General features: G+C 63.3%; 51 protein-coding genes (2 of these 51 cut by a window edge). 16 read left to right on the top strand and 35 right to left on the bottom strand.

Going from position 1 to position 57,671, the window contains the following annotated elements; all coding sequences use genetic code 11:
- The 5 genes from G3572_RS16170 to G3572_RS16150 all read left to right on the top strand — a co-directional run.
- Positions 1 to 1,395, top strand: part of the annotated coding region (locus G3572_RS16170; RefSeq protein WP_164613767.1) for a glycosyltransferase (this coding region is incomplete at its 5' end). The annotated region extends 439 nt beyond the left edge of the window; 1,395 of its 1,834 annotated nt are in view.
- 22 nt (positions 1,396 to 1,417) lie between these two features.
- Positions 1,418 to 2,365, top strand: a complete 948-nt coding sequence (locus G3572_RS16165) for a WcbI family polysaccharide biosynthesis putative acetyltransferase (RefSeq protein ID WP_164613765.1) — start codon at positions 1,418 to 1,420, stop codon at positions 2,363 to 2,365.
- Positions 2,365 to 3,351, top strand: a complete 987-nt coding sequence (locus G3572_RS16160) for a hypothetical protein (RefSeq protein WP_164613763.1) — start codon at positions 2,365 to 2,367, stop codon at positions 3,349 to 3,351. The genes G3572_RS16165 and G3572_RS16160 overlap by 1 nt, the downstream gene beginning before the upstream one ends.
- A gap of 57 nt (positions 3,352 to 3,408) precedes the next feature.
- On the top strand, positions 3,409 to 4,458 hold the full coding sequence (locus G3572_RS16155; protein WP_164613761.1) for a polysaccharide pyruvyl transferase family protein: 1,050 nt from the start codon (positions 3,409 to 3,411) through the stop codon (positions 4,456 to 4,458).
- 28 nt (positions 4,459 to 4,486) lie between these two features.
- Positions 4,487 to 5,110, top strand: coding sequence for a hypothetical protein (locus tag G3572_RS16150; RefSeq protein WP_205518752.1), 624 nt, complete (start codon positions 4,487 to 4,489; stop codon positions 5,108 to 5,110).
- Between the two features lie 11 nt (positions 5,111 to 5,121).
- On the opposite strand, the gene G3572_RS16145 is transcribed toward G3572_RS16150, so the two are convergent.
- Both G3572_RS16145 and G3572_RS16140 read right to left on the bottom strand, forming a co-directional pair.
- A complete protein-coding gene (locus G3572_RS16145; protein ID WP_164613759.1) occupies positions 5,122 to 5,796 on the bottom strand; it encodes an ABC transporter ATP-binding protein in 675 nt (224 codons plus the stop codon).
- Positions 5,797 to 5,802: 6 nt separating this feature from the next.
- On the bottom strand, positions 5,803 to 6,996 hold the full coding sequence (locus G3572_RS16140) for a KpsE/RkpR family capsule polysaccharide export protein (protein ID WP_354004054.1): 1,194 nt from the start codon (positions 6,994 to 6,996) through the stop codon (positions 5,803 to 5,805).
- 72 nt (positions 6,997 to 7,068) lie between these two features.
- Between G3572_RS16140 and G3572_RS16135 the strand changes: the two genes are divergently transcribed.
- The 7 genes from G3572_RS16135 to G3572_RS16105 all read left to right on the top strand — a co-directional run bounded on the left by G3572_RS16135 (position 7,069) and on the right by G3572_RS16105 (position 16,460).
- Positions 7,069 to 7,890, top strand: coding sequence for an ABC transporter permease (locus tag G3572_RS16135; RefSeq protein WP_164613757.1), 822 nt, complete (start codon positions 7,069 to 7,071; stop codon positions 7,888 to 7,890).
- 109 nt (positions 7,891 to 7,999) lie between these two features.
- Positions 8,000 to 9,145 carry a DUF2793 domain-containing protein gene (locus tag G3572_RS16130; RefSeq protein WP_164613755.1) on the top strand — a complete coding sequence of 382 codons (1,146 nt, stop codon included), beginning with the start codon at positions 8,000 to 8,002 and terminating at the stop codon, positions 9,143 to 9,145.
- Between the two features lie 9 nt (positions 9,146 to 9,154).
- Complete coding sequence (locus tag G3572_RS16125) at positions 9,155 to 9,514, top strand: hypothetical protein (RefSeq protein WP_164613753.1); 360 nt, start codon at positions 9,155 to 9,157, stop codon at positions 9,512 to 9,514.
- Entirely contained in the window at positions 9,501 to 9,752 is a 252-nt protein-coding gene (locus tag G3572_RS16120; protein WP_164613751.1) for a hypothetical protein, read from the top strand. Before G3572_RS16125 ends, G3572_RS16120 begins: the two co-directional genes overlap by 14 nt.
- Before the next feature lie 129 nt (positions 9,753 to 9,881).
- Positions 9,882 to 12,836 carry a glycosyltransferase gene (locus G3572_RS16115; RefSeq protein ID WP_164613749.1) on the top strand — a complete coding sequence of 985 codons (2,955 nt, stop codon included), beginning with the start codon at positions 9,882 to 9,884 and terminating at the stop codon, positions 12,834 to 12,836.
- The gene (locus G3572_RS16110) at positions 12,829 to 13,860 is read left to right on the top strand and encodes a hypothetical protein (RefSeq protein ID WP_164613747.1); all 1,032 of its coding nucleotides are present in this window, start codon (positions 12,829 to 12,831) and stop codon (positions 13,858 to 13,860) included. Before G3572_RS16115 ends, G3572_RS16110 begins: the two co-directional genes overlap by 8 nt.
- A gap of 119 nt (positions 13,861 to 13,979) precedes the next feature.
- Positions 13,980 to 16,460 carry a coiled-coil domain-containing protein gene (locus tag G3572_RS16105; protein WP_205518751.1) on the top strand — a complete coding sequence of 827 codons (2,481 nt, stop codon included), beginning with the start codon at positions 13,980 to 13,982 and terminating at the stop codon, positions 16,458 to 16,460.
- Positions 16,461 to 16,505: 45 nt separating this feature from the next.
- On the opposite strand, the gene G3572_RS16100 is transcribed toward G3572_RS16105, so the two are convergent.
- The 12 genes from G3572_RS16100 to G3572_RS16045 all read right to left on the bottom strand — a co-directional run bounded on the left by G3572_RS16100 (position 16,506) and on the right by G3572_RS16045 (position 25,762).
- Positions 16,506 to 17,126 carry a hypothetical protein gene (locus tag G3572_RS16100; RefSeq protein ID WP_164613743.1) on the bottom strand — a complete coding sequence of 207 codons (621 nt, stop codon included), beginning with the start codon at positions 17,124 to 17,126 and terminating at the stop codon, positions 16,506 to 16,508.
- A gap of 203 nt (positions 17,127 to 17,329) precedes the next feature.
- Positions 17,330 to 17,707: a hypothetical protein gene (locus tag G3572_RS16095; RefSeq protein ID WP_164613741.1), complete on the bottom strand. Its 378-nt coding sequence runs from the start codon at positions 17,705 to 17,707 to the stop codon at positions 17,330 to 17,332.
- On the bottom strand, positions 17,700 to 18,353 hold the full coding sequence (locus G3572_RS16090) for a hypothetical protein (protein ID WP_164613739.1): 654 nt from the start codon (positions 18,351 to 18,353) through the stop codon (positions 17,700 to 17,702). The genes G3572_RS16095 and G3572_RS16090 overlap by 8 nt, the downstream gene beginning before the upstream one ends.
- A complete protein-coding gene (locus G3572_RS16085) occupies positions 18,350 to 18,859 on the bottom strand; it encodes a hypothetical protein (RefSeq protein ID WP_164613737.1) in 510 nt (169 codons plus the stop codon). Before G3572_RS16085 ends, G3572_RS16090 begins: the two co-directional genes overlap by 4 nt.
- A 155-nt stretch (positions 18,860 to 19,014) precedes the next feature.
- Positions 19,015 to 19,287 carry a terminase gpP N-terminus-related DNA-binding protein gene (locus G3572_RS16080; RefSeq protein ID WP_240335583.1) on the bottom strand — a complete coding sequence of 91 codons (273 nt, stop codon included), beginning with the start codon at positions 19,285 to 19,287 and terminating at the stop codon, positions 19,015 to 19,017.
- A gap of 350 nt (positions 19,288 to 19,637) precedes the next feature.
- A complete protein-coding gene (locus G3572_RS16075; protein ID WP_164613733.1) occupies positions 19,638 to 20,603 on the bottom strand; it encodes a phage protease in 966 nt (321 codons plus the stop codon).
- A 9-nt stretch (positions 20,604 to 20,612) separates the two neighbouring features.
- Positions 20,613 to 21,503, bottom strand: coding sequence for a Mu-like prophage major head subunit gpT family protein (locus tag G3572_RS16070; RefSeq protein WP_164613732.1), 891 nt, complete (start codon positions 21,501 to 21,503; stop codon positions 20,613 to 20,615).
- Positions 21,504 to 21,952: 449 nt separating this feature from the next.
- Positions 21,953 to 22,375, bottom strand: a complete 423-nt coding sequence (locus G3572_RS16065) for a regulatory protein GemA (protein WP_240335582.1) — start codon at positions 22,373 to 22,375, stop codon at positions 21,953 to 21,955.
- Positions 22,375 to 22,755 (bottom strand): hypothetical protein, encoded by a 381-nt coding sequence (locus G3572_RS16060; RefSeq protein ID WP_164613730.1) that lies wholly within the window; start codon positions 22,753 to 22,755, stop codon positions 22,375 to 22,377. Before G3572_RS16060 ends, G3572_RS16065 begins: the two co-directional genes overlap by 1 nt.
- Positions 22,755 to 23,102 carry a hypothetical protein gene (locus tag G3572_RS16055; RefSeq protein ID WP_164613728.1) on the bottom strand — a complete coding sequence of 116 codons (348 nt, stop codon included), beginning with the start codon at positions 23,100 to 23,102 and terminating at the stop codon, positions 22,755 to 22,757. The genes G3572_RS16060 and G3572_RS16055 overlap by 1 nt, the downstream gene beginning before the upstream one ends.
- Positions 23,102 to 23,884 (bottom strand): AAA family ATPase, encoded by a 783-nt coding sequence (locus G3572_RS16050; RefSeq protein ID WP_164613726.1) that lies wholly within the window; start codon positions 23,882 to 23,884, stop codon positions 23,102 to 23,104. The genes G3572_RS16055 and G3572_RS16050 overlap by 1 nt, the downstream gene beginning before the upstream one ends.
- A gap of 36 nt (positions 23,885 to 23,920) precedes the next feature.
- The gene (locus G3572_RS16045) at positions 23,921 to 25,762 is read right to left on the bottom strand and encodes a transposase (protein WP_164613723.1); all 1,842 of its coding nucleotides are present in this window, start codon (positions 25,760 to 25,762) and stop codon (positions 23,921 to 23,923) included.
- Positions 25,763 to 26,172: 410 nt separating this feature from the next.
- Between G3572_RS16045 and G3572_RS16040 the strand changes: the two genes are divergently transcribed.
- Positions 26,173 to 26,637, top strand: coding sequence for a helix-turn-helix domain-containing protein (locus G3572_RS16040; RefSeq protein WP_164613721.1), 465 nt, complete (start codon positions 26,173 to 26,175; stop codon positions 26,635 to 26,637).
- A gap of 705 nt (positions 26,638 to 27,342) precedes the next feature.
- Positions 27,343 to 31,137, top strand: a complete 3,795-nt coding sequence (locus tag G3572_RS16035) for a S8 family serine peptidase (protein WP_164613719.1) — start codon at positions 27,343 to 27,345, stop codon at positions 31,135 to 31,137.
- Positions 31,138 to 31,328: 191 nt separating this feature from the next.
- Here the strand turns inward: G3572_RS16035 and G3572_RS16030 are convergent, their stop codons facing one another.
- The 9 genes from G3572_RS16030 to glpD form a co-directional block, all read right to left on the bottom strand.
- Positions 31,329 to 32,456: an iron-containing alcohol dehydrogenase gene (locus G3572_RS16030; RefSeq protein WP_164613717.1), complete on the bottom strand. Its 1,128-nt coding sequence runs from the start codon at positions 32,454 to 32,456 to the stop codon at positions 31,329 to 31,331.
- Positions 32,453 to 33,937, bottom strand: a complete 1,485-nt coding sequence (gene glpK / locus G3572_RS16025; protein ID WP_164613715.1) for a glycerol kinase GlpK — start codon at positions 33,935 to 33,937, stop codon at positions 32,453 to 32,455. The genes G3572_RS16030 and glpK overlap by 4 nt, the downstream gene beginning before the upstream one ends.
- 146 nt (positions 33,938 to 34,083) lie before the next feature.
- The gene (locus tag G3572_RS16020; protein ID WP_164613713.1) at positions 34,084 to 35,805 is read right to left on the bottom strand and encodes an ABC transporter substrate-binding protein; all 1,722 of its coding nucleotides are present in this window, start codon (positions 35,803 to 35,805) and stop codon (positions 34,084 to 34,086) included.
- Between the two features lie 82 nt (positions 35,806 to 35,887).
- The gene (locus tag G3572_RS16015; protein WP_240335581.1) at positions 35,888 to 36,313 is read right to left on the bottom strand and encodes a DUF2160 domain-containing protein; all 426 of its coding nucleotides are present in this window, start codon (positions 36,311 to 36,313) and stop codon (positions 35,888 to 35,890) included.
- Positions 36,313 to 37,116, bottom strand: a complete 804-nt coding sequence (locus tag G3572_RS16010) for a carbohydrate ABC transporter permease (RefSeq protein WP_164613810.1) — start codon at positions 37,114 to 37,116, stop codon at positions 36,313 to 36,315. Before G3572_RS16010 ends, G3572_RS16015 begins: the two co-directional genes overlap by 1 nt.
- Complete coding sequence (locus G3572_RS16005) at positions 37,116 to 37,988, bottom strand: carbohydrate ABC transporter permease (RefSeq protein ID WP_164613711.1); 873 nt, start codon at positions 37,986 to 37,988, stop codon at positions 37,116 to 37,118. Before G3572_RS16005 ends, G3572_RS16010 begins: the two co-directional genes overlap by 1 nt.
- The gene (locus G3572_RS16000; RefSeq protein WP_164613709.1) at positions 37,988 to 39,064 is read right to left on the bottom strand and encodes an ABC transporter ATP-binding protein; all 1,077 of its coding nucleotides are present in this window, start codon (positions 39,062 to 39,064) and stop codon (positions 37,988 to 37,990) included. Before G3572_RS16000 ends, G3572_RS16005 begins: the two co-directional genes overlap by 1 nt.
- A 1-nt stretch (position 39,065) precedes the next feature.
- Complete coding sequence (locus G3572_RS15995; RefSeq protein WP_164613707.1) at positions 39,066 to 40,166, bottom strand: ABC transporter ATP-binding protein; 1,101 nt, start codon at positions 40,164 to 40,166, stop codon at positions 39,066 to 39,068.
- Between the two features lie 10 nt (positions 40,167 to 40,176).
- Positions 40,177 to 41,739 (bottom strand): glycerol-3-phosphate dehydrogenase, encoded by a 1,563-nt coding sequence (gene glpD, locus G3572_RS15990; protein WP_164613808.1) that lies wholly within the window; start codon positions 41,737 to 41,739, stop codon positions 40,177 to 40,179.
- A 277-nt stretch (positions 41,740 to 42,016) separates the two neighbouring features.
- Here glpD and G3572_RS15985 point away from each other — a divergent pair, with 277 nt between their 5' ends.
- Positions 42,017 to 42,778, top strand: coding sequence for a DeoR/GlpR family DNA-binding transcription regulator (locus G3572_RS15985; protein WP_164613705.1), 762 nt, complete (start codon positions 42,017 to 42,019; stop codon positions 42,776 to 42,778).
- Positions 42,779 to 42,833: 55 nt separating this feature from the next.
- Here the strand turns inward: G3572_RS15985 and G3572_RS15980 are convergent, their stop codons facing one another.
- Both G3572_RS15980 and G3572_RS15975 read right to left on the bottom strand, forming a co-directional pair.
- Entirely contained in the window at positions 42,834 to 45,215 is a 2,382-nt protein-coding gene (locus G3572_RS15980) for a YbcC family protein (protein ID WP_164613703.1), read from the bottom strand.
- A 15-nt stretch (positions 45,216 to 45,230) separates the two neighbouring features.
- The gene (locus G3572_RS15975; protein ID WP_164613701.1) at positions 45,231 to 46,775 is read right to left on the bottom strand and encodes a proton-conducting transporter transmembrane domain-containing protein; all 1,545 of its coding nucleotides are present in this window, start codon (positions 46,773 to 46,775) and stop codon (positions 45,231 to 45,233) included.
- A 100-nt stretch (positions 46,776 to 46,875) separates the two neighbouring features.
- Here G3572_RS15975 and G3572_RS15970 point away from each other — a divergent pair, with 100 nt between their 5' ends.
- Complete coding sequence (locus tag G3572_RS15970) at positions 46,876 to 47,748, top strand: LysR family transcriptional regulator (protein ID WP_164613699.1); 873 nt, start codon at positions 46,876 to 46,878, stop codon at positions 47,746 to 47,748.
- On the opposite strand, the gene G3572_RS15965 is transcribed toward G3572_RS15970, so the two are convergent.
- The 10 genes from G3572_RS15965 to G3572_RS15920 form a co-directional block, all read right to left on the bottom strand.
- The gene (locus G3572_RS15965) at positions 47,745 to 48,824 is read right to left on the bottom strand and encodes an endonuclease/exonuclease/phosphatase family protein (protein WP_164613697.1); all 1,080 of its coding nucleotides are present in this window, start codon (positions 48,822 to 48,824) and stop codon (positions 47,745 to 47,747) included. The genes G3572_RS15970 and G3572_RS15965 overlap by 4 nt on opposite strands.
- Positions 48,824 to 49,540, bottom strand: coding sequence for a molecular chaperone DjiA (locus tag G3572_RS15960; protein WP_164613695.1), 717 nt, complete (start codon positions 49,538 to 49,540; stop codon positions 48,824 to 48,826). Before G3572_RS15960 ends, G3572_RS15965 begins: the two co-directional genes overlap by 1 nt.
- A 31-nt stretch (positions 49,541 to 49,571) precedes the next feature.
- On the bottom strand, positions 49,572 to 50,057 hold the full coding sequence (locus G3572_RS15955; RefSeq protein WP_164613692.1) for a GNAT family N-acetyltransferase: 486 nt from the start codon (positions 50,055 to 50,057) through the stop codon (positions 49,572 to 49,574).
- Positions 50,054 to 50,659 (bottom strand): VOC family protein, encoded by a 606-nt coding sequence (locus tag G3572_RS15950; protein WP_164613806.1) that lies wholly within the window; start codon positions 50,657 to 50,659, stop codon positions 50,054 to 50,056. Before G3572_RS15950 ends, G3572_RS15955 begins: the two co-directional genes overlap by 4 nt.
- Positions 50,646 to 52,217 carry a Ppx/GppA family phosphatase gene (locus G3572_RS15945; protein ID WP_164613690.1) on the bottom strand — a complete coding sequence of 524 codons (1,572 nt, stop codon included), beginning with the start codon at positions 52,215 to 52,217 and terminating at the stop codon, positions 50,646 to 50,648. Before G3572_RS15945 ends, G3572_RS15950 begins: the two co-directional genes overlap by 14 nt.
- A 120-nt stretch (positions 52,218 to 52,337) precedes the next feature.
- A complete protein-coding gene (locus G3572_RS15940; RefSeq protein ID WP_164613688.1) occupies positions 52,338 to 54,512 on the bottom strand; it encodes an RNA degradosome polyphosphate kinase in 2,175 nt (724 codons plus the stop codon).
- A gap of 46 nt (positions 54,513 to 54,558) precedes the next feature.
- Complete coding sequence (locus G3572_RS15935; protein WP_164613686.1) at positions 54,559 to 55,236, bottom strand: P-loop NTPase family protein; 678 nt, start codon at positions 55,234 to 55,236, stop codon at positions 54,559 to 54,561.
- Positions 55,233 to 56,318 carry an AI-2E family transporter gene (locus G3572_RS15930; RefSeq protein ID WP_164613684.1) on the bottom strand — a complete coding sequence of 362 codons (1,086 nt, stop codon included), beginning with the start codon at positions 56,316 to 56,318 and terminating at the stop codon, positions 55,233 to 55,235. Before G3572_RS15930 ends, G3572_RS15935 begins: the two co-directional genes overlap by 4 nt.
- 334 nt (positions 56,319 to 56,652) lie before the next feature.
- Complete coding sequence (locus G3572_RS15925; RefSeq protein ID WP_164613683.1) at positions 56,653 to 57,066, bottom strand: c-type cytochrome; 414 nt, start codon at positions 57,064 to 57,066, stop codon at positions 56,653 to 56,655.
- Positions 57,067 to 57,123: 57 nt separating this feature from the next.
- Positions 57,124 to 57,671, bottom strand: partial view of an ABC transporter ATP-binding protein gene (locus G3572_RS15920; protein ID WP_164613681.1) — the 3' portion only. Its footprint extends 130 nt past the window's final position; only the last 548 of its 678 coding nucleotides appear in the window; its start codon lies beyond the right edge, outside the window; its stop codon occupies positions 57,124 to 57,126.

Genomic DNA, 57,671 nt, shown 5'->3' with positions numbered 1-57,671 from the left:
ATCACCTCGATCGCGCATCACTTCCGCATGTTCCGCCGCCAGACATGGGAGCGCACGACCCGGTTCCGCGAGGATATCGTGAACGGCGTCGACTATGACATTTTCCTGAAGATGTCGGAACTTGGCGAGTTTCGCCATGTCGAGGAAAAGCTCTACCAGCGGCGCTGGCATGGCGAGAACACCAGCCATGTGAACGAGCATCACCAGACCACCAATACCCACCGCGTCCAGCGCGAGGCGCTTGCCCGACAGGGGCTGTCAAGGTTCTGGGACGTGCATGTCCCCGATCCGCAAAAACCGCGCAACGTGACCTATCAACTGCGCCCCGATACGCGCATGGTGGTGTTCTGGCCCGACTATTCCCGATCAAACCCGTACCAGAAGCTGCTCTATGGCAAGCTGCGCCAAAGTGCCGAAGTTGTGGCAGGCGATATCAGCGCCGCCCTTCGCGTGCTCGAGACCCAGGCCGCGCCGCCCGAGGCTGTGACCTTCCATCTGCATTGGCTCAACTTCCTGTTCAAACCGGGGGCCGACGAGCCGAGCGCGCGTGCCGCGGTAGAAGAGTTTCTGACCAAGCTGAAGAAATTCCTGCACAAGGGCGGACAGCTTGTCTGGACCATCCACAACACTGTCTCGCACGATACGCCTTTTCCCGAACTGGAGCGCGATCTGTCCCGCCAGTTGGCGGCACTGGCGCATCGGCTGCACTTCCATTCCGGCGCATCGGTGCCAGAAGTGGCGGCGACCTTTGACGTTCCGGTGGAAAAGGTGCGTGTCTCGCGTCACGGGTCCTATATCGGAGCCTATCCCGATTTCGTCGGGCGGGACGAGGCCCGCCGTGTCTTGGGGATCGGGGCGGATGAGGATGTGATATTGTTCAGTGGGCAGATCCGGCCCTACAAGGGCGTGGATGATCTGGTCACGGCCTTCCGGGCCATTCTGGCCGACCGTCCCAAGGCGCGTCTGGTGCTTGCGGGACGTCCCGATTTCGACGCCCTGGCCGGACAGGACCCTGCCATCACCGAAGCCGAACGCTCGCGCATCCTGAGCGTGGGACGATTTGTCGAGGATGGCGAGTTGCAACTGTTTTTCCGCGCGGCGGATGTGGCAGCCTATCCTTACCAGAAAATCCTGACCTCGGGCTCGATGTTGCTGGCGCTGAGTTTCGGGGTGCCGACCGTGGTGCCGAATGTCGGCATGACGCGCGATGTGCTTGACGGGCGCGATGCAGGCAGGCTCTACGATGCCGCCGGCGGCGCACCCGCGCTGGAGGCGGCCCTGCGTGAGGTTCTGGCGGCCAAGGACGAAGGCCTGCTGCCCCAGATGGCGGAAAGAGCGCGCAGGCTGGCGCAAGAAATGGACTGGCCTGATTTTGGGGCTATGGTAACGGTGTGAGCGTCGTTACGGGGAGGCTGCGATGAACACCTATTGCATTCTTGGCAACTGCCAAGCAAATGCCATCGCGTCTACCTTGCAGGTCTGCGCAGCCTTTCGCGAGCAATACGCCTTTCAAAAGATAAAGCCGATCCACCGCATCTCTGCCGAAGATCACCGGCATTTCCTGTCCGAGATTTTGCCCGCTGCCGCCCTGTTCATGTACCAGCCAATTTCCGAGAACTACAGGGGCGGCGGCTTTGGATTTGCCGAAGCGATCAAACATCTGGACAGCAAGACCAAGGTGATTTCCTACCCGTCGATCCAGTTCTATGGCTATCACGCTGCCGCCAAGACGCCCGCCGATCTGCCGATGGATATTCGCGAAAGGTGCCGCGCGGTTTTCGGGCTGGCCGGGGTGGAATTGTTTCACTACGCGCAGGTGATGATGGCCTATCTCAAGGGCATGCCGCAAGACGAGGCGCTCAATGCCTTTCATGAAGGCTTCGAGGGCGATGAAGATTTTGCTCGGCGGCGTTGTGCTGAAAGCCTCGGCCATTTGCGCAAGTCAGAAATTGCCCATGACATCGACATACGGCTGCATGATGTCATCGCAGAGGGTTTCCGGCGCGAGCAGCTTTTCTGGTCGCCTCGCCATCCGTCGGGCAAGATTCTAGGCCTGATCGCGGAACATGCGCTGGCAAAGCTGGGGATCACCCCGACGGAGGAGGAGCGGGCCCGTTTCGTGCGCCGCGATCCGCTCAAACTGCCGCAGTATCCGCTGCAAGCCTTTGTGCGCAAAGCGCTTGCGCTGGAATTCGATCCGGTGACCGACTTCCGCGCGCGTGAGGTGGTCATGACAACGCCGGAACTGATCGCCGCCTATTATTCCGTATATGATCAATTGGGTCGGGCCGCTGTCTCGGCTATGATGACCGCCCTGTTCCCCACCCTGCCCAGCTGGCGGGCCATGTCCGAAGAGATTGTCTGATGCGCGTATTCCTGCATATCGGTTCCCACAAGACCGGAACCACCGCCATTCAGGAGTTTGCTTCGGAAAATGGTGGCTGGCTCATGGGGCAGGGGCTGCTCTATCCCAGCTATGAGCTGATCGGCGGCACGCGTGAGCGTTCGCATCTTGGCATGGTCAATCGGATCACCCGCGCTGACCCGCTGCCGGAGACAGAGAGCCCTGCCCTGTTGCTTGCCAAAGCCCGCGATATGGCCGAGGCGGACGGGCTTGATATCTTGCTCAGCGCGGAGTCGCTGTTCCGGCTGGATGACACCGCTGCGAAAAAGGTGACAGATCTTCTGCTGGAGGTATTCGGCGCCGGACGCTGCACCGTGGTTTGCTCCTTGCGCGCGCGGGCGGAATTTGCGGAGTCGCTGTACCGTAACCACTACCGCGCTTTCAGCAAAGTTCCGGAGCCGTTTTCCGAATGGCTGGAGCGGAACCATAGCAATTTCCAATATGCGACGATCCTGTCCCGCTATGCCACCCCCTTGCAGGCAAAGTTTCACCTGCTGCCCTATTCCAAGGCCAGCCGCGATGGTTTCGTCGCGTCGTTCTTTCAGACACTTGGCGTGAACATCACGGAATCGGCGCAGCCGCCGCGCGAGAAGAACCCGAGCCTCGATGTGGTGGATTGCCTTGCCAAGCAGCGTATCATGAACGGCAGTTGCGATGCGCAACTCTCCAAGGCCTTCAACAACTTTGCTCTGAAGAACCGCATCTCTTCAGGGTATGGCTTTCTGGATCGCCAGCAAGAGGATGCCTTTACGCGCTTTTATGCCGAAGAAAACCAAGCTCTGGTCGCCGGAACCCCTGCCTTGCAGGCGGTGCTTGGCAGCGGTGTAGAGCCCATGCTGCTGGCCCCTATAGACGATACCTGCCATGATATGGTCGACGCGCGGATAGAAGCCTTCTGGGCCTCTCGCACGGCGCGAAAACCCAAGGCAGCGCCTGTAAAAGCCTGATCCATATCATCAAAGCGGCCAAGACCGGCCCAAACAAAGCCAAGAAGGAGAACGTCCGTGGTTGAAACATTGCGTAGGGAAACCGGCACAAAGCCTGTTGTCGGGCTGGCGGGTTTCTTTGGCTACGGCAATTACGGGGACGAACTTTTCGTAAGTGTCTACAAGGAATATCTGCAAGATCACTTCGATCTGCGGTTCATGTCGGACCAGCTGGCCAAGCCCTATTACTCCAAGCCCATCAACGAAGTGGTCGACGGCGTCGATGCCATTGTGATCGGCGGTGGCGATATCGTGCAGCCGTGGAACATGGACCCGCGCTACTTCAGCAAGGAGTTCCTGAACAAGCCGGTGTTTGTCATCGGTGTGGGGGTTCCGATCCGCTCGGGCAGCAACATGAACCCGAACCATGCCGAGAAGGACTGGATCGTCGACAAATATGCGTCGTTCTTCAACCATCCCTCGGTCAAGTTCATCCACGCACGCGACCAGCAATCTGCGACTTGGATCACCTCCAAGACCAAACCCGCCATCGGCGTCTTCGAGGCCCCTGACGTCGTCTGCGCCCTGACCCTGCCGGCAGCCACAGCCAAGCCGGACCAGCCGGTCTTGGGCATTGTCACCCGCCAGCGCCCCAATCAGGACGATGACTACACGCAACTCAACGCGCTGGCAGAGCAGCAGCGCAAGCGGGGCTGGCATATCCGGCACATCATTCTGGGAACCGGAGAGGTAGGCGTTCGTGATCTGGCCGATGCTGTCGATGTGACCGGGCCGAAAGAGTTGATCTATTCCGAGTCGCTCGACGATCTGACACGCGCCATCGGCGGCTGCACGGCCCTGGCCAGCATGAAGTTCCACGGCACGGTGGTGGCCACGATGTATGGCGTGCCCTCGACGGTGCTGATCCCGACAAACAAGAACCGCAACTTCATGAACCGCATCGGGCGGGGCGATCTTTTGTCAAAATACGATGACCCCACGCTGTGTGAGCGCTTTGAAACGCCGCCGGCACCGATTGCGCCAGAGTCCGTTGCCATGTTGCGTGACAGGGCAAAGGACGTGATGATCCGTCTGCGCGACGGGTTGCACGCCGCGATCGGCCGATGAGGCTGACGTAACCGTAAGGGACATCTTCATGACCACGACCGTCACGCATCTGACCTTTCCGCCCGAAGAGGCCGATCTGGTGCGCGAGGTGTATGCGGCGGGGCGGGTGATCCTTGAGTACGGCTCGGGCGGGTCTACCCATCTGGCGGCATCGCTGCCCGGTAAATTTGTGATGGCGGTCGAGAGTGACCGGACTTGGGCGGTCGAGTTGCAATTGCAACTTGACCGCGCCGCTCTGCCTTCGCCCGCCGTGGTCTGGCATGTCGATATCGGACCAACGGGGCGCTGGGGCCGTCCGGTGGGGGATGATGGCTGGCAGCGCTATCATCACTATCCGCTGTCGATCTGGTCAGAGCCGTTTTTTCGGCATCCCGACACGGTTCTTATCGATGGCCGCTTCCGTCCGGCCTGTTTTGTTGCGACGGCGATGCGCATCACCCGTCCGGTGACGGTTCTGTTTGACGATTATACCGATCGCCCTGCCTATCATGTGGTAGAGCGTTTCGCGGCACCGCTTCGCCGTGTCGGCCGGATGGCGATGTTCACGCTTGCGCCGGTCGAACAGGAACTGTGGATGCAGGATCTGCTGATGGAGCTTTGTACCCGTCGCAGCCTCGCCGGAGACTCGGTGGATTACAGCGCCGCCAACTGACCGCCGCGCGATCAGCCGACGCGGTCGCTGCGGCGTTGCATGTGCTCTTTGTGATGTTCGATGCCTTCCTGGACATTGTCGAAATAGGTCAGCACCCCGTTTTCAAGCGTGGCCACCGCCGTGCAGACCCGCCGGATGGACGCAAGCGAATGCGAGATGAAGATGGCCCCGCTGGTCGACATCCGGTTGGTGAAAACCGCCTCGCTTTTTTCCTGGAATGACGCATCGCCCACGGCAGTCACCTCATCGACCAGATACATGTCGAAATGGATGCCCATCGAAATGCCGAAGGCGAGCCGCGATTTCATGCCGGACGAATAAGTATGGACCGGCTGATGGAACTGTTTGCCCAGTTCAGAGAAATCGGCCACGAAATCCAGCAGTTCCTCGGTGTCGACGCCGTAGACCCGCGCGATGAAGCGCGTATTCTGTGCCCCCGTCAGGTCGCGGTGAAAGCTGCCGGAAAAGCCGACCGGCCAGGACAGCGAGCCGACCACGGTGATTTTGCCGGTGTCGGGTGCGATTGCGCCCGAGATCATGCGCAGCAAGCTGGATTTGCCCGCCCCGTTCCGCCCCAACAATCCGACCGACCGTCCTTTGGGGAACGTGACCGTGATATTGTCGGCAATGGTTCGCAAGCTGCCCCTCAGGCGAAAGCTTTTCGAGACATTCTCAAGACGGATCATCGTAGATCAGCGCCTGTCGCGAAGGCTGTAATAGATCAGCACACTGACCGCCCAGGTGCCGAACAGCACAAAGGCAGAAATCAGCAGAATGATGGCCCGCTGCGGGTAAAGCGGGGTTTCAGCCAAGGTCGGCTCGATATAGGCGGCCAGATAACGGCTTTGCCGGCGTGCTTCGGCTTGCGCGGTGTCATAGGCGGACAGAGCCGAAAGATAGGCCTTTTGCGCAAATTCCAGATCGACCTGCAGGGCCTCGAACTGACCGATCAGGTCGGCATAGGCGCGGCCGTTGTGATTGCCGCCGACGCCCAGCTTTTCGCGCTCTTCCGACATGCGCTTTTCGATCACGGCAATTTTGCGGCGGGCTTGCTCGATCCTCGGATCGCTCTCCCGCGTGGTTTCGATGAGAATGTCGAGATCGATCAGCGACGAGGCCAGTTGCGCGTTGAGCGAATTGAGCAAGCCCATCTGGCCCTGAATATCGGCAGAGGGGTCCACGATCTGGGTTTCGTTGCGGAACAGGGTCAGTGCCTGACGGGCTTCCTTGAGCCGTTCGACCGCAGTGTCCAGCTCTTCACGGGCGTAACGGGTGGTATCATCCCGCGCGACGGCGGAAAGCGTGTTGATCATCTGGGTCGAGCGCGCGAAAATCTCGGTCGAGATCGCCCGTGCATCTTCCGGATCAAAGGCGCGCGACTCGATCTCCATCAGACCGGTGCCCGGATCGTAGTAGATCCGCACCATGCGCGCCCAGTAGCGGACAAGGTCTTCGATGCTGGAGTCCCGCGACAACGAGAAAACCGGATCTGCGGCCGGCTTTCGAAACATCTCGCGCAGGTTCAGCGTTGCGTCCATCTCGCGCACGAGTTCCTGGCTCTGAATGAACTTGTAAAGCACGTCGGTGTCTGACGAACTGGCCGACGACAGGCTGGTCAGCCCGCCCAAGATCTCCATCGCCGATCCGGTTTCTTCGGTGCGCACCGTAAAGCCGACAGTCGAGGCGTATTGATCGGCCGCGAACACATACAGATAGACGGCAAGGGCGATGACAGGCAGCACAACCCAGATGCCAAGCGAAAGTATGGTCAGCCGATGGCGCCGCTGCAATCTTGCGGGCCGTGCGGCGGGTGCAACCTCGACAAGTTTTACCTTTGGCTTGGGCGGGGCCGCAGGGGCGACCGGAGTCTCTGGATCTGAAGACACTTCGACCTTAGCCTTTTTAATTCTGACCTGAAACGCTATGCTACCTTATCGGGTGAGACAGGATTGTTCCAGATGAAACAGGTTGAGGGGGATGCGTCGTATATCCCGCCCGCGCAGCGCCCCGCCAGCCTGCGCTTTCGTTTTTTCCGGTCCTTCAGCGCCCTGATCCTGCGCGAGATGACCACCAGTTACGGTCGCTCGCCCGGCGGTTACCTCTGGGCCATTCTGGAGCCTGTCGCGGGTCTGGCGCTGCTGAGCATAGTGTTTTCCTACATCGTGCGCACGCCGAGCCTTGGCAACAACTTCATGTATTTCTTTGCCGGCGGGCTGCTCCCCTTCGGGCTTTACCTGACGGTCAGCAACACCACGGCAGGGGCGGTGAGGTTTTCCAAGGCGCTGCTCGAATATCCGGCGGTCAGCTTCATCGACGCGGTGCTGGCGCGCTTTGTGCTGAATGCGATGACCTATCTTCTCATCATGTTTCTGGTGCTGACCGGCATCATCATCGGTTACAACCTGAACCCCATCCTCAATTGGCCGTCGATCTTTCTGGCCATCGCGATGGCCCTTTCGCTGGCCTTCGGGGTCGGTGTGATGAACTGTTTTCTTGTCACGAGCTATCCATTGTGGGAACGCGCATGGGCCGTGGCAAACCGCCCGCTGTTCATCATCTCGGGCATCCTGTTCATCCCCGAGAACATGACGGGGCAACTGCGTGACATCCTGATGCTTAACCCGTTGATCCATATCACAAGCGAGATGCGCAAGGGCCTGTTCAGCACTTATGATGCGGTGCACGTCAGGCCGCTTTATGTGTTCACCATCGCGCTCGTGCTTACGGTCCTGGGCCTGCTGTTCCTGCGCCGCTATCACAAGGATATCGTGCTGAAATGAGCGGTGATCTGCGACCAAGGGGTTAATGCGGCGACCGGGGGTGTGACGGCCGATTAGCAGCTTTTGCCTAAATCACGGCAGAACTGTCCCTTGGCTAAAGGAACCCGTCATGCCGGACTTCGAACGATCAGGTCGGCTGAAGCTGCCCTATATCATGCCCGCTCAGGCGCAAAAGCACATCACCCACAACGAAGCCGTGCAGATGCTGGATGCGATTGTCCAGTTGGCGGTCCAGTCCTTCGACAGCCAGTCACCGCCCTCGGCCCCGGAAAACGGGCATGTCTACGCGCTGGGCGCGGCCCCCACGGGGGTGTGGGCGCAGGCGCCGGGGCATCTGGCCTATTGGAACGCAGGCGGCTGGCTTTATCTGTTGCCGCAGGAAGGATGGCTTGCCCATGATCTCGCCACAGGGCAACTGCGACAGTACCGGGGCGGAAGCTGGCAACTGCTGCTGCAGAACCTTCAAGGTCTTGGCGTAGGCACCACCTCGGATGCGGTGAACCGATTGGCCGTGGCCTCGGCCGCAACGCTCTTCAGCCATGCCGGTGCCGGTCATCAAATGAAGGTGAACAAGGCCACTGCAAGCGACACGGCGAGCCTGTTGTTCCAGTCGGGCTGGTCGGGGCGGGCCGAAATGGGGTTGGCGGGCAACGATTCCTTTTCGATCAAGGTCAGCGCCGATGGCAACACTTTCACCACCGCGCTCAGCGTCAATCCGGCGAACGGCTTGCTTGCCGGGGCCGCCGTCACCGATACGGCCAGCGATCTGACGCCGGGAAGGCTGTTGAAGGTCGGGGCAGGGGCGGGGCAGCTTGACCCGTCCCTTTATCGGCGTGGCACAGTGCTTGGTCCGGTCAGCCAGTCGGGCGGACAACCCACCGGCGCGCTGATCGAACGGGGCAGCAATGCGAACGGCAATTACATGCGCTTTGCCGATGGCACCCAGATTTGCACCCGCCGCGTGCAGTTGACCGGCATCAGCATCAACGTCGCGATGGGAAGCCTGTTTCGTGCCACGGTGGGCAGTTTCGATTTTCCGGCGACCTTCGCAACCGTCGAGTCGGTCGGGGTCACGATGATGGCCAGCCAGAATGCCAGCATTCGTAACAATGCCAGTGTGCTGAAAACCCGCCAAGGCAGCACCTTGGGCGAGGCGGACTGGGTGGGCATTGCCCTTTGGGCCCCGTCCAGCATCACCGGAACGGCGGGCGAGCTTACCCATCTGTCCCTTAATGCCATCGGCACCTGGTTCTGAGGAAAACCCATGCAGATCACATTCACGCCTATGCGCCGCGATGATCGCCTTACACTTCACCGCGCAGGCGATGTTCTGACGCTCAATGGCGAAAGCTATGATTTCTCCCGGCTGCCCGAAGGCGCCGTGCTGCCGCGTGACGCGGTAGAGTGCGGCTGGCTGGCCTCTGATGTCACGCGCACTGACGGGCAACTATCGCTGACGCTCGTTCTGCCGCATGGGGCCGACGCCCCGCATCAGACGCTTTTTCCTCAGCCGATGAACCTGACAGCCGACGGGCCTGTCACGCTGCCTCCGCATGGTGCGGACATGCCGTTGCCCGTTGATACCCCCTCTGCCCTGCCGGAGAGCGACCATGAGCAAGATTGATTTCAGCCGCATCATCACCCGCAGCGCGCGTGAGGCCGAGGACGAGTGTCGCCGGTTGCAGGCCGAACTTGTTCAGGCCGAGGCAGACCTCGCTGCAACCGATTGGCAGGTGATCCGCGAAGCCGAGGGTGGCCCTGCGATGGACCCCGCCCTGCGCGCCGCCCGCGCCGAGGCGCGCGCAAACATCAGCCGGCTACGCGAGGCAATTCTTGCCCTGACCGCAGTCGATCCGGCCTGACGGGCTTGCGCGCGCACAGGGCGCCCCGCCGCGTGCCGCCTTGGGTTGCCCGTCTGCGCCTTGCCCTGTAGAGGTGGAAGCGGCAGGCCCTGACAGGGTCTGCCGCTTTGCCGTCAGACAGGAAGATCAATGCCTTCAGCAAGGCTGGACACGCCGCCCCACCGGATACTTGCCACCCCCCGCAATCCCTGGACCCGGCTTCTGGCGGTGTCGCACCATTTGGCACAGGGCGATCTGGCGCAGGCGCGCGACGGGCTGGACGGGCTGACCTATCATCCTGATTTGTCCTCCGAGATGCTGGACCTCTGGCGCGCGCATCTGGCCGATGCCGAGGCGCTGCGGGGCGCACCCGCCGCGATCAACCGGCCGGCAGACTATCTGGCCAACCGTCACCGGCTCTGGCACCCACCGTTCCGGATGCTGAATGTGGCGCGGCAGGTGCCAAAGCCCTATCCCTGGGCGATGGCACTGCCAGCCTATGCGGGGGCGGGCAATGATATCAGCTTTCTCGAGGAAGCTGCCACCGCGCTCGAGCCTGCCTTGTCGCGCTTTCCCTTTCGGGCCGAGGTTGTCTGGATTGCCCCCCCCGAAACAGGTGCGGCACAGCTTGCGCAAATGCTGGCCTCGCTTTGCGCACAGACGCCGCATCTTCCGGCGGGGTTGACAATTTTTGCGCCAGATATGGCGGCGGATGCCATCTCTGGCGCCGGACAGGCACCTTTTGCCATCCGCCTGCGGAAAGACGCGCCGTTTCAGCCCCCCGCGCAGGCGCATCTGGCGGATCTGGCGCAAAATGCCGATCTGGTCCTGTTCCTGTCCGGCGAGATCCGGCTCGATCCGATGGTGCTTGCCCGCATGGCACGGCTGGCGCGGGTCTCCGACCGTGTCGCGCTCCCCTTGGTGCCGCTTGGTGCCGCCCTGTCAGAGGGTGGAATGGTGACGCCCTTCACGCCCGAATTGCCACGCCAGAGCTTTGCGGGGCGCTATCCCTTCCGTGACGTGATCGGGCTGAACATCGCACTGCCCGCTCGGTTGCTGCGCGAGATGAACCAGTCTGGCCCGCTCCTCGACCCGCGCTTTGTCACGCCCGGCGTGGCGGCGCGCGAACTGGCTTACCGCATGCACGCGCGGGGCGTCTGGTTCGCGCCGGTCCGTGTGCCCGACATGGCACCCGAGGCGGCACCATCCGCCGCCGAGCAGGAGCTTTACAAGGCGCTGTGCCCGAACCACTGGGACCGCAAGCGGGATGTCTGGCACGAGGTGTCGAAGGTTTCGGTGTATATTCCGGCCTATAACGCCTCGAAATACATTGAGCGCGCGGTGGAAAGCGTTCTGGCGCAGGACGTTGCCGATCTGGAGGTCTGCATCGCCAATGACGGCTCGCGCGATGGCACGCTTGCGCTGCTGGAGCGGCTTTATGCCGGCGAGCCGCGGGTGCGCTGGCTGGACAACCCCAATGGCGGCATCGGTTTTGCCTCCAATTCGGCGATCCGCATGTCGCGCAGCCTGTATATCGGCCAGCTTGACAGCGACGATTGCCTGAAGCCGGGCGCGGTGCGGCGCCTGATGACGGTGCTGGACGAGAACCCGTCGGTGGTCTGCGCCTATGGCTCGTGCGAGCGGATCGACGCGGCGGGCAATTACACGCAAGACGAATATGCCTGGCCGGTGTTCAGCCGCGAGAAGATGATGATCACCTCGATCGCGCATCACTTCCGCATGTTCCGCCGCCAGACATGGGAGCGCACGACCCGGTTCCGCGAGGATATCGTGAACGGCGTCGACTATGACATTTTCCTGAAGATGTCGGAACTTGGCGAGTTTCGCCATGTCGAGGAAAAGCTCTACCAGCGGCGCTGGCATGGCGAGAACACCAGCCATGTGAACGAGCATCACCAGACCACCAACACCCACCGCGTCCAGCGCGAGGCGCTTGCCCGACAGGGGCTGTCAAGGTTCTGGGACGTGCATGTCCCCGATCCGCAAAAACCGCGCAACGTGACGTATCGGCGACCCGATGGCCTGCCGATGGTGGTGTTCTGGCCGGATTACTCGCGCGGAAACCCCTACCAGAAACTGCTCTACGCCAAGGCCTCTGCCAAGGCCGAGGTCGTCGCAGGCGATATCGATGCCGTCTTGCACGTCCTTCGCACCAAGGGCGCCCGTCCGCAGGATGTTGTCTTCCACCTGCATTGGCTCAACGCGCTCTTCCGCCGGATCACGACGCAAGAGGCCGCCCGGGCCGCGGCGGATACCTTTCTAGCCAAGCTTGAGCAATTGCGCCAGACAGGGGCAAGGCTGGTGTGGACGGTCCACAACACCGTGTCGCATGACACTCCCTTTGCCGCGATCGAAACCGATCTTTCGGCAAGGATCGCGGGGCTGGCAGACGTGATCCATCTGCATTGCGCCGGATCGCAGGATGAGGTGGCGGCAAGTTTTGCCCTGCCTGCCGAAAAGGTCCGCATCTCGCGGCATGGCTCTTACATCGGCGCCTATCCCGATTACGTCAGCCGCGATCAGGCACGGCAGTATCTGGGGATCGGGGCGCAGGAGGATGTGATCCTCTTCACCGGTCTGGTGCGGCCCTACAAGGGGGTCGAGGATCTGGTCAGCGCCTTCCGCTCCATTCTGGCGGACCGCCCGGGGGCGCGGCTTATCATCGCGGGGCATCCGTGGTTCGACCCGCTTGCCGCGCTGGAACCGGCGCTGACCGAGGACGAACGGTCCCGCGTTCTCACCACCGGCCGCTTTGTCAACGACTCCGAACTGCAGCTCTTCTTCCGTGCTGCGGATATCGCGGCCTATCCCTATCGGCGCATCCTCACCTCGGGCTCGCTGTTGCTGGCGCTCAGCTTCGGCGTGCCGACCGTCGTTCCACGCAGCGCCATGACGGCAGAGGTGTTGGAAGGGCAGGGCGCAGGCCACCTCTATGGTGCCGATGAAGGCAGGGAGGGACTGGAAAAGGGCATGCGTTTGTTGCTCGAAGCCAAAGATAATGGCAGGCTGGCGCAAATGGGGGCCAGTGCCCGCGTATTGGCGCAGCGCTTGGACTGGCCAGATTTCGGAGACGTCCTTGGCTAGGCAGCACCTGATCCTCAACATGGGACTGGCGCGCTGCGGCACAACGGCGACCGCCGCACTCTTCAGCGCCGTGCCCGGCATGTCGACTCCGGAAGGGATCAAGGAGCTGAAGTTCTTCATGTCCGACGCCGAACCGCAGTCCTATACCGCTCGGTTCACCGATCCGGCGGGGCCGCTGCTGTTCGAATCCTCGCCCCCCTATACGGGCGGCGGGACCGAGCGCTACGAGCAGGTGTTGACCCGCGTCATGGCGCTGCGCGATCTGGGTTTCGACGTGACGCTCGTGTTCATGGTCCGCAACCTGCTGGCGCGGGCCTTCTCGCATTACTGGCACGATATCTCGTCCCAATATGCACCCTTTGGCCGCTACTGGTCGGTGCAGACACCGACCGACCCGCGCCGCTTTCGGCACCTCTACACCAGCACATTTCTCGACGAGTTGCAGCGCCCGAAGTCGGCTGACAAATTCTTGCCCAAGGTTGCCCAGATGATCGGGACGGCCATCGCCATGTTCGGGGTTGATCGGGTGCATATCGGCCATACCAACCAGCTGGACGCCGCGTTGCAGGACCTGATGCAAAGGGCCTGCCCCGGTTTTCCCGCGCCGCTGCCACCTGCGCCGCGCCTGCGCGGATCACGGGCGCCCCTGATTGTAACCGGCAATCCGGCCACGGGCCATGTGACGGTTGCCACGCGCAAAGGGCCTATGGACGTTCCTCTTGCGGCAGACGAGGCGCTCTTGGTCCGCGACAAGGGCGTCGAGCGTCTCAGCGCCGAGCATTATGACATCCCCCGTCTCGCCGATGCTTTCTCCCGCTGGACCCGCAGCTTCGATTGCACGGAAACACCGCCGCGCGTGGCGGATTATCTCCAGCGCCAAAGCCGTGCGATGTCACGGCTGCCGGTCGAATGCTTTCTGGCGGGGCAACGCGCAAGCATCCTCAAAGACTTGACGACCCTTCCCGAGCGGCTCGAGATTGGCCTCGCCGAACCCGAACCGGACAACTTTTCAGAGGCGCTATGAAACCCAAAGCCCCGAGGGTCCGTAAAGTCCGACATGTCGAGCAAGACCTTGGCAGCCAAAACCTTTTACTAGTAAAACAAAGCGGTAAGATGAAGAAAACCCTTCAGGATAACGGTGCGATGGCCCAGGAACTTATGCAGGCAAGTCAGACGGCGCCCCATGTCGCAGGCTTTGACGTCGTCACGCCGCTATCGTCGCGCACCCTGTTCTGGCGCCCGCGCTACCTGCGCGATGGCGCAAGCCTGCATCATCTGCCCTTCCTGTTCTGGCTGGTCGACACGCTGCGCCCCAAATCCTTCGTCTCTTTGGGCGGCGGTGACGGGGTCGTGCACTTCGCACTCTGTCAGGCTGCCGAAAAACTTGATCTTGACGCCCGTGGCTACAGCTTTGGCCCTTGGGGCACCGAATCCGGTTCCGTGCCGACCGATCTGGCCCGCTACAACAGTGAAACCTATCCCGATGGATCGCGCCTGTCGCCCAGCGATCCTGCGCAGGCGGCGGGCAGTTTTCCTGCCGGAACCGTCGATCTTCTGTCGGTCCAGCTTGGTGACCATGCCGAGGCGGGCGCGGCAGAAGCAAGAGTGCGCGACTGGATCGACCGCGACTGGTCGCACCGCATGTCGGCGCGCGGTGTCATGGTGTTTCACGGGGTGAATGCGGCGCTCGAGCAGGGCGGCGATGAAGGCTTTCTGGCCCGTCTCAAGGGTCTGCACCCGACCTTCCATCTGGATACGGGGGAAGGTCTGCTGGTGGTTCTGCGCGGTGCGCAGCCCGAGGATCGTCTGGCGCGGCTGTGCAAGATGGCGATCGGCGATCCGGGCTATGCGGCGGTGTTGCATGTCTTCGGCAGACTGGGCAGCGCCGCCCATGCCGAAATGAGCGCGCGCCACGAGAACCTGCGGGCAGAAGAGTTGCAGCAGCGTCTTGAAAAGGCCGAGCAAACGCTTTCACAGAGCCGCGCCGCCGGGGAAGAAACCCGTGCCGCCCTCGCCAGACTGAACGAGGCCTATGACGAGCGCAACCGTCAGATCGCGGTGATCCAAGGCAAGATGCTCGACCTGCAAGTGAAGCAGGGCGATATGGCCGCCGCCGCCGAGGCTTTGTCGACAGAGCTTGCGGAGTCAAAGGCCAATCTTGCTGCGGCGGCCGCACGTGAGGCCGAGCTTGCTGTTCTCGTCGACAAGCGGACTGCCGAACTTGCCGCGCTCGATGCTCTGCGCGCCGATCTGGAAACCGCCCAGAACAAGCAGACATGGCTGCGCAAGGAACGCGAACGGCTGCAGGCGGAAGAGGCCGAACTGCGCCGTGCGCTCGACAGCGCCGCCAAAGAGGCGCAGGAGCGCAAATCCGAGGCCGAGGCCCGCACCCAAGCGGCGCGGGCAGAGGCGGAGGCGCATGCCGAGACCATCGCCACCTTGACGCGGCAGCTGGAGCAGAGCCATGCCGAGGCAGAAGCGCGCACCCAAGCGGCGCGGGCAGAGGCGGAGGAGCATGCCGACACCATCGCCAGTTTGACGCGCCAGCTGGAGCAGAGCCATGCCGAGGCAGAAGCGCGCACCCAAGCGGCGCGGGCAGAGGCGGAGGAGCATGCCGACACCATCGCCAGTTTGACGCGCCAGCTGGAGCAGAGCCAGACCGAGGCGGAAGCGCGGCTTCAAAGCCTGAATGATGCCCGCGCCGCCGAAGCGCAATCGCAGGCCGACACCATCGCCACATTGACGCGCCAGCTGGAGCAGAGCCGGATTGATGCAGACGCGCGCCTGCACGCCCTGACCCAGGACCGCGACGCCCGTGCCGCCGAAGTGCAAGCCCAGGCCGAGGCCATCGCAACGCTGACGCAGCAGCTTGAAACGGTCACCATCGGTCACGACACCCGCTATGCCGATCTGGCCCGCCAGCATCAGGAAACGCAGCAGGCGGCGCAAGCCTTGTCCGAGGAACGCGCGGCGCTGGCCGCAGAACTCGAGGCTGCCCGCGCTGAAATCGCTGCAGCCTCCGAACAGTTCACCGCTATTGGTGCGCAACTTGCGACCCAAGCGGCCCAGACCTTCCAGGCTCGCCGCGACCATGACCAGATCAGGGCAGAACATGCGCTGACCTTGCGGCAGGTGCAGGACCTGTCGGCGCAGCTTGACACCGCGCAGCGGGAGGCCGCCGCACGGGCCGCTGATGTTCTGTCGCTCGAGGCCGAATTGCGCGAGGTGAAGGATCGACTGGCGCAAAACCATGCGCGTGAGGCGCGCAGCCTTGTTACACTGACTGCAGAGCTTGAAAAGCACCAGATCGCTGCCGACCAGCACCGCGCCGTGCAGGATACGCTGGCCGCTTTGCAGGCCGCTTATGCCACGCAAGAACAGCGCCTTTCGCTTCAGGAAGCCGAATCCGAAAAGCTGCGGGCCCTTTTGAGCGATCAGGCGGTTCAGACCGACCGTCTGCGCGCCAAAGCCAATGCCGACCGCGCTGCCCTGCGCGCCGAACGCGATGCCGCCCGCGCCCATGCAAAGGCGCAGGAAGACAGGATCAGCGCGGTGCTCAACAGCACATCGTGGAAGCTGACCGGCCCTGTGCGCAAGGCGCTTGAAACCGTGCGGGGCAAGTAAGGGCGCGCACTTGCCACGGCGCGCCTGCCCGCCTTGGCCCCGTCATCAGGTGTAAAGGCTGTAATCCGCCCAGCTTTTCCAAAAGACATGCCCTCGCCGCGCGATCCCGTGCAGGGTCGCGCCGGGCAAATCGGCCATATGCATGGCATGACGGGAATCGAGCGGGTTCTTCGCGGCATAGGCGAGGATCAGCTTTCCTTTAAACCCGATTTCGCGCGCGATGGCCGCGTTATCCGCGCCCCAGCCCAATTCGAGCCCCTGATTGATCGCAAGGCTGGAGGCAGGATCGGCCAGACGCGGGTCTTCCTGCCAGATGGCCTCATCCACATGGGTCAGCGCGCCCAGCCCGTGGATCATGTCGCACCGCGCGCGGATGGCCAGGTTGATCGCCGTCACCCCGCTGGCTGAAATACAGACAGCCCGTCGCGTCGGAACGCCGTCAAACGCGGCTTCGACCCTTTCGGGCATCTCGCCCAGCGGAATGAAGCCACGGGTGTCGAAATACCCGTAAAGTCCGCCCGAAAACCCGTGCCTGAAGAAAACGGCGTCCGCTCCGTCCTTCCTCGCCTGCCGTGCCAGCTGACGCACCCGCCCGCTGCTCTCGCTCGGCGGTGAATCGGGCGCCGTCAAGCGTCCCCCCAGAAAGACCACGACCCGTTCTGTCATTTCAGTGCCATCTTCTCACCAGCATGCCCTGCGCAGTGCAATCAAAGGATATACCCCCGGCGCTCAATCGCGTGAAGCGATCCGGGGGGCAAGTGGATTTCCGCAGCGTTGTTGTGTAACCAATTAAATCAGAACGTTACCAATTAAACCGGAATGGCCGGTATCTGGCCGCTGCATCTAGGATCACCTAGGAACGCTTAGGATCAGCCGGTTGAGGGGAGTGACTTCTTGCCCCGGCGATGCCACCAGCGGTGGATGCTGGACGTTGTGACGCGGCGTTCTGGGGGGAAGTGGGCGGCGACTTGCGCCGCGACCTCGGGGAAGGTCAGAGTCATGACGCGGGCGCCGATGAAGGCTTGCAACTCCGGATCTTGCTCGATTTTGCCACGCGGCTTGTTGCGAACAGCCCCGTTTGGCAGAGCGTTGAACACCCCCTTAAACGGCCCTTCAAGCCCCTCTTGAATAATGCCCTCAAGGGCCTCTGCCGCCCTGTTCAAGCCGTCCAGCGCTTCGGCACCGGCGCGGGCTTGCGCGCGGATTTGGGCGAGAACGGCGAGGGCGGTGCCGGGCTGGTCAGTCATGGCGCCGTGGCCTTCCCGCCTGATCGTCATGATACCAAGGAAGTGATCGTTCTCTTGTCGCGATCACCTTTGCCCGAGAACAGGTGAAGCCTTCCAGCATTTCGATAAGTATAGAGCCAGGCACATGTGCAAGCTTCGGGTCTTCCCAAAGGATCATCAGCGCCCGCAAGTGGGACGGTTGAGGCCTGATTGGGTTATCTGGGGCAACCTCGTATATCACACCGTCTGATTGATGGCAGGCATACAGATTCGCAAAGACATCGTTTCGGCAGATAAACACAAAGTCTTTGCGTCGCGGAAAGCTGTTACCTTCTTGTCTGGGATCTTGCCCAGTTACGGATGCAGGCAAAAGATACTCACCGGGCTTCCTGCCGCGTATTCCACCGTGCAACCACCAGTAATCAGACCAGTGGCTTCCATTGCGTCTGGCTTCATGGTGCAGCTTTACATATTCGCCAGAAGGCAACTCTTCCGAGGTAAGATCTTGGCACCAATCTGGGTTTTTTTCAATGAGTGCGACGAGGCGAAAGAATCGCCTATGGTCACCCCTTTTAAATGGCAAGACCCACAGGGATGGCAGCGCTGCACGAAGCTTCACCCGATCTTCTTGTGGTATCAGGCAGGCTTCCGGCTCGAGTCGGTTCATGCGAACTCTCCATTCGCGTCGTCGTCATGCCGTTCATGCTGGGGATGTTGCGAACCGATTACCAACGCTTTGTCACAGGTGAAACCCTCAACGAGGAGGCACATTTGCAGCGTGGTCAGGGGCATGTAGCCCGGCACTTCGCTGACAACCATCAGAGCACGAAGTTCTCGCACTTCTGGCCTGATTTTTCCTTCTGGCGCACACTGGTATATCACTCCAGATCGCAACTGATGCGCGTAGTAATTTGCGACAGACCATTTCCTTGTTATATAGACACTTTCGCAGTGGCTGCCTTCGGGGGCCTTACGACGGCTCTTTTTGGTGACGTTTGCCGGCAGAAGATTGTCTCTCGGTTTCAGTCCGAGAGTGCCGCCATGATACCACCAATAGTCCGACCAGACCGCATCGCCAATGTGTGCCGAGTATTCTAACTTGGTGTATTTGCCGCGCTGCGCTTCATGAAGCAGCTTCACGTATTCGCCAGATGCCTCCTCGTCGGGGGTCATAGGCAGTTCCAGATGGCCGTCTCGCTCCAAACGGCGTGCGATCCAATGTAGACGATACTCAACCCAGCGAGGGTTCCAGATTATTCTGGCACACTCATCTCTTAGCCTTTGTCGCTCATCTGGCGGAATCGAACAGGCTTCAGGCTCAAGTCGGTTCATCCCTTCCTGTCCTTCAGCATGTTGCGAACCGATGTATCTGACACCCGCAAAGTGCGAGCGATATGGGCGGTGGAATGGCCCTGCCAGTAAAGCATGGCGGCAAGCCATGCCTTTGCAAGCGGGACGCGCCTTTGCAGCTTGTCCTTGGCGGCAGACAGGCGCGCGGCGGCTTCTGAACCGATCAGCGCTTCATGGGCGGAACGCCCGTTCGGACTATCGGGAACCGCCATTTCAGCGCCACCAAAGGCGAGCAGGAAACGGACGGTCAATTCAGGTCCCATTGCGTCAACATATGCCTGCACTTGTGCTGTCGGTTGTGGCATGGGACGGGTGGGAAGGTGTTTGCGGTCGGTCATCCTGAGCAGGCGTCCTTCTGGGGAATGAAGGGGAATTGCGAGCTGGCCCCCATCCACCAACGCCAGCCAAACGCGGGTTTCACGGGGGCCAGCTATGGCCGGTTCTCCTTTACGGCCTGCATTGTCGCCCCCGGCTTCTGAACAGAGGCGGCAATCTTGTGGGCCGAACCGTTCCCTTCCTTCACCCACTGGACCGATGGGCGCGGTCGGCGAACGGTCCGGCCTTTGTCCCCTGCGCTTGTGAGACAGGGGACAAACTGGTGTCAGCCGGTGGCGAGTTGCTCCGGCTTCAATCCAAGCTGGGCACAAATCGCGGCTTCGGCCTCGGTCTGCGCTACAGACCGGGGATTGCCTGCCGGAACGCCACTGATCAACTCTTGCGAAAGGTGGGCATAGGCCGGTGCAGACCCGGATAGGAAAGCGTCAAAGCTGCTTGCGTCTTCGCGGCACAAGGCAATGGCCCAATCCCGAAGGGCGGGCGGGAAGTAGCCTTTGCGGATGGCGTCATTCACCTTTTGTTGCGCTTGCCCTTCGGCCATGACGGATTTTTCAAGGTGCCGCTCTTGCAACATCTGTTGCACGGCTTCCACCGGGATGAACTTCTTCGGGTCGGGCTTGGCTTCCTTTTCGGTCAGCCAAGCTTCAAGGGCGTCCATCACCTCTTCTTCGGTCGCATCAGGCGAGGGGTTCAAGACCTTGGCCAGCCGCGCGATCAGCGGTGACACAGGCCCGGTTTCAGGGTTCGGGTTTGCTTTGGTCTTGGGGTCAAGCATCGGGGCTTCCTGACTGGCAAGGGCCTTCAAGTGAAGGTTGGGTTCATGCACCAGCCCTGCGCCTTTCAGGCGCATGATCTGGCCGCTCTTGTTGTGGAAGAACGAAGGCGACAGGTAGCGATATTCCTTGCGCCCGATCATCTCGCGCGCCGTCGCCGTCCATTCGACGCGGCCCCAAAGGCCGCTTGCATTGTGGGCAAGTTCCTTGATCCAGCCCGCCGCCGGAACCGGGCCTTTCAGCTTGGCCTCTGGCTTGTCGTTCTGGTGTTCATAATCCACCGGCAGATCAATGCCGCGCTCTTGGAAGTCGAGGATCACGCCTGCCGGATCAGGCAGACTATAGGCCCGCCCGTCGCGGCCCTGCATGTTCCCGGCGGGCAACAGATGCACCCATTCGGGCGCTGTGCCACCCGGCGGCAGGGCATTGTCACAGGTGGCAAGGGTCAGGGCGGACATGCGCGCGCCTTACAGGTAGGGGGTCACGATCAGTTGCGCCGTGCCCTTCCAGATGTTCGACTCGCCATTCGGGCCGAACTCTGTGTTCAGCAAGGCCAGCGCCGCGCTTTCCAGTTCGGGCGGAACAACCATCACCGTGGGAGACACGCCCAGCTTGCGGCCCCCATCGGCGGTAAAGCGCATCATGGACGCGCGGGCGAGGGCGTAATTCGCGGCGTTCAGAGTGGCCTTGGACCCGAAAGCCAGTTGCCACAGACCGAAGCCCGCATTCACCCGCGCCCGGATGCCATAGACAAACTTGTCATTCATGAAGACGTGGTGATCATCGGCGCGGGTGATCTGGCTGAACTCATAGCGTTCACGCTCTTGCCAGATGATCGGGCGGACACCGCGCGAGGTGTCCAAAAGATACCAAGCCGGTTCGGCCCCGGCCTGCATGTTCGACACCGTGACTTCATTGTCATTCTCATCCTTCACGGGATGGTCAGTGTCGAAGAAGTTTTGTCCGTCATAAGAATTGGTATCGAAGCCAGAAGCCAGAAGGCCAAAGATCAGTTCTTCGGGGTGACGCTTTGCCGATTGCCCCATTTCCGAAAACGCTGGACCATAGACCCCGATCTTATCATCGGCAATGTCATCGCGGTTGACTTCAACCGTGCTTTCAAACTTGCGGTTCTTGATGGTGAAGCCATGCGCCTCAAGGCTTTTCACATGGCGCGGCCCAATCCATTCCCGCATGTTCGGAAAAGCCCCAAGCCAGCCATACGTTTCTTCCCGCGAGGCAGACGGAACGGTCATGGCGATCTTGTCACCATGCGTCGGGGCGGCGAGATAAGCGGTTGTGTAGGTGGCCTTGAAACCACGGAACACAAGGTCAAGATTTTCGTTGTTGATGATCATAGTCAGGCCCTTTGTCCATTTGCCCGCGCGGTGCGGGTTGCTGGGAAAAGGTGTAACCGAACTGGGAAATCGGGATAATCCGCACACCCGTGAGGGATGATCAATGTCCACTTGCGCGGGGGATCTTCCAGGACAAAAGCGGGTCAGTTCGTCTCAATGCGGAGGGCAGATTTAGCAAGGTGTCGCGTTGGGGAACGAGGGACACTTTGGCTGGATCGGATGCCCGGAAGATGCCCCTTTTCGCCCGCCTGCGTCAAGTGTGACCCAACACCGACCATACACTTGCAAAATTAAACGGGTTCTAGGCGTTTTTAAACGGGGTGGCGGGTTTGCGCGGGGGGCAGTGGCCCGAAGGGGCCTAGAAGGCCGTTTTCCGGGCCTCTGGCGAAGTCCGGCAAAAGAGAGGGGCGGAACCGTTCGGCGCCGCCCCCATCGTCCCTTCGCCCAGGTCAGGCCGCGCGTTGGCGCATGGCCTTCAAGGCGGTGATGATCTTCTGTGCCAGCGGCTTCGTGACAAAGCGCAAGGACGATACCTTGAAGGTGCGCAATAGCCATGCGTTCAACTGGTCTTCGGTCTGGTAATGATGGTGGGTCAGTTCGTTCCAAAGGTTTCGGATCAGCTCGAGCTGTGCAAGCGATGCCATGCCGGGACGCTCACCATAATCCGGCCCCTTCTTTTCCATTGGCCGGAAGCCGACACGCTCAAGCCATGCCATGAAGGCATTAAAGCCTTCGGCGTCGAACTCGGTGCAGGACGTGACGCCGAATTGCGCAAGCGCCGTGCGGTAAACATCATCCGGTATTTTCAATTGCCGAACAGCCAATTTTATCAGGCTGATTTGACGCGGGGATATCGCCATATTTGCCTCCATTATGATCCGGTCATGATCCGGTTTGAGAGTTTGTTCAAAGTATCAAGTTCGGAATTGCCAAGCGCGCCAAGTGCGGCGGCGGCAAGATGCGCCATATCGGCAAGGCCATGGTGGCCTTCGTATTCGCCGTCTTGCTGAATACGGGCCAAGAGTGCGAAGACATTTTCCGCTTGGCTCATGCGAATGCAAACAGTGTCGATCGCATCGGCAAAAGTGGTCGCTTCCTCGGCCGTCAGTTTGAGGGGCGGCACCTTTGCGTCTGCCTCGGCCTTCTCGGCCGCGATGATTGCCTTCATTTCCTCGGCACTCTTACCCGGCACATAGATGGCCCTGCCTTCCCGCGCATTCTTGACGCGGTAGTCTTCTTGATCAGCCTGCATCATTGAGCGCGATCCTTTCCATCTTCCACGCCGCCCACGAATTTTGCGCGGCCCAAGAGTTCACGCCCGCGACCCATAAGCGCCTCATTCTGTCGGGTCGGGTTCAGCCACATATCCAGCACCTTGCGCACGTCCGGTTCGTCCGAACCGCGCGTATCCAGCACCACGCCCAAGGTGGACAGGGCTTGCGCGATCTTGCGCAACGTGTCGTGGGTCACGTTGAAGATGGCCCGCAGTTCATCCGCTTCCTCTGACGAAAGCGGAACGATCATTGCCCAACGGCCCCTGAACATTTCGGCTTCCTCTTTGGTTATCGTCAGCCGGATCAGCACGTCTTGACGGTCCATCACTTGCGGCCCCCGCAGAACATGATGGCGCGCCGCAGATGTTCGGCGGTCAATGGGCCATTCCCCGCCAAGGCGACGGCCTGACGGTGCGCTTTCGCCACGGCCCGAAGGTTGCCGCTGTCATGGCCGAAGGCTTCCAGCATCGGGCGCAGATCTTCGGCTTCGGGCAACAGGCAACGGGCAAGGTCGGCATATTCGGCCCGATCAGGCCGGGGCAATTCCAGATCATGCGTAACGCGCGACATGAGCGGGCGGAACTCTGCCTTTTTGGTCCGGCCCCCTTTGTTGAAGAAGGAGTCGTTCCCGACAAGCAACAGCCCGAAGGCGGGGGCGAAAGTATCGCCAAGGCGCGCGGCGTCGCCGCGATCCCAGAGGCCGCGCAGCATTTCCAGAATGTTCGTCTTGAGGCCTTGGCCTTCGTCGATGATCACAAGGATACGCTCACCAAAGCCCCGGAAAGGGGAACCGGATAAGATCAGGTCAGCAAGGGATTCGACTGCGGAACTGGCGACACCGCCGCTGATGCCATAAGGCGCAAGCATGGCGCGGGCGAAGGAACCGATTGACCCTTCCACTTCGGGCGAAGAGGTCAGGAACAACACCCGGTCCCCGTTCGCTTCGAGGTCGCGCCGGATGGTCTCCAGCGCGAAGCTTTTGCCAATGCCCACAGGCCCCCGGATGATGCCAAGGCCTGCCGTCGCAATGATCTGCCCCGCGACTTCCTTAAGGATTGAATGGGCGCGGGTTTCGATGGTAACCCTATCCAAGTGCATATCTAACATGTGATCTTCTCCGATCATGGGTTGCATAAAGAGGGGTCAGCGATTGCCGTCGCTGGCCTCTCGGCTTGTCTGGTCCCCCGAACGGGGAAACAGGTCGTCCAGAAGCCGCCGCTTGCGGGCGTCTTCCTGTTCTTCAAGGTCGGTTTCCGATATGGGCCGGTTGGTCTTGTCGATGGCCCGTGTCCAGATATCGGGCGAAGGTGCCATGGGCGGCGTCATGTCCGCCGCCGCCTTCTGGGCTTCAAAGGTGGACAGGTTCGGGTCAATGTCGCGCGACAGGTCGCGGATTGCCCGATTGACCCCGGCTTCAAGCTGACCTTGCAGCCTTGCTCCGTCGCGGTTCCCATCTGCAAAGATTGGCAAGAGGTCGATCCGAACGATGTCCTTTTTCTTGGGCGTGCGCACGAAGACGTAGCCCCTGTCTTTGCGCAAGGGCGTGAACACTTCCACCGTGTCACCCGGCAACAGGCCGTCCAGACAGTTGCTGTGATGTTGCCGCCCATCCACATTGATGCAGCCTTGCCGCACCATGCGTGTATCGGACTGGCTGAATATCAGGTCAAAGGTTTCTGCATCTGGGTTGCGCGGATGGAAACCCGTTGCCTTGATCTTGGCTTCAAGCATCTGTTTCGGCGACAGGCCTGCAAGGCGGCTTCCGGCGCTTTGCGGGCGGCTATTGTAGATCGCCACCGCATCCCTAATATCCTGTTCCAACTGTGCAAGGCCCTTGCGGTAAGGCTCAACCACTTTGCCCTTGTTGACCGTCTTCTTGTTGGTGCGGTCACCGCCAATCCACCCCGGAAGACCTTTGAGTATCCCTTCAAAGATGTTGAAAAGGCCTTCGATTCCGCCCTTTCCTGTCGGGCTGTAAGGCTTGGCGAGAGTTACCTTGTGGTCAATTTCCGCAACGACAGAAAGCCGCTGCATAGCCCCCGCAAGTGCCGAATACTCGCCTCCGTTGTCGAGGTAGTATTCTTGCGGGATGCCCCCATGTGGGCACATGGTCACCTGTGCAAGCGATTCCGCCACATCTGCTTGAATGACTCCCTTGCCTTTGCTCAGGAAGACGGGCGTCACCCAAAGGAACATACTGGACGCATCAAGCCATCCGATCAGGCGAACGCGGACAGGTTCTCCGGCCTCTTCCACCAGAATATCAACATAGTGAACGTCCCCGATCAGCAGACCCATGGGAACAGGGTGCAGGCCGCGCCGGACGCGCGGCGGAACCTTGTCTTGAAACTTCTTGTTGTCCTTCTTCTTCCAATAAATCAGATAGTAACTGTCCAGATCATGCCGCTCGGCCCATTTGGTGTTCAGGCCGCATAACGGCTGCAAATCCCGGACCAAAAGCTTGCTTTCGGCCTCAAGGGACAGGCGGCAAAGCTCTTTGCTTGCAAGCCTCAACACTTCACGAATGGCCGTGCCGTCATTGGCTATCAAGCTACGCGCGAACTTCACCAGTTTCTCAGATATGCCCCGGCAAGCCTTCTCGGGCAGATCAATCGCCGCATCCCATTCCCGCGTGACAATGACCCGCAATTGCCCCCGGTCGCTGCGCTGGTCCGGCAACAGGCCGACAAGCCCGCGCTCTTCAAACGCCTTCACCCAATCGCGCAGGGTGCTTTCGGGAATCTTGACGGTTTGCGACCGTATGGCCTGCAAGGTTGCCGCGACAATGCGGAACCGTTCGGCCCGTTCCGCCGTGCCTTTCGGGGCCTCAAGAATGGGCTGGATGATCCGAAGCCGCGCCTTCTGTTCCTCAAATTGCCAGTCTTCAACGTGGCATTTAACAGGTGTTTGAAAGGGGCTTTGAACGACCGGCAACAGGGCGTCCAGACGGTCGCGCAAGGCCGGTGGGCAGTGATCCAGCGCCAAGCCCCAGACCATCCCCGCCTTGCCCCCACGGTTGCCGGGAAGGGCCACCACAGGCAGAACCTGTCCCCGCCACGGCTTGCCAAGGGCGGCGTTGGAAAAGACCTTTCGCGCGGCCCGGTCACCGATGCCCATCACCTTTGCAAATTGGTCCACTCCAACGATACTCATTTGGTTTCTCTGACCTTTGCCAGAAATGCCGCCGCAAGGGCAGTTGCCTTTGGCCCGGTTCGCTTGCCGGACACGACCTGCCCGACATGCTGTCTCACGAAGCCATGGGCCTCACAAAAGGCCTTCAACGACGATCCGCGGCGGACAAGCTCGGCGCGAACGTCTTTCAAAAGCTCGGGAGAAGGTGTATTCATGTGACTCGGCGCTTCCCATTGGGGGACGTTGTTCACAATGAACACTACATGTTCACAATGGGACGGTCAACTGTGAATGATGCAGGGGAAATCATCGAACGTTTGAAGGCGCGGTTCCGTGTCGATTCCGACAGTGACCTTGCCGCCAAGCTGATGATCAGCCGAAGTTCAGTTGCGAACTGGCGGAACCGGAACAGCGTGCCGGACCGATATCAGCGCGTTGCGGAAGGCGACATCAACTGGTCTGCATTCTCCACGGGCATTGTTGACATGAGCTTGGTTGAAAGTGCGGCAATGCGACTTGCCATGCTTCGCCTGATGCGAGACTTCGGGGACATAGCGAAAGATTACAGGGCGTTTCTTGAACGGTCCGGACAGGCCGCTGCGACATGGCCTATCTATTGGTCAAAGGCCTGCAAAGACGTTCAAGAGGCAATGGCCGAAAGCGGGTCAGATGACGCCTTCAACATCGTTTCCCTTATCGCATATGACGAGGTTTTCGCCGCGAAGTGAGGTTCCGCAATCGGTTCCGCAATCGCAGGTGCATCCAATGAAATCAATAGGTTAGCTTTTGCGAAAGTGCAACCAATTATTTCGGAATGAAACACCATAACCATTTGATTTTAAAGAACTATACGCTTTCGCAATGGTTCCGCAATCGCGCCGCGCCGTTCCGGTTTAATTTGTCGCGCGTCAGCGTGCAGCAAATCACCCCGTGCGGCGATAGGGTATAAACTATGTTGAATAAACAAAAAAATTTTGGGCAGGCTGTGCCGCGATACAGCTTTGCGCGGCCAGGGTGGTGGCTGTGGTTGCGGGCGGCCAGCTTTCGCCATTTCCGCCGGACGAATCTGGCTTTTCCAAAGTTCCAATCGATACGAATCATTTGTTGATTCGCGGCGTGATGCACTATTAAGAGAGCGTTACCTATCTTTCAGATGGGTCTGTCATACCGCGGGTTGTGTAATCTCTCCTTTGGGGGTGTTTGGTGCGAAGGTCCGCTCAAACTGTGTTTGCCGTTTCTCGGGCCGCTGAAACCTTTTCGCGCCGCCTCGCACCGTCCCAAGTCCAAAGTCTTGCACCCGTGCGGATGACTCGCTCTCCGCTCTCGCCTTGTCCTTTTTCACCGCCGACCGTTGACCCATGCCCGCCACCGCCGGTTTACCACGGCGTGGTGTGTTCGGGCATTTAACCATTTCATCCAAGAGGCAGGCCAAAATGCCAGCACCGACCGATCCGCTTTATCCGCTCCAGTGGCATTTCCCCATGCTGGGGGACATAGAGACAATCTGGGCCGATTATTCGGGGGCCGGAGTCAAGGTCGGTATCTATGATGACGGCATCGACTACCTGCATGAAGATCTTGCGGTCAATTACGATGCCTCGCTGCATGTTGTGAACGACTCGAACAATCCGGTGGACCCGTTTCCGGTCGGTCCGGCCGATGGCCACGGCACCGCTGTCGCCGGCCTGATCGGCGCTGCGATGAATGGCACCGGCTCGGTGGGGGTGGCGCACGGCGCGACGCTGACCGGCGTGAATGTTTTCAATGCCGGCGTTTATGGTTTTATCAACGCTGTTGATATGAACCCCTTTATGAATGTCATGCAGCAGGGCGTCAAATTTGACGTCATCAACAACAGTTGGGGCCGTACGCCCGACTATTATCCTTATGATTACGAACCGACGCTCGACGCCATTTATTCCGATCTGGTGGCAACGGGGCGTGGCGGGTTTGGCACAGTCATCGTGCAATCGGCGGGCAACAATTCCATCGACTCAAATGGCTCGGTCGCCAACGCCTCTCGCTTTACGGCCACCATTGCGGCGACCCTTTCGGGGCAGGCGGCTTGGTATTCGAACCACGGCACCAGCATTCTTGTTGCTGCCCCGGCCGCCGCTTTCACCACCGACCGGACCGATGATGCGGACAATCTGCTTTCCTTGATTAGCGTTCCGCTTTACTCCACCCCGAGTTTTGTCGACATTGACGACGACGGCGATTTGGACGTGGTGGTGGGGACCGACCCTGGCGCGCTCCACACCTTCATCAATACCGGCACTTCTTTCGTCCAGGCAACAGGCGCCGCAAACCCTTTCAACGGCATCACTGGCCTGACCGCCCCGAGCTTTGTCGATCTTGACGGTGACGGTCGAGCGGATCTGGTGTCAGGGGCAGCAAACGGCCAGTTGCGAAGCTTTCGTAATGAAGGCGCGGGCGTGTTCACCGCATTGACGGGCGCCGACAATCCCTTCAACGGGGTGGACATCGGTTCATACAGCACGCCCAGTTTTGCAGACATTGACGGCGACGGCGACATGGACGCCCTGCTAGGAAATCAGAGCGGGGGGCTGCTCACCTTTTTCAACAATGGCTCGGGGGTTTTCACGCAGGCCATCGGGGGCGCCAACCCTTTCAACGGGCTGATTGTCGAGGGTTTTAGCACACCTGCCTTCGTCGACATCGACCTTGACGGTGACATGGACGCGGTCGTGGGGTCCCAAAATGGAACGCTGCGTACGTACCTGAACAACGGCGCGGGAGTTTTTACCGTAGCAACCGGCGCCGCAAATCCGTTTAACGGCTTCGATGTCGGCAGGTTCAGCGCACCCACCTTTGCCGATATCGATGACGATGGTGACATGGACGCGGTCGTCGGCGAAGAGTTCGGCACGCTGTACGTCCTGTTCAACGATGGCACGGGTGCATTTACCTCCCAGAGCAGGTTTGGCTATAGCGACGGGGAATACACATCCCGGTTTGGCGGGACTTCGGCGTCGGCCCCTGTCACATCAGGCGTTGTCGCGCTGATGCTCGAGGCAAACCCCGACCTCGGTTGGCGCGATGTGCAGAACATCCTCGCCAATTCGGCCACATTTGTCGGGTCTGCCTATACCGCCACAGTTGCAGGGGCCAACGAAAATGGCGTGTGGCAAAGCAACTCCGCCGCGAACTGGAACGGCGGCGGCATGCATATCCATACCAATTACGGTTACGGCACCGTAAATGCCTACAACGCCGTGCGGATGGCAGAGGTCTGGAGCCTGTTCGGCGAGGCGCAGACCAGCCAGAACGAAATTGAAGCCAGCGGCAGCGCCGTGTTCAATGTCAACGCGACCTCTGCCATTGCCGGCGGCGTTACCCGAACGATCGATATCATCGAGAATGTCTTCATCGACCATGTGGCGCTGACCCTCGACTTTACCGGATACATCTGGGACCTGTTCATCACCCTGACCTCGCCTGATGGCACGTCCCTCGTGGTTTCGGATCGCGCAGGAGACTCCAGTTGGGGTGTGGCCTGGCCTTGGACCTTCGGCATCGACCATCTGCGCGGCGAATTGTCGGCAGGAACATGGACGCTGAACATCATCGACCGCAACACATCGCGCAGCGATTTCATCCGCGACGCAAAGCTTGATATCTACGGCTCCAGTTACAGCCCCGACACCGTGCATCACATCACCGACGAATTCATGACGATGGTCGGCTTTGATCCTGCCCGAAGCCAGATCGTCGAGGCGGATGGCGGCAGAGACTGGTTGAACCTGGCGGCGGTGACTGAACAGATCGAACTGTTCCTGAATGACACCGGCGGGTCACTGGCGCTGGGTGGTGTTGCGGCGGCAAGCCTGCAAGGCGCGTTCGAAAACGCGGTGGGCGGCGATAGCAACGACGGGATTTACGGCAACAGCTTTGCCAATGAATTCCACGGTGGCCGTGGTGACGACATTATCGTCGGGCGTGACGGCGCGGACCGGCTCTTCGGGGGCAGGGGGCATGACGTGCTGTATGGCGGCGCAGATGATGACAATCTCGAAGGCGGCGATGGCAATGACACGCTGCGCGGTGGCGCTGGCGATGACGTGATCGATGGCGGTGACGGCAATGACACCGCCGTTTTCACCGGAACGGCCAACACCTTTGTCGATCTGCGCATCACGACCGAACAAAACACCGGTCACGGGCTCGACAGGCTTGTCGGCATCGAAAACATCCTTGCCTCCGCGGGAAACGACCACCTGATCGGCAATGCCGCGAACAACATCCTGAATGGCGGCTCTGGTCACGACAGCCTTTCGGGCGGCGAGGGCAATGACGATCTGCACGGCGGCACAGGCGATGATGTGCTCGAAGGCGGCACCGGCAATGACATTCTGCGCGGCGGCGCGGGCAGTGATACCGCCCTGTTCACCGGTGCGGTCAACACGGTTGCCGATCTGAGGACGACCGCAGCACAGGATACCGGGCATGGTGTGGACAGGCTGTTCGGGATTGAAAACCTGTTCTCGGGCGAAGGCGATGACTGGCTGATCGGCAGCGGTGCCGCCAACCTCCTCAGCGGCGGAGAGGGCAACGACAGCCTGAGCGGCCTCCTCGGCGATGATACGCTCGAGGGCGGCGTCGGCGACGATCTGATGATCGGCGGTGCCGGCACGGATACCGCCCTGTTCACAGGCGCGATCGACACCGTGGTCGATCTCAGGAAGACCGGTCCGCAGAACACCAATCATGGCCTCGACACCCTGCGGAGCATCGAGAATGTCACCTCGGACGCCGGCGCAGACCTGCTGATCGGCAATAACGGCGCCAACGTCCTGAACGCGGGCGCGGGCGATGATGTGCTGCGCGGTGGACGCGGCGACGACACCCTGATCGGTGGCCTTGGCAATGATATACTGTCCGGCGGACCGGGTGCCGATGTCTTCATCTTCGACACCGGTCTCGGGCCCGCGAATGTCGACGTCATTCTCGACTTCACGGTCTTGCTCGACCGCATCGGTCTGGGCGCGGCGATCTTTGACGTGTTGCCCTTCGGCGGGCTTGCGGCCACCGCTTTCGCCTCGCTGACCGCCGGTGAAAACGCGACTGCCGATCACCGCATCATCTATGCCTTTGATCTGGGCGATCTGTTTTATGACAGTGACGGCGAGGGCGGCGTGGCGGCTGTGAAATTTGCGCAGCTCGATGCGGGGCTAGCGCTGAGCCACACCGATTTCTTCGTGTTCTGATCGCCCTCGGGCGGTCTCGTCGGGCTGCGTCCGTCTGTGATGATGCAGCCCGCGCCAAAGCCGCTGTCCGTTCGCCCCGGACGACGTGGGCCGTCCTGCGATCAAGGGCAGATAGTTCACGCACCCCGGCGCGTTTCATGTGCGGCAGGGCATTGGTCTGGCTTCCGTGGTCGAGGCCGCGGGGGCACTCCCTATCCGGCGCGCTCCAGAATGGTGCAAAGATCGTCATGCGACAAGGTCACGGGGTTGCCCTTGGTAGAGGACGCCCCCTGCGCCCTCGAGGCAAAGCGGGCATGCGCCTCGGGCGTGACGCCAAGCGCAGACAGTCGCGGCAATCCCGCCCCATGCGCCCAGTCGGCCAGCCGCATCGGTGCCTCGTCCGGCGCGCCGCCCAAGACGCGCGCAAGGATGCCGCACACATGATCCAGTCTGCGCCGCGCCTCTCCGGTCGCGCGCGCGCGGTTCATGGCCAGCACCGGCCCCAGCAGCGCGCCGCAGATCGCCCCATGCGCCGCCCCCGTTGCACCGCCGATCCCGGCGGCAAAGCCATGCACCACCCCAAGCCCCGCATTCGCCAGCGCCAGCCCGCCGCACAGCGAGGTCCATGCCAGCGCATCGCGCGCCGCCGCATCCTCTCCCGCCTGCAACCGCATCAGCGCGCGCAGCCCCGTCTCGATCACCGGCTCCGCGATGGCATCGCTGTAAGGTGTCGCGCGGATCGAAACATAGGGCTCGATCACCTGCGCCACCGCATCCAGCCCCGATGCCAGCGTCACCGGCCAAGGGCAATGATCGGTCAGCGCCGGATCGACAATCGCCACCCGCGCGATCATGCGCATATCGCGCAGGCTCACCTTGACGTGGTGGTCCGGCAGCCCGATCACCGCATTTCTCGTGACTTCCGCGCCTGTGCCCGCCGTGGTCGGCACCGCGATGAAGGGAAGCGGCGCCGCCACCAGTGGCAACCCCTTGCCCACCACCTCCAGATGGTCCAGCGCCTCGCCCGGCGCGGGGATCATCGCGGCCAGCGCCTTGCCCAAGTCGAGCACCGCGCCGCCCCCGATCGCCAGAACCCAGTCGGGCCGATGGGCGCGGGCGCGCTGCGTCGCGTCCTCCAGCATCGGCAAACTCGGCTCGGCGGGGCAGGGCAGCGCCAGTGCCCCGGGCCCGAGCGCAGCCAGCAGCGCCGCCGCCCGCGCCGGATCGCGGCCATGAACCACAACGCCCCGCGGACCGAAAGCGCGCGCCGCCTTTGCCGCCTCTGCCGCCCGCCCGCGGCCGAACAGGATCTGCGGCGGCTGATGGATGGCGAAGCTCATACCGACATCGTCGCCTGCACCGCGCGGCCCCAACGCGCGTATTTGGCGTCGCGCGTGGCCTCGTCCATCTTCGGCTCGAACCGCCGTTCCAGCGCCCAGCCCTGAGCAAAGGCTTCTGGCGCGTCACAGAGCCCCGCCTGCAATCCGGCCAGATAGGCCGCCCCGAGCGCCGTCGTCTCGGTCACGCGCGGACGGTCTACCGGCGCGCCAAGGATATCCGACAGGAATTGCATCGCGAAATCCGACGCGCTCATCCCGCCATCGACGCGCAACACCCCGTCCGCCGCTGCGCCCCAATCGGCGCGCATCGCCTCCAGCAGATCGCGCGTCTGATACCCGACCGACTCCAGCGCCGCCCGCGCCAGTTCCGCCGGACCCGAGTTTCGCGTCAGCCCATAGACCGCCCCGCGGCACTCGGGCCGCCAATAGGGCGCGCCAAGCCCGGTGAAGGCAGGCACCAGAACCACGCCCTGCGCCTCCTCGGCGGCTTCCGCAAGGCCTTGGGTCTCTGACGCATGGCGGATGATCTTCAGCCCGTCGCGCAGCCATTGCACCACCGCGCCAGCAATGAAGATGGACCCTTCCAGCGCATAGGTCGGCTTGCCGTCAAGCTGGTAGGCGATCGTCGTCAACAGCCGATGCGTCGACGGAACCCGGTCGGCCCCGGTGTTGAGCAGCGCAAAGCACCCCGTGCCATAGGTCGATTTCATCATGCCGGGGGCAAAGCAGGCCTGCCCCACGGTGGCCGCCTGCTGGTCGCCCGCCACCCCGAGGATCGGGATCTCGCGCCCGAACAGATCGGCCCGCGTCACCCCGAAATCGGCGGCGCAATCCTTGACCTCGGGCAGCAGCGCCATCGGCACCCCCATCAGCGCGCAGATCTCGGCATCCCATTGTCCGGTCGAGATGTTGTAAAGCATCGTGCGCGCCGCATTGGTGGCATCGGTCGCATGGACCCGCCCGCCGGTCAGGTTCCAGATCAGCCAGGAGTCCACCGTGCCAAAGGCCAGCTCCCCCGCTTCTGCCCGCGCCCGCGCACCCTCGACATGGTCCAGAAGCCATTTCACCTTGGTCGCGCTGAAATAGGGGTCGAGCAGCAGGCCGGTGCGCTCGGTGATCATCGGCTCGTGGCCCGCGTCTTTCAGCGCGGTGCAGGTGTCGGCGGTGCGGCGGTCCTGCCAGACGATGGCGGGGTGGATCGGCTGCCCGCTCGCGCGGTCCCAGATCAGGGTCGTCTCGCGCTGGTTGGTGATGCCGATGGCGGCGATCCGGTCCGCCTTGACACCGGCCCGTTCCATCGCCGCGCGTGCCGTGGCAGCGACGGTGGACCACAGGTCGGAAGGATCGTGCTCGACCCAGCCGGGGCGCGGATAGTGCTGCGTGAACTCTTCCTGCGCCGAAGCGACCACCTGCAACCCGGCATCAAACAGGATTGCGCGGCTGGAGGTGGTGCCCTGATCGATGGCAAGGATATGGGTCATGGCATGTCTTTCAGAGGCTTTTGGTATTTTCTGTCCTTAAATATCCCCGCCGGAGGCATCCGACAGCGGCGGCAGGAGCCTCCGGCGGGGATATTTGAAGACAGAAAATGGGGCAAAGCCTGCGCCTTGCCCCATCTTGGTTCAGATCACTGCCAGGACTTGATCAGCTCGTCATAGCTGATGGTCTCGCCCTGCGGCTTTTCGTTCTCCAGCTTGGCCACCGGCGCGCCGGGAGCATCGAGCCAGACCTGCGCATCTTGCGGCTCGTTCAGTTTCGGGCCGATGTCGCCCTGAACGCCCGCGCGCTCGATCCGCTCCATCACGCGCTCCTGCTCTTCGCACAGGGCATCAAGCGCTTGCTGCGGGGTTTTTGCCCCCGACATGGCGTCGCCGATGTTCTGCCACCACAGTTGCGCCAGCTTCGGGTAATCCGGCACGTTGGTGCCGGTCGGCGACCACTGCACGCGGGCGGGCGAGCGGTAGAATTCGACCAGACCGCCCAGTTTCGGCGCGCGCTCGGTGAAGCTTTCGTGGTCGATCGTCGACTCGCGGATGAAGGTCAGGCCGACATGCGATTTCTTGACGTCCACGGTCTTGGACACCACGAATTGCGCATAGAGCCATGCCGCCTGTGCGCGGTCCACCGGAGTGGATTTCATCAGCGTCCACGATCCGGCGTCCTGATAGCCGACCTTCATGCCATCCTGCCAGTAGGTGCCGTGCGGCGAGGGGGCCATGCGCCACTTCGGCGTGCCATCCTCGTTCATCACGGGCAGGCCTTCCTTGACCATGTCGGCGGTGAAAGCGGTGTACCAGAACATCTGCTGCGCGATGTTGCCCTGCGCCGGAACCGGACCGGCTTCGCCGAATGTCATGCCCTGGGCTTCTGGCGGGGTGTATTTCTGCAGCCACTCGATCGCCTTGGTCACGGCATAGACGGCCGCTGCGTCGTTGGTCGCACCGCCGCGCGCAACGCAAGACCCGACAGGACGCGAGTTTTCGTCCACGCGGATGCCCCATTCGTCGACCGGCAGGCCGTTGGGCTCGCCCACATCGCCCATGCCGGCCATCGACATCCACGCGTCGGTGTAGCGCCAGCCAAGCGAGGGGTCCTTCTTGCCGTAGTCCATGTTGCCCCAGGCCGAAGCGGGGCCACCGGCATAGGTCATGTCGCGGCCGGTGAAGAATTCGGCGATGTCCTCATAGGCGGACCAGTTCAGCGGAACGCCCAGATCATAGCCGTATCTCTCCTTGAAATCGGCCTTGGTCTTCTCGTCGTTGAACCAGTCGTAACGGAACCAGTAGAGGTTGGCGAACTGCTGGGTAGGCAGCTGGTACAGCTTGCCATCCGGCGCGGTCGTGAACTTGGTGCCGATGAAATCGGCGATGTCGAGGTTCGGGTTGGTCACCGCCGCCCCTTCGCCCGCCATCCAGTCATCGAGGATGCGCACCTGCTGATAGCGCCAGTGGGTGCCGATCAGGTCCGAGTCGTTGATGTAGGCGTCATAGATGTTCTCGCCCGACTGCATCTGCGTCTGCAGCTTTTCCACCACGTCGCCTTCGCCGATCAGGTCATGCGTGACCTTGATCCCGGTGATCGCGGTAAAGGCCGGGGCCAGCACCTTGGATTCATACTCGTGCGTGGTGATGGTTTCCGACACCACCTTGATTTCCATGCCCTTGAACGGCGCAGCGGCATCGATGAACCACTGCATCTCTGCTTCTTGCTCGGCCCGCGACAGCGTGGACAGCTCGCCGATTTCCGCGTCGAGGAACGCTTTGGCGGCGTTCATGTCGGCCCAGGCCGGGGCCGATCCCGTGGCCATCAGCGCAAGCGCCATGGCGGTGGCAGTGTGACGAAGTCTCATTCCATTTCCTCCCAGAAATATCAGTCAACAGATGTGGTGCCGGGCGCAGTCTTTGTGCTGTGTCCGGTCGTGGCCGTCCTGCCTAGACCCAGCGGAAGACCGCTGCGGCATAGACAAGGCAGAGGATGACGGCACCCCAGAGCGGAGCGCCGAAAAAGAACAGCCAGCCAAGGCAGATGAAGGCCGAGCCGAGAAGCGAGATGAACAGACGATCGCCCCGCGTGGTTTCGATCCGCAAAACGCCGACACGCGGGGTTTCGGGAAAGCGGATCGCCAGCAGCGTGAAGGTCACCAGAAGACAGGCGATCGTCCAGAAGAACAGGGCGACGGGCAGGGTCCATGCCATCCAGCCGCCGGGGTTCATCGGGGCGAACCATGCGATGGCGCCGTCCTGCCGTGGCGCCGCCAGCAGCAGCGCGCCCAGGATGGCCCCCATCACGGCGGCAGCAGACAGGCTGATCAGCGTCCAGTTGGCGCCCTTGGCCGCGGCGTTGTTCGAAGCGGTCATCACACCCTCCCCAAGGCGAAGCCTTTGGCAATGTAGTTGCGGACGAAGTAGATCACCAAGGCCCCCGGCACGATGGTCAGCACCCCCGCGGCTGCCAGCACGCCCCAGTCCATCCCCGAGGCCGACACCGTCCGCGTCATGGTGGCCGCGATCGGCTTGGCGTTGACCGAGGTCAGCGTGCGCGACAGGAGCAGTTCGACCCAGGAGAACATGAAGCAGAAGAAGGCGGCCACACCGATGCCCGAAGCGATCAGGGGCATGAAGATCTTCACGAAGAACTTGGGGAAAGAATAGCCGTCGATATAGGCCGTCTCGTCAATCTCTTTCGGCACCCCGCGCATGAAGCCTTCGAGGATCCAGACCGCCAGCGGCACATTGAACAGGCAATGCGCCAGCGCCACCGCGATATGCGTGTCGAACAGGCCGACCGAGGAATACAGCTGGAAGAACGGCAGCGCGAACACGGCAGGCGGGGCCATCCGGTTGGTCAGCAGCCAGAAGAACAGGTGCTTGTCCCCCATGAAGCTGTAGCGGCTGAAGGCATAGGCGGCAGGCAGCGCCACGGCCAGGCTGATGACCACGTTCATCGTCACATAGATGATCGAGTTGATGTAACCCATGTACCAGCTCGGATCGGTCAGGATCACCATGTAATTGCGGAAGGTCAGTTCCTGCGGAAACAGGGTGAAGGAGGACAGGATTTCCGTGTTGGTCTTCAGGCTCATGTTCACAAGCCAGTAGATCGGCAGCAACAGGAACAGCAGGTACAGGCCCATCACAAGGGCGGAAGGCTTCACACGCATCATTTGGACTCCTGCCGATCAAGGTTGGTCATCACGGTAAAGAACACCCAGGACACAAGAAGGATGACGAGGAAATACATCAGGCTGAACGCCGCCGCCGGACCAAGGTCGAACTGGCCGATCGCCATCTTCACCAGATCGATCGACAGGAAGGTGGTCGAATTGCCGGGGCCGCCGCCTGTCACCACGAAGGGCTCGGTGTAGATCATGAAACTGTCCATGAAGCGCAACAGGATGGCGATCAGCAGCACGCCCTGCATCTTGGGCAATTCGATGTAGCGGAACACGGCCCAGCGGCTGGCCTGATCGATCTTGGCGGCCTGATAATAGGCCTGCGGGATGGATTGCAGCCCGGCATAGGCCAACAGCGCCACAAGCGAGGTCCAGTGCCAGACGTCCATCACGATGACCGTCATCCACGCGTCGAACGGGTCGTTGGTGTAATTGTAGTCAATCCCGAGCGCGCCCAGCGTGTGCCCCAGAAGCCCGATGTCGACGCGGCCGAAAATCTGCCAGATCGTGCCCACCACGTTGAACGGGATCAGCAGCGGCAGCGACATCAGCACCAGACAGAACGAGGCCCAGAACCCCTTTTTCGGCATGTTGAGCGCGATGTAGATCCCCAGCGGCACCTGGATTGTCAGGATGATGGCCGAGAACAAGATCTGGCGGCCCAAGGCGTCATGCAGACGCGACGAGGTGACCATTTCCTCGAACCACTCCAGCCCCACCCAGAAGAACTTGTTGTTGCCGAATGTGTCGTTCAGCGCGTAGTTGACCACCGTCATCAGCGGCAGCACCGCCGAGAAGGCCACCACCACCAGCACGGGCAGCACCAGAAACCACGCCTTGTTGTTCTGGGTCTTTATCATCACGCAGCCCCCCCCGTTACGCGCCAGTCATCGGCATAGACATTGATCTTGCCCGGTGCGAAGGCGGCATGGGTCAGGTCCGCGCCAATCTCCATGCCCTCGGGCGCGACGATGCTGATCGGCTGCCCCGCCACCTCGGCGCGGATCAACCGGTGCCGGCCCACGTCCTCGACACGGCGGATGCGGCAGGGCAGGCCCTCGCCACGGCTCAGCGTCACATATTCCGGACGAATACCGATCTGGGTGCGGCCGCTTAGTGGCCCATAGGCCGCACCCAGACTGACCGACGCCCCTTGCAGGTGGGCGCGGTTGCCCTCGATCTTGGCATTGAACAGGTTCATCCCCGGCGAGCCGATGAAATAGCCCACAAAGGTATGCGCCGGGGTTTCGAACAATTCCTCGGGCGTCCCCATCTGGACGACCCGCCCGTCATACATCACCACCACCTTGTCGGCGAAGGTCAGCGCCTCGGTCTGGTCATGGGTGACGTAAATCATCGTATGGCCGAAATCGCGGTGCAGCTTTTTCAACTGCGTGCGCAGTTCCCACTTCATATGCGGGTCGATCACCGTCAGCGGCTCGTCGAACAGGATGGCGTTCACATCCTCGCGCACCATGCCGCGACCAAGGCTGATCTTCTGCTTGGCATCGGCGGTCAGCCCTTGGGCCTTGCGCGACAGACGGTCCTCCATCCCGATCATCTGGGCAATGGCCTGCACCCGCTCGGCAATATATTTCGGGTCCATGCCGCGATTGCGCAGCGGGAAGGCAAGGTTGTCGCGCACCGTCATCGTGTCGTAAACGACCGGAAACTGGAACACCTGCGCGATGTTGCGCTCGGATGTCTCGGCATCGGTCACGTCGCGGTCACCGAACAGAACCCGCCCTTGCGACGGGCGCAAAAGACCGGAAATGATGTTCAAAAGCGTGGTCTTGCCGCAGCCGGAAGAGCCGAGCAGCGCATAGGCCCCGCCATCCTTCCAGACGTGATCCATCTGCTTCAGCGCGAAATCCGACTCCTTGGTCGCATTCGGATAATAGCTGTGCGCAAGGTTCTTGAGCGTGATCTGTGCCATCTTACGCGGCTCCCTTGACGTCCGAGCGGGCATAGGCGGCCGCTGCCGCAAGACGGCCCTCGGCATCGAAAAAGTAGACATGCGCCGGATCGAGCCAGACCGTCACCTCGGTTCCGTCCGCCAGATCATGCACCCCGTGCACAAGGCCCACCCATTTGTCGCCCCCGTGCCTCAGGTGCAGGAACGTCTCCGATCCGGTGATCTCGGTCACGCCCAGCGTGCAGCGGAACGGCACCGCATCGGCAGATGTGCGCTCCAGCGTCAGGTGATTGGCGCGAAACCCTGCGGTATAGCGCCCGTCGGCCAGCGCGGCGAAACTGCCGGTCGCGGGGGCCGTCGCCTCGCCCAAGGCAAGCTGCCCACCCGCCTTCGTGCAGGGCAGGAAGTTCATCGGCGGGTCCGAAAACACCCGTGCCGTCGTCATGTCGGCAGGCTGGCGATAGACCTGCGGGGTCGGCCCGAACTGGGTCACCTGTCCCTCGTGCAGGGCTGCGGTATTGCCGCCCAGCAGCAGCGCCTCTTCGGGTTCGGTCGTCGCATAGACAAAGATCGCGCCCGAGGCTTCGAAGATGCGCGGAATCTCGATCCGCAACTCCTCGCGCAGCTTGTAGTCAAGGTTCGCCAGCGGCTCGTCCAGCAAGACCAGCCCCGCGCCCTTGACCAGCGCCCGTGCCAGCGCGCAGCGTTGCTGCTGCCCGCCCGACAGTTCCAGCGGCTTGCGCTGGAGCATCGGGGTCAGACGCATCATCTCTGCGGTCTCGCGCACCGCCTTGTCGATGTCCTTGGCGTCCCGCCCCATGATCCGCAGCGGCGAGGCGATGTTCTCGTAAACCGTCAGGCCGGGGTAATTGATGAACTGCTGATAGACCATCGCGACCTTGCGATCCTGCACCCGCAGGCCCGTCACATCTTTCCCGTCCCAGTGGATGCGTCCGGTGGTCGGCGCATCCAGCCCCGCCATCAGCCGCATCAGGCTGGTCTTGCCAGACAAAGTGGGGCCAAGCAGCACGTTCATCGTGCCCTTTTGCAGCGTCAGGGTCGTCGGGTGGATATGAACCCGCCCCTCTACCGACCGTGACACAGAGTGCAATTCCAAAGCCATCCGCGTTCCCTTATTCCGCCGCCGGGCTGACCGCCCGCCGATTGGTCATGTACTCGTCGATGCGGGCGATCTGCGCCGGTGTCAGCCGCAGGCCCAGTTTGGTGCGCCGCCAGACCACATCGGCGGCGCTGTGCGCGTATTCACGCGCCATCAGCCAGCGCAATTCCGCCTCGGTCAGGCTTGCGCCGAAATCCTCGCCCAGATCGGCATAGGCCTTCGCGCTGCCCAGCAGCGTCATCGCCTCCGTGCCATAGGCGCGGATCAGGCGGGCGGCGTGATAGGCGGTCAGATAGGGATGCGCCGTGCGCAGCGCCGCCGTCAGCGCCGCAACGCCATCCACCGGAAAATCCCCCCCCGGCAACGCCTGACGCGCGGTCCATTTCCCCTTGGCAGCGGGAAAGAACGGCGCCAGCTTTTCCATCGCGGATTCGGCGAGGCGGCGATAGGTGGTGATCTTGCCGCCGAACACGTTCAGCAAAGGCGCCCCCGCCTGATCGAGCGACAGCACATAATCGCGCGTCGCCGCGGTCGCCGATTTCGCCCCGTCGTTATACAGGGGGCGCACACCCGAATAGGTCCAGACCACATCTTCACGGGTGACAGGCGTTGCGAAATAGTTCGACGCGAAATCCAGCAGGTAATCGCGCTCCTCGTCGGTGCAGACCGCCGCTTTCGGCGCGCCCGTGTGGTCCTTGTCGGTGGTCCCGATCAGGGTGAAGTCCTGCTCGTAGGGAATGGCAAAGATGATGCGGCCATCCTCGCCCTGAAAGAAATAGCAGCGGTCGTGGTCGTAAAGCTTGCGCGTCACGATATGGCTGCCCCGCACCAGCCTGACCCCTTCGGATGAATTGATGCGCGCCACGTTGCGGATCACATCCTCGACCCACGGCCCGCCGGCATTCACCAGCGCGCGGGCGCGGTGGGTGACCGCTCCGCCGGGGCCGTTCGTCACGATCTCCCAATGGTCGCCCTTGCGCGTCGCGCTGACCACAGGGGTCTGCACCATGATCCGCGCGCCCCGCGCCTCGGCATCCCGCGCGTTCAGCACCACAAGCCGCGAATCCTCGATCCAGCAATCGGAATATTCGTAGGCCCGCACGAACTTCGCCTTGAGCGGTTTGCCCGCGCTGTCGCGCGTCAGGTCCAGCGTGCGCGTCGCCGGCAGAATCTTGCGCCCGCCCAGCGTGTCATACAGGAACAGCCCCAGCCGGATCAGCCATGCCGGACGCCGCCCCTTCATCCAGGGCATCACCAGCCCCAGCAGGCGGCTTGTCGGCGTGTCGCTCTCGAAGCGCATGTCGCGGTGATAGGGCAGCACAAAGCGCATCGGCCACGAGATATGCGGCATCGCAGCCAGCAGGGTTTCCCGCTCTTCCAGCGCCTCGCGCACCAGGCGGAACTCGAAATACTCCAGATAGCGCAGCCCGCCATGAAACAGCTTGGTCGAGGCAGATGACGTCCCCTGCGCAAGATCACCCTGCTCGGCCAGCACCACCGACAGGCCGCGCCCGGCCGCGTCACGCGCAATGCCGCAGCCGTTGATGCCGCCGCCGATGATGAACAGGTCTGCCATATCGGTCGGCTGACCGTTTGCTGCATTGTCCAAGTCGAAATCCCCCCTGGAAAGGTTGCCCCCCCATGCCGCAACCCTGCCCCAGCCGATCCCGTCACGTCAATCGTATTTTTTCCTTTTTGCGCGAAAATATTCGATACGAACATTTACGCGGGTAAAGGGCAGCTTATCTGACGTATTCTTCGGGAGCCGCGCGCAAACGAATAACGGGGCGCAAAACTTCAGGCGGTGACAAACCGCGCCGAGTTATGGCAAAAGGGAAGGAAAGGACGCATCTGTGGCATTGAATTTTAGGCAAAGCGGTATTCTCGAGATTGCCCGGCAGGAAGGCCGGGTCGTGGTGGAAGATCTGGCGCAGCGGTTTGACGTGACGCTGCAGACGATCCGCCGCGACCTCACCGAACTGGCAGAGGCCGGGCATCTGGACAGGGTGCATGGCGGGGCGGTGCCGCGCACGGGCGTGGCCAATATCGGCTATGACGCCCGCCGCAAGATGAACGAGTCGGCAAAGGCCGCCATCGCCCGCGCCTGCGCCGCAGCCATCCCCGACAACGCCTCGATCATCATGAACCTTGGCACCACGACCGAGGCCGTCGCCCGCGAACTTGTCCATCATCGCAACATCACCGTCGTGACCAATAACATGAATGTTGCCAATCTGTTGCTGGCCAATCCCAGTTGCGAGATCATGCTGGCGGGCGGCGCGCTGCGGCGCAGCGACGGTGGTCTGGTCGGCGAGTTGACCACACAGTTCATCGAGCAGTTCAAGGTCGATTTCGCGGTCATCGGCACCTCCGCGCTCGACCGTGATGGCGACCTGCTCGACTTCGATCTGGCCGAAGTTCGCGTCAGCCGCGCCATCCTGCGGCAGGCGCGTCAGGCGTTTCTGGTGACAGATCACAGCAAGCTTGGCCGATCCGCTCCGGCGCGAATCGCCAGCCTGTCGGAACTGGATGCGGTGTTCACCGATCAGCCCCTGCCCGACAACCTGATGTCCGCCTGCGAAGGCTGGGGAACCCGCGTCACCGTCGCCTGCTGACGGGCAGGGGTGCACCCCCCGCCTGCCTTCGTGCGTGCGGGGGGGCATGGACAGCTCAGGCCGCCGCTTGCCCTGCGCCCGATACGCCTTCCCATGTCAGGCCGGGGCGATAGCGCGCGCACATCTGCCCGCCATTCAGCGCAAACAGATGCAGCCAGCCGTTGTCGAAAAGCTGCCGCACGGAATCATGCTTGGCCAGCACCGCCGTGATCGCCTCTGTCGGGGCCTCGACCAGAACCGTCAGGCGCAGCGCGTCATGCACCATGCCCGCCCCGTCATGGATCGTCTGCAGGGGCAGACCGGCCCGCAACAGGCCGCCATTGCCCTCGACCACGCCGATGCCGCCCACCACATTGTGGATCAGCTTGTTGCCGCCGCCGAAAACCTGCGGCGCAACGCTCGATCCGTAATATTGCAGGCTGATCCAGCTTGCCACCACGACAGGCGCGGTCAGGATCAGTTCCAGCGTGGCAAAGCTCCGGTCCTGCGTCCAGTCATAGCTGTGCAGAAAGGCCCGCCCCTGCAGATCGCGTCCCGCCGTCGCCCCGCGCGGGGCCGCGACAAAGGCCGCGCAGCCCGCCAGCCCCCATTCCGGCCGCACCTCGGCCCAGTCCGCCGCACGGCGTGCCAGCGTGTGTGCCGATGCCCCCGGCATTCGCGCCGCCCGCTCGGCCCGCGCCAGCAGACCCGCCGCCGCCAGCCAGCCCTCGGCCTGTGCCAGAGCATCGGCATGGTCCGGCGCGGCGCAGTCGCGGAACAGGGTCACCTGATCGGTCACCGTGTCATGCTGTCCTGCCACAAACAACGTCTGCGCGGGCAGGCTCAGCCCCAGCGCGGGCAGGCCCTGCCGCGTTTCGGGGTCATTGAGCAGCGCCGCCAGCAGCCGCGACGAAACCTCGCCGGTCTGCCCGCAGCAGGCCCCGCAGTGATAGGCGCTTTCATGCGGGTTGTTGCACAGTTGCGCCCCGTGACCGATCAGCAGCACCACAGGGGCATGGCCTTCGGTCAGGCTCATCGCCCGCAGCACCGCCGCCGCCGTCTGTGCCTTTTGCGCCGCCGTCAGCCCGCCTTCGATCTGTGGCATCGGCGCGGGTTGCAGCGGATTGGGCACAAGGCCCAGCGCGTCGCGAACCAGCTTGCCCCCATAAAGCGGCCCCGCCGCCTCGACAAAGGCGAAGGAAGACACCGCCGCCTGCCGGAACCGCCCCCAGGCCCGCGCCGCCCGCGCACCGATCCGCGCCTCGGCCTCGGCCACAGGGCTGGCATGGCTGGTCGAGACCAGCGAGGGCGACAACAGCGCGGGCAGATGCGCCTGCACCTCATCGGTGCCGCTTGGCCGATGCGCAAGGGGCAGGCCGAAAAATCCTGCAAAGCCAATGGTTTCGATGCGGTGATCCTGCGCCTCCAGCATCCGCCGGAACACTTCCGACCGCACGTCGATGCAAAAGGCCGCCTGCAGCACAGGGGTGTCCTTCGGCGTGGCGGGGCCGCTCAGCAGGCTGGCCAGCTTGCGCTGATGCGCCCGTTCTGCCGCTTCTTGCAGCACCGCGTCCAACACCTGGTCTGGACTGGGTTGCACCGGCGCTTCATGCGCCGCCACCGTGGCCCGCCACTGCCCCCCCACCACCGGACAAAGCGCCAGCAGTGCCTCTTCCCACACCAGCCGGATCGCCAGAAGCTCCACCAGCGTGCTGTCGGTGCCGCCCTTCAGTTCCGCCTGCCAGAGCAGCCAGCGCGCATGCATGGGCCAGCCGCCCAGATCGACCAGCAAGCGGTGGAACACCGTCTCGGCGGCATCGGGCGTCAGCCCCAGCGTTTCCGAGGCGCGCAAGATCGCCCGCTCGGCGGTGTCGGGCGCCTCGGCCACATGGGCGCAGAACCCGTGCAGGCCCGCGATCTCGGGGGTCAGGTCATGCGTGGCCCATTCGCGCCAGGCGGCAAAGGCCCCATGCCCCGGCCGCGGCGTCCAAAGCGCCTGCCCGCGGTCAAAGAACCCCGCTGCCCACAGCCCGAAACTGCGCGCCAGCACCGCGCCCCAGTCGATTCCCGTCGCATCCGCCGCAAGCTGCGCCACCGTCGGCAGCGCCACCGGCGGCGCGGCAGGCAGCCGCATCCGCGCCTTGAGCCAGCCCAGATCCTGCGGCTTCACCGGCGAGTCGCAGGCCAGCAGCGCCTCCACCAGATCGTCATCGCTGATCTCTCCGGCCGCGACCCGCCCCGCAAGCTCGGCGCGCGGCAGCGTCAGCCCGATTCCGGCCACCCGTCCCAGCCGCGCCGATGCAGCCGCCAGATCCTCGCCGGTCTGCCCGAGGAACGGGTTCACCGCCACCGTGGCATCCAGCGGAAAGGCAGGCGGAATGGCGCGCGCAGCGGCTTCGGCGGCCTGCAGGAACCGCGGCGCGATCGACGCGGCAATTTGGGAATGCTTCATGAACATGCTCGTCTCTCCCGATCAGGATTTTGCCGCCGTCCGGAACCCGCCCGTCAGACGGTCCAGCAGCGCGTTGAGGTAAAGTCCGTTCGCCAGATGCACCCGCAATCCGGCGGTCGAGGGGTGATGCGCCCACAGCGGGAACAGCGCCTGCGCAAAGGCGACCAGCCCGAAGGACAGCACCGCCAGCACGATCATCGCCCATTCCAGCGCCCCGGCGACCGGGGTCGCAGGCAAGGACGGCCCCCAGACCGTCTGCGCCAGCACCTGAAACCCGAAATAGGCCAGCGCCGCCGCGACAGAGGCCGCCATCGTGCGCCGCGTCAGCGCCCCCGGCGCGCTATCGGCAAGCCCCTGCGCAATCAGATAGGACACGCCGAAGATCAGCATCGCCCCCAGCGCCAGCGCCTGCGGTGACTTCTCGCCCACCAGCACCGTGAACCCCGCCGCCACCGCCGCATACAGCACCAGCGCCAGCCCCAGCGCCCGCGCCACCGCCCCAAGGCCCGGAACGGCCACCGGACCGGGCTTGCGCAGCGCATTCACCGCCCGCACCGCCCCGCCCGAGGACAGGAAGGCATGCGCCTTGTACAGCGAATGGGCCACGATATGCAGCAGCGCCAGCGCCCAAAGCCCCAACCCGCACTGCAGCAGCATGAACCCCATCTGCGCCACGGTGGACCATGCCAGCGCCGTCTTGACCGCGCTTTGCGTCAGCATCACCAGACCGCCGAACAGCGCCGTCAGCCCGCCGATCATCACCAGCGCCGCCATTGCCCCGGCGCTCGTCTGCACCAGACCGGCCAGCGTGATCAGCAGCACACCGCCCGAATTGATGATGCCCGCATGCAGCAGCGCCGACACCGGCGTCGGGGCCTCCATCACCTCGGTCAGCCAGCCGTGCAGCGGAAAGGTCGCGGTTTTCAGCGCCGCCGCCAGCACCAGAAGCCCCACCGCCACCTGCGCCAATGGCGGCAGGGCGGCCTGCGCGTTCAGCGCCGCAAGGTCCAGCGTGCCGAAGCTCTGCCACAACAGCACCGCCGCAAGGATCAGGGCCACATCGCCCGCCCCCCAGACCCGGCTGAACTTGGTCGCCGCCCGCTGCGCCTCGGCGCGCTCGGGGTAGAACAAAAGCAACTGGCGCAGCACCGCGCCCACCGCCACGAATCCGGCGATCAGCACCGGCAGGCTCGCCGCCTGCACCAAGAGCAGCACGGCGGCAATCGCCATCAGCGTCAGCCCGTGGAACCGCCCCTCGCGTGCCTCTCCGTCCAGATAGCGCCGCGCATAGCGCACCACCACCCAGCCGACAAAACCGACCAGCAGCGCCATCGTCACGCTCACCGCATCCAGCCGCACCAGCGCCAAAGCGCCCGCCTGCCACACCTGCGGCCCGCTTGCCCAAAGCTGCACCGCACCGGCAAGGCCAAGCCCGAGCGCGGCAAGGCTCGCCGCCTCGGCCAGCACGGGCCAGCGTCCGGGGCGGCGGCCGGGACGCGCCACAAAGACCAGCGCCGCAGCGCCTAAAATCAACGGGGCAAGGGCGAGTAACGAAACGCTTGTCATGGCAACCTCCGGTCATGGCATCATGCGCCATCACATATCGCTTGCCGGACTTTCAGAAAATTACATATATTATGCGAAATAATTTGATGAAATAGAACGAATGGCGCAACTCAACCTCCATCATCTCCGGCTGTTCCGCGCCATTGCCAGCGATGGCACCCTCACTGGGGCCGCCCGCGCGCTGAACCTGTCGCAATCGGCGCTGTCCACACAGTTGCGCGCGCTAGAGGCGTCGCTGGGCCAAGACCTGTTCGAACGCCGGGGCAGGGGCCTTGTGCTGACCGAAGCGGGGCGCATCGCACTCGACCATGCCGAGGCGATCTTCCGCACCGTCGAAGACCTGACCGCCACCTTGCGCGAAACGGGCCGTTCGCGGCGGGCGCTGCGGGTGGGGGCGCTTGCCACCCTGTCGCGCAACTTCCAGATGCAGTTCCTCGCCCCCCTCATCGGCCGCCCCGATGTCGAGGTGGTGCTGCGCTCCGGCTCGCAGGATGAACTGCTGCGCGGCCTCGGCAGCCTTGCGCTCGATGTCGTGCTCACCAACCTTGCCCCCGCGCGCGATGCGGCAAGCTCGTGGCTGGTCCACCGGCTTGACGAGCAGCCCATCGGCCTCATCGGCACGCCCGCGCGTCTGGGGCGGACCGAACGGCCCCTGCGGGATGTTCTGGCTTCCGAACCGCTGATCGTGCCGACGCGCGAAACCAGCCTGCGCGCCGCCTTCGACGGCATGGCCTCCCGCCTTGGCATCACCCCGATCCTCGCCGCCGAGGTGGATGACATGGCCATGATCCGCCTTCTGGCACGGGCCGATGCGGGGCTCGCCGTCATCCCGCCCATCGTCGTGCGCGACGAACTGCAGGCAGGCACGCTGGTCGAGGTGGCGCGGCTCGACGGTCTGACCGAAACCTTCTTCGCCATCACACAGGCGCGCCGCTTTCCCAACGCGCTTCTGGCCGAGGTTCTGCGCCGTTAGCCGTCTCGCGGGGCGGGGGCCGGCCCGTCAAGTGTCAGGTCAATCGTCACCGGAAAATGGTCCGATGCCTGCAACAGGGCCTCGTGCAATTCGGGCGTGTTCAGACAGGCCGGATCGTTCCACGGATGCCAGATGCGCCAGTTCGGATGTGTCTGGGCCAGTCGCGGCGACACCATGATGAAATCCAGCAGCGCCTCGAAATAGCGTTGTTGCGGGTTCAGCCAGAACCGCGCCGTCGTCGGCGCCAGATTCATCCGTCCCGCCTGCGCCATCGCGGCATGCGGGTCATACAGCCGCGCCTCGGGCGGCACATCGACGCCCAGCACGATTTCCACCCCCGAATGGCCGAACAGCTTTTCATATTCGTCCAAGCCCGGCCCGTCGTTGAAATCGCCCATGACGATCAGATCATCCCCCTGCGCCAGATGCCCCTCGACACGGGCGCGCAGCCAGATGCATTCGGCCAGTTGCTTGCGGCGGTTCTCGATCGACAGCCGGGTGATCTCGTCGGGCTTGCGCGCGCCATGCGGGGCCTTCGACTTGGCGTGGACCCCGATCAGCCGCAGCCTGCGGCCCAGCGCGGTCGTCACTTCCAACTCCAGCGGCGGCTTGGAAAACCGGATCAGGTCGGGCGCGCTGTCCGCGTCAAGATCATAGCGGAAGGTGCCGTCAAAGCGGGGCGCATCGCGGCTGCCCTTCTTGCCCGCCGGATCGCCCACAGGGTCATGCCGGGGCGTCAGCCGCGCGGGATCATACAGCAGGGTGATCTCCTGCTCGGTCTCCGACATGAACCCCGTGACCGCACTGCTGGTGCGCAGCCCGAAGGCGCGCGCGAATGTCTCCAGCGCGCGGACCGAACTGCGCCGCGATCCGGTGTCGGGCGCTTCGATCACCATCACCGCATCGGCATCCATCGCGGTGAACACGATCCCCAAGGCCCCCGCCTGCTCGGCACGGCTGATCCGGTGGCGGGCCGAGGGCGCTCCGTCTGCCAGAAGCCGCCCGTCGTCATCGAACAGCGCGTTGAACCATTCCACATTGTAGGTGGCAATCCGCAGCCGCTCGGTTGCGGCCATCACGCGGCCCGCCGCGCCGAGATATCCTCCCACGCCGCATTGATCGCGATCAGCCGCCGCTCGGCCAGCTTCACCGCCTCGGCCGGAACGCCGCGCGCGATCATCGCATCGGGGTGGCTGTCCTTGACCGCCTGCCGCCACGCCGCGCGCACCGCTTCCATCGGGGCATCGGGCGTCACGCCCAGCACGTCATAGGGGTCACGCGGCGCGCCTTCGACAAAGCGCGCGCGCATCGTCGCGTAACAGCGGTCATCCAGCCCGAAGATCCGCGCCACCTCGCGCAGGAACGCATCCTCGGCGGGGTGAAAATCCCCGTCCGCCATCGCGATATGGAACAACCCCTCCAGCAGGTCGATCAGCACGTTGCGATCATCGGCGCACAGCGCCTGCCCCTCGCTGCGGAACATCGCCGCCACCTTGCGCGCATAGGCATCGAACCCCGCCACATCCTGCCGCGCCAGATTGAACACCCGCGCCGCATTGGCCGCTTCCTCGTCGGGAATCGCAAAGATCTGCCGGAAGGTCGCCACCTCGTGCCGCGACACCTCGCCATCGGCCTTGGCCATCTTGGCCCCCAGCGCGATCACCGCGATGGTAAAGCCCACCGATTTCTCCGGCGTCGACTCCACCCCGCGCAAACGGTCGAACACAGCCGACAACCCTTCGCCTTGCGCGAGGGCCGAAAGCGCGTCAGCGATGCGGGTCCAGATCGACATGGGGTCAGGATAGCGCGCCCCGCAACACTTGTCAGGTCAGGATTTTCTGCATCAGCACAAGATCCATCCAGCGGCCGAATTTCCGGCCCACCTGCGGCATCCGCCCGACCTCGACATAGCCCAATCTGGCATGAAACGCCTGTCCCGCCGCGTTTTCCGCCGTGACGCCCGCCACCATCACATGTGCGCCAGCAAATGTTGCATGCGCCTCGACCGCCGCCATCAGCGCCCGCCCCAGCCCGCCGCCACCCGCACCGGGGGCCAGCAGCACCGTATGCTCCATGCTGTGCGCATAGCCCACGCCGCCGCGAAACTGGTCATAGGTGGCAAAGCCCCGCACCGCGCCCGCCACCTCGGCCACCAGAAAGCAGCGCTGCACCTGCCGCGCGGCAATGGTCGCCGCCACCTCTTCCACCGTCTTTTCCGCCGCGTTGAAGGTTGCGGGCGTCTCGCGGATGTAATGGTTCCAGATCAAGGCCACCGCCGCGGCATCCGCCGCCCCTGCCGCGCGGATCATGCCAGCACCCGCCGCCCCTGCGGCGTGTCGATCTCGGCAGCCATCCCCTTCGGCCCCGCCTCGATCACCAGCCGCGCATCGGCGCACCCGGCCAAGGCCGCCCGCAGCGCCGCCGCCTCGGGATGCGTCACCACCAGCCGCGCCAGTCGCGCGCCCACATCGGGCAAACGCGGGGCAGGGTGCGGCCCCCGCCATTCGATCAACGCCGGAAAGCAGCCCCCGAACGGCAAACGCCCGTCCTCGGGTATTGCCATCCGCCAGCGCAGATCGCCGCGTGCCAGATCGACAGGCACGCCCACCCCGGCCGGAGCCGTCGCCACCGCCGCCTCCAGATCATCACAGGCCGCGACCCAGTTCGTCAGCCGCGGCGGCCCCGCAAACTCGTCCAGCGCAAACCAGCGCGGCCATGCGGGCGCAGGCGCCGACGGATCAACCGCGATCACCTCCAGATAGGCCTCGCCCAGCCCCAGCAGGCGGTTGTGGGTTCCCATATGCGGATGCTTGCCCCCCGCGACCAGAGGCACCCCGAGTGCTGCCTCGACCGCCGCCGCGCCTTCCGCCAGATCGGCGCAACTCACCGCCAGATGGTCAAGCCTCAGCATCATCGCCGGGCTGCAACACCCGCCCCTTGGCCCGCAGCGCCTGCGTCAGCGACGAAAACCGTGCCCGTGCGACCTCACCGAACAAGCCCGCCCCCAGCGGCGTCAGTTGCAGGTCAAGCAACCGCTTTTTCGGCTTCCACGTCAACGCGCCCGCCGACGCCGGATCACCTGCCGCGAACATCGCGCCAAACCGCATCGCCTTGCCCAAGACCTCGGCCTCCTGCATCTCGTCCTCGGACAGCAGGCGGAACAGCGGCTCCAGCCGCGTGCCCGAGCGGTTGTTCTTGTAGCGGTGCAGCAAGGCCAGCCCCAGAAACACCCGCCCCGGATGGTCCAGCCCGCCAAGGTTGGCGCGTGTGGCATTGTCGAAACACACATCGGCCCGATAATCGGGGTGCGCACGCCATGTGGTGTCATGCAAAAGGCAGGCGGCCTTGATCAGGCGCAGGCGCTCCTTGCTGCGGTCCTTGAACAGGGGCATCAGGAAATTATACAGCGCCTTGCCCGAGCCGGGAAGCCGCGCGCTGGTCTGCTCCGCCGCCCGCGCCGCTTCGATCAGCGGATCGCGCGCCCGCAACTGCTGCGGCATCTGTTCATACAGCAGCCCCTCGCGGATGCCGTAGGACGAGATGTCAAGCTCGGACGGCTTGAACACCCTTATCACCTCGCGCAGCACCTCGCAGGCCAGCGGCACCAGTTCCATCCGCTCCACGCTGGTGCCGGTGCGGCCCCGCAGCATGTTCAGGTCCGCCCCCTGCAGCCAGTCCAGCGTATCCAGCGCCGATTTCGCGGGCATGCGGTATTCATGTAGCACGGTCAGCGGGTAGTTGCGCCGCTCCATATCCAGCCGCGCGATCACCCGCCACGACCCGCCCACCAGATAGAACCGCTCGCCTTCGGTTTTCATCTTCTGCTGCGCGGTGGTCAGCACGCGGTGGATCAGCGCGCGTCGCTTCTCCTCGCCGCCCTGCACCTGTTGCAGCCGAAAAGGGCCAAGCTGCACCGACAGGCGCTTGCCCACCTTGCCATCGCCGATCCGCGCGAACTCCATCGAGTTGCCGCCGATGTCGCAGACAATGCCCTTGGCATCGGGCCAGCCCAGCAGCACGCCTTGCGCCGACAGGCGGGCTTCCTCGTCGCCATCAATCACATGCAGGCGCAATCCGGTTTCTTCCAGCACCTGCGCGGTGAAGGCCGGCCCATCCTTGGCCTCGCGCGTCGCGGCGGTCGCCACCACCGTCAGAGGGGCCGCGCCCATGCCCTCGGCCAGCAGGGAAAAGCGTTTCAGCGCCGCCAGCGCACGGTCCTTGCCCTCGGGGTTCAATAGCCCGGTGTCGCCAAGGCCCTTGCCCAGACCGCAGAGGATCTTCTCGTTGTAGAAATAGGCAGGGCTGCGGGCCGCCCCGTCAAACACCACCATCCGGACCGAGTTCGAGCCCACGTCGACCACACCCACACGGCCAAGCGCGCGGGTTGACGGGTCTTCGAACAGGGCGCGGCCAAAGGGGCCGAAATCGTCATCCTCGGCGGCGGCGGTATCGTCTTGATCGCGTTTCATCTGATCCCCAGTCTCGTCTGAACCGGACCTTTGCGCAGGGTCCGTGGCGGCGTCAAGAACCGTCGGCTTGCCTTGTGCCGGGCCGCTCCGGCCATCCGCGCACCGGCTTGGCCGCCCGCGTCAGTCGCGCAGCGTGGCCAGTTTCGGCACATCCTTGGCCCCCGCGGTGCCACGGCCCGACAATGACGGGTTCTCCATAAAGAACGTGTGACAAGAGAAAAGTTTCCCGTCGCGCGGCTGCAATTCCCGCACCGAGGTGCCATCGGCCCGCAGCACCCAGCTTTGCGCCTCATCGGCCAGATTGGCCGCCATGATCTGGCTCAGGATCTGCGCCTTCACCGTGTCATTATGCACCTCGACCAGCGTTTCCACCCGCCGCGTCAGGTTGCGCCCCATCCAGTCCGCACTGGAAAAGAACACCCGCGCCTGCTTGCTCGGCAACCCGTGGCCAGAGCCAAAGCAGACGATCCGGCTATGCTCCAGAAACCGCCCCACGATGGATTTCACACGGATGTTCTCGCTCAGCCCCCTGATGCCGGGCCGCAAGCCGCAGATGCCCCGGATCACAAGGCTGATCTTCACCCCCGCGCGCGAGGCATCATATAGCGCGTCGATCACCTCGGGGTCGATCAGGCTGTTCATCTTGGCCCAGATCTCCGCAGGCCGCCCCGCCCGTGCATGGTCGGCCTCGGCGGCAATCAGCTCCAGCAGCCTCGGCTTCAGCGTGATGGGGGAGATCGCGATGTTCTCCAGCCCCTCGGGCTGCACATAACCCGACAGGTAGTTGAACACCTTGGTCGCATCCCGCCCCAGCGCGGCATCGCAGGTGAAGAACGACAGGTCGGTATAGATCCGCGCCGTGATCGGATGGTAATTCCCGGTGCCGTAATGGGTATAGGTCACCAGCGCATCCCCCTCGCGCCGCACCACCGTGCTGATCTTGGCGTGGGTCTTGTAGTGGATGAACCCGTAGACCACATGCGCCCCCGCGCGCTCCAGCCGCCGGCTCTGCCGGATGTTCGCCGCCTCGTCGAACCGCGCCTTCAGCTCCACCAGCGCGGTCACCGATTTGCCCGCCTCCGCCGCCTCGCACAGCGCGCTGACCACCGGACTGTCCCAACTGGTGCGATACAGCGTCTGCTTGATCGCCAGCACATTGGGGTCGCGTGCCGCCTGCTCCAGAAAGCGGATCACCAGATCGAAGGTCTCATAAGGGTGGTGCAGCAGGATGTCCTTCTGCTTGATCGCGGCAAACAGATCGCCCTCGTGGTCCTGCACCCGCTCGGGCACGCGCGGCGTGAAGGGTGGCCACAACAGATCGGGCCGCGACGACAGCACCAGCTCCTTCAGGTCCGCCACCCCCAGCAAGCCCTTGACCTCGACCACCTCGGCCTCGGTCACATGCAGCTCGTCCATGATCAGCGCGCGCAGATCCGCCGGTGCCCCCGCCGTCATTTTCAGCCGGATCACCTCGCCCCGCCGCCGCCGCTTCAGCGCGGTCTCGAACTCGCGCACCAGATCCTCGGCCTCGTCCTCGACCTCCAGATCGCTGTCGCGCAGCACGCGGAACGCGCAATGCCCGCGGTCGGTATAGCCGGGAAACAGCATGTTCAGATGCAGCAGCAGCAGTTCCTCCAGCGGCAGGAACCGCTGCACCCCCGCCTTGGCGGGCAAGGGCACAAAGCGCGCGATCTGCTGCGGGATCGGCAACAGCGCCTTGAGCGTGCGCCGGTCGGTCAGCCGCTCCAGCTCCAGCGCCAGCGAGAAGCCCGTGTTCGGAATGAAGGGAAACGGATGCGCCGGATCGATCGCGAGCGGCGAGAGCACCGGAAACACCTTGTGCAGGAAATGCGCCTCCAGATGCCGCAAATCCGCCGCCGTCAGCTTCGACCGGGTGACGATGCAGATCCCCTCGGCCTCCATCTCGCGCTTCAGCCCGTTCAGCACCAGTTGCTGGCGCTGCATCAGCTTGCGCGCATCGGCATGGATCAGCACCAGTTGCTCGGCGGGGGTGCGCCCGTCCTCGGACAAGACCGCATTGCCCGTCCGCACCAGAGCGCGCAGCCCCGCCACGCGCACCGTAAAGAACTCGTCCAGATTGGTCGCCGAAATCGACAGGAACCGCAGCCGCTCCAGAAGCGGCACCTGCAGGTTCGCGGCCTCGTCCAGAACCCGCCAGTTGAAGGCCAGCCAGCTCATCTCGCGGTTGAAAAACCGCCCCGGTCCCGAAATCTCGGCCTCGGAAACGGCGACGGGGGCGGGAAACGAGGCCTTGAGGAAATCAGACTGTGTCATGGAAAGGACTTATGCTTCCGAACTCTTTCATTTCTATGACACTGTTTCATTCCGCATCATCCCTGTCCAGCAACCCGAGCGCGGTTCCCTTGGTAATCGGCTTGCCCTGCGCCAGAGATCGGGCATCCATCGCGGCAACCAGGGCGCGCGCCGCCGCGATAGATCGCTCCATCCGCGCCACCAGCCAGGGAATCAGCGACGGGGCCACCACCGTCTGCCGGTCCGCAAACAGCTTGGCCAGCACCGCCGACAGCAAATCATCGTCCGGCGGCTCCAGCCGCGCCACCGATGCCGCCTCGACGCGGCTGCGCAGATCGGGCAGCCGCAGGCCCCAGTCCCGCGCAGGCCCCCGCGCGGTCAACAGCAAGGACCCCTGCGGCACCACCATATTGTGCAGATGGAACAGCGCCTCTTCCGTCGCCGGATCGCCCGCCACCGCATCGGCATCTTCCACAACCACGCGGCCCGCAGCGGCCAGCGCCGGCAGATCGGCCTCGGCCAGATCGGCGCCCGCGACCATCGGCGCCCCTGTCGCCTCGTGCCACATATGCGCCAGATGGGTCTTGCCCGCCCCGGGCGGCCCGATCAAGAGCAGCTTGCCCCCCGGCCAGCCGCGCCAGCCCTCCACCGCCGCCAGCGCATGCGCGTTGGCGGGCGAGGCATAGAAATCTTCCCGCCGATAGACCGCCTGCACAGGCAGATCGAACGCCAATTGCTCCGTCAAACCACATCCTCGTCGCGCGGCACCTGCACAGGGTCGAGCCCCCGATAGAGCAGGCTGCCCTGATACTGGCCGATGGCAAAACGCGCCAGCACCCCCAGCGCCGCCGCGACCGGCACCGCAATCAGCATTCCCGCAAATCCCAAAAGCGCACCAAAGGTCGACAGCGCCAGCAGCAGCCAGACCGGATGCAGGCCGACCGAACTGCCGACCAGCTTCGGCGTCAGGATATTGCCTTCCATGAACTGCCCCAGAATGAAGATGCCCACCACGATGCCGATGGAAAACCAGTCACCCCAGAACTGGAACAGCGCCAGACCGATCGCCAGCACGCCCCCGATGATCGCCCCGACATAGGGGATAAAGCTGACTGCACCGGCAATCGCCCCGACCACAAGGCCGAATTGCAATCCGGCCAGCATCAGCGTCACCGAATAATAGGCCCCGACGATCAGGCACACCGTCAACTGCCCGCGCACGAATCCGGCCAGCACGGCATCGATGTCACGCGCCAGCCGCCGCACCGTGGTGACATGGTCGCGCGGGATCATCGCATCGACGCGCGCCACCATCTTGTCCCAGTCCAGCAGCAGGTAAAAGGCCACCACCGGCACCACCACGATGAACACCAGCGCCGACAGGATCGACATGGCCGAACTGACCACGCCCTGCGCCAGATCGGCCCCGCGCGACTGGATGAAGGCCCCGATATCGGCCAGCGTCGTGCGCATGATGCTGGTTTCATCCGTCAGGTCGGGAAAGCGTTCGGTCAGAAAGGTTTGCAGATTGCGGGCAATGTCGGGCGCTGCGTTCACCAGCGCCACCGTCTGCTGGATCAGCGTCGGAATCACCGCCAGAACCAGCAAGACCACCACCAGAAACATCACCAGCGTGATCACCGCCGTCGCCGCCGCGCGGCTCAGCCCCAGCCGTTCCAGCCGGTCGGCCACCGGATCAAGGAAATAGGCAATCGCGCCGCCCACAAGGAAAGGCACCAGAACATTGCCCATCAGCCAGACCAGCAGCAGGAACACCGCAGCCGCGATGCCCCAGTATTTCGCCTGCTGTGTCATCGGAAGTGCCATCGCGTCCGCCCCTGCCTGCCTGTCGGCTCTGCTCACGCCCCTGATATTGCTCTTGGCCGTTCCAGACGCAAGCCTCCACAGGCCGGGGCCCCCTCGCGGTGCGTCCGGCGCGCCCGTTTCGCGCCCGCCCTGCCCAAAGCTCCGGCACCCGCGCCCGGTCAGAGCGGGCAGGGGGGTGACGGTGGGCACCAGCCGCACTACGGTCCGGCACAGGGTCTCGCACCGCTTCCCCCCTCGCCAGCCGCAAAGGTGCCGGTCAAAGCGTTAAATTTTCCTTAACGCGGGAATGTCAAATCTTTGATTTAAAAAGAAAATCATCCCTGTAACACAGGGGTCACCGCGTCTGAAGCGTCTTTAAATGCTCCGCAATCTGGACCAGCCGGACCGGGGTCGGGGTCAAGATCCCGTCCCCCCCGTCATAGGGCACCAGATCGCCGTCCAGCAGGGGGCCAAAATTCGGCATCACCCCCGCCCCCCGCCCGCCGGTATAGCCCCAGATCTTGGCCATGACCTGCGTGGTGGGAAAGGTGCCGCCATTCCGGCGCGCCAGCAGGGTCAGATCGGCAGGCCGCCGCGCCAGACCCGCCGCCATCTCTCCATCCCCCTTGCCCGACACCCCGTGGCATCCGGCGCAGAAATCGGCAAAGTCCTGCGCTCCGGTCGGCACGGGCGCCCGCGCCCCCCCGATCACACAGGCCCCGAGCAAAAGGGCGGCACACAGGGACATGAGGGGCAAACGGGCTGCCATGGCGATCTCCTTCTTATTGCCCGCAACCTGACAGGCCCGAAGGCGCCGCACAAGCCGTTAGGCCACCCTTCCCTGATCAAGCCGCACAATCCGGTCCATCCGCGCCGCCAATTCCATGTTGTGGGTCGCAATCAGGGCCGCCAGTCCCGTGGCCCGAACCAGATCCATCAGAGCGCCAAACACCTGATCCGAAGTGCCGGGGTCCAGATTGCCCGTCGGCTCGTCCGCCAACAGCAGGCGCGGCGCATTGGCCATCGCCCGGCAGAAGGCGACGCGTTGCTGCTCGCCCCCCGACAGCGCGGCGGGGCGATGATCCGCGCGCGCCGCCACGCCCACCCTTGCAAGAAGGTCCATCGCCCGCGCCCGCGCCTGCGCCTCGTCCACCCCGTTGGCAAGCTGCGGGATCACGATGTTCTCCAGCGCGGAAAACTCGGGCAGCAGGTGGTGGAACTGGTAGATGAAGCCCACATCCGCCCGCCGCACCTTGGTGCGCACCTTGTCGGCAAGCCCGTTCATCTCGCGCCCGTTCAGCCGCACCTGCCCGGCATCGGGCGTATCGAGCAGACCGGCCACATGCAGCAGCGTTGATTTTCCCGCCCCCGATG

This window comes from Pseudotabrizicola algicola (genome assembly GCF_010915705.1).
GTDB classification, from domain to species: domain Bacteria; phylum Pseudomonadota; class Alphaproteobacteria; order Rhodobacterales; family Rhodobacteraceae; genus Pseudotabrizicola; species Pseudotabrizicola algicola.
This window is presented reverse-complemented; position numbering and strand designations above follow the sequence as displayed.

Coding starts and splice junctions, on each gene's coding strand:
- glpD (WP_164613808.1), bottom strand. CDS start 41,739: ATGGCAGACCTGTTCATCATCGGCGGCGGCATCAACGGCTGCGGCATT.
- G3572_RS16065 (WP_240335582.1), bottom strand. CDS start 22,375: ATGGAGGCAAATATGGCGATATCCCCGCGTCAAATCAGCCTGATAAAA.
- G3572_RS16120 (WP_164613751.1), top strand. CDS start 9,501: ATGAGCAAGATTGATTTCAGCCGCATCATCACCCGCAGCGCGCGTGAG.
- glpK (WP_164613715.1), bottom strand. CDS start 33,937: ATGACCCATATCCTTGCCATCGATCAGGGCACCACCTCCAGCCGCGCA.
- G3572_RS16105 (WP_205518751.1), top strand. CDS start 13,980: ATGGCCCAGGAACTTATGCAGGCAAGTCAGACGGCGCCCCATGTCGCA.
- G3572_RS16100 (WP_164613743.1), bottom strand. CDS start 17,126: ATGACAGAACGGGTCGTGGTCTTTCTGGGGGGACGCTTGACGGCGCCC.
- G3572_RS16035 (WP_164613719.1), top strand. CDS start 27,343: ATGCCAGCACCGACCGATCCGCTTTATCCGCTCCAGTGGCATTTCCCC.
- G3572_RS15960 (WP_164613695.1), bottom strand. CDS start 49,540: ATGTCGATCTGGACCCGCATCGCTGACGCGCTTTCGGCCCTCGCGCAA.
- G3572_RS16060 (WP_164613730.1), bottom strand. CDS start 22,755: ATGCAGGCTGATCAAGAAGACTACCGCGTCAAGAATGCGCGGGAAGGC.
- G3572_RS16015 (WP_240335581.1), bottom strand. CDS start 36,313: ATGACCGCTTCGAACAACGCCGCGGCCAAGGGCGCCAACTGGACGCTG.
- G3572_RS15930 (WP_164613684.1), bottom strand. CDS start 56,318: ATGGCACTTCCGATGACACAGCAGGCGAAATACTGGGGCATCGCGGCT.
- G3572_RS16115 (WP_164613749.1), top strand. CDS start 9,882: ATGCCTTCAGCAAGGCTGGACACGCCGCCCCACCGGATACTTGCCACC.
- G3572_RS16160 (WP_164613763.1), top strand. CDS start 2,365: ATGCGCGTATTCCTGCATATCGGTTCCCACAAGACCGGAACCACCGCC.
- G3572_RS16130 (WP_164613755.1), top strand. CDS start 8,000: ATGCCGGACTTCGAACGATCAGGTCGGCTGAAGCTGCCCTATATCATG.
- G3572_RS16165 (WP_164613765.1), top strand. CDS start 1,418: ATGAACACCTATTGCATTCTTGGCAACTGCCAAGCAAATGCCATCGCG.
- G3572_RS15925 (WP_164613683.1), bottom strand. CDS start 57,066: ATGGCAGCCCGTTTGCCCCTCATGTCCCTGTGTGCCGCCCTTTTGCTC.
- G3572_RS16055 (WP_164613728.1), bottom strand. CDS start 23,102: ATGGACCGTCAAGACGTGCTGATCCGGCTGACGATAACCAAAGAGGAA.
- G3572_RS16145 (WP_164613759.1), bottom strand. CDS start 5,796: ATGATCCGTCTTGAGAATGTCTCGAAAAGCTTTCGCCTGAGGGGCAGC.
- G3572_RS16125 (WP_164613753.1), top strand. CDS start 9,155: ATGCAGATCACATTCACGCCTATGCGCCGCGATGATCGCCTTACACTT.
- G3572_RS16050 (WP_164613726.1), bottom strand. CDS start 23,884: ATGTTAGATATGCACTTGGATAGGGTTACCATCGAAACCCGCGCCCAT.
- G3572_RS16135 (WP_164613757.1), top strand. CDS start 7,069: ATGAAACAGGTTGAGGGGGATGCGTCGTATATCCCGCCCGCGCAGCGC.
- G3572_RS16010 (WP_164613810.1), bottom strand. CDS start 37,116: ATGCGTGTGAAGCCTTCCGCCCTTGTGATGGGCCTGTACCTGCTGTTC.
- G3572_RS15975 (WP_164613701.1), bottom strand. CDS start 46,775: ATGACAAGCGTTTCGTTACTCGCCCTTGCCCCGTTGATTTTAGGCGCT.
- G3572_RS16020 (WP_164613713.1), bottom strand. CDS start 35,805: ATGAGACTTCGTCACACTGCCACCGCCATGGCGCTTGCGCTGATGGCC.
- G3572_RS16070 (WP_164613732.1), bottom strand. CDS start 21,503: ATGATCATCAACAACGAAAATCTTGACCTTGTGTTCCGTGGTTTCAAG.
- G3572_RS15950 (WP_164613806.1), bottom strand. CDS start 50,659: ATGCTGAGGCTTGACCATCTGGCGGTGAGTTGCGCCGATCTGGCGGAA.
- G3572_RS15980 (WP_164613703.1), bottom strand. CDS start 45,215: ATGTTCATGAAGCATTCCCAAATTGCCGCGTCGATCGCGCCGCGGTTC.
- G3572_RS16075 (WP_164613733.1), bottom strand. CDS start 20,603: ATGTCCGCCCTGACCCTTGCCACCTGTGACAATGCCCTGCCGCCGGGT.
- G3572_RS15945 (WP_164613690.1), bottom strand. CDS start 52,217: ATGAAACGCGATCAAGACGATACCGCCGCCGCCGAGGATGACGATTTC.
- G3572_RS16040 (WP_164613721.1), top strand. CDS start 26,173: ATGTTCACAATGGGACGGTCAACTGTGAATGATGCAGGGGAAATCATC.
- G3572_RS16030 (WP_164613717.1), bottom strand. CDS start 32,456: ATGAGCTTCGCCATCCATCAGCCGCCGCAGATCCTGTTCGGCCGCGGG.
- G3572_RS15995 (WP_164613707.1), bottom strand. CDS start 40,166: ATGGCTTTGGAATTGCACTCTGTGTCACGGTCGGTAGAGGGGCGGGTT.
- G3572_RS15970 (WP_164613699.1), top strand. CDS start 46,876: ATGGCGCAACTCAACCTCCATCATCTCCGGCTGTTCCGCGCCATTGCC.
- G3572_RS16085 (WP_164613737.1), bottom strand. CDS start 18,859: ATGACCCCCGACGAGGAGGCATCTGGCGAATACGTGAAGCTGCTTCAT.
- G3572_RS15940 (WP_164613688.1), bottom strand. CDS start 54,512: ATGACACAGTCTGATTTCCTCAAGGCCTCGTTTCCCGCCCCCGTCGCC.
- G3572_RS16150 (WP_205518752.1), top strand. CDS start 4,487: ATGACCACGACCGTCACGCATCTGACCTTTCCGCCCGAAGAGGCCGAT.
- G3572_RS15955 (WP_164613692.1), bottom strand. CDS start 50,057: ATGATCCGCGCGGCAGGGGCGGCGGATGCCGCGGCGGTGGCCTTGATC.
- G3572_RS16005 (WP_164613711.1), bottom strand. CDS start 37,988: ATGATAAAGACCCAGAACAACAAGGCGTGGTTTCTGGTGCTGCCCGTG.
- G3572_RS16095 (WP_164613741.1), bottom strand. CDS start 17,707: ATGACTGACCAGCCCGGCACCGCCCTCGCCGTTCTCGCCCAAATCCGC.
- G3572_RS16090 (WP_164613739.1), bottom strand. CDS start 18,353: ATGAACCGACTCGAGCCGGAAGCCTGCCTGATACCACAAGAAGATCGG.
- G3572_RS15965 (WP_164613697.1), bottom strand. CDS start 48,824: ATGGCCGCAACCGAGCGGCTGCGGATTGCCACCTACAATGTGGAATGG.
- G3572_RS16000 (WP_164613709.1), bottom strand. CDS start 39,064: ATGGCACAGATCACGCTCAAGAACCTTGCGCACAGCTATTATCCGAAT.